General features: G+C 35.1%; 51 protein-coding genes. 13 read left to right on the forward strand and 38 right to left on the reverse strand.

Going from position 1 to position 40,504, the window contains the following annotated elements; genetic code table 11:
• Positions 1-243: 243 nt before the first annotated feature.
• From gnd to sigI, 5 genes are all read right to left on the reverse strand, one after another.
• The gene (gene gnd, locus TEPIDINF_RS08685; protein WP_068725742.1) at positions 244-1,140 is read right to left on the reverse strand and encodes a phosphogluconate dehydrogenase (NAD(+)-dependent, decarboxylating); all 897 of its coding nucleotides are present in this window, start codon (positions 1,138-1,140) and stop codon (positions 244-246) included.
• A gap of 112 nt (positions 1,141-1,252) precedes the next feature.
• Positions 1,253-2,113 carry a MurR/RpiR family transcriptional regulator gene (locus TEPIDINF_RS08690; RefSeq protein ID WP_421691764.1) on the reverse strand — a complete coding sequence of 287 codons (861 nt, stop codon included), beginning with the start codon at positions 2,111-2,113 and terminating at the stop codon, positions 1,253-1,255.
• Between the two features lie 29 nt (positions 2,114-2,142).
• Positions 2,143-3,687: a gluconokinase gene (gene gntK / locus TEPIDINF_RS08695; protein ID WP_068725753.1), complete on the reverse strand. Its 1,545-nt coding sequence runs from the start codon at positions 3,685-3,687 to the stop codon at positions 2,143-2,145.
• A 368-nt stretch (positions 3,688-4,055) separates the two neighbouring features.
• Entirely contained in the window at positions 4,056-5,162 is a 1,107-nt protein-coding gene (locus tag TEPIDINF_RS08700; protein ID WP_421691765.1) for an anti-sigma factor domain-containing protein, read from the reverse strand.
• Positions 5,163-5,176: 14 nt separating this feature from the next.
• The gene (sigI, locus tag TEPIDINF_RS08705; RefSeq protein ID WP_082732480.1) at positions 5,177-5,947 is read right to left on the reverse strand and encodes an RNA polymerase sigma-I factor; all 771 of its coding nucleotides are present in this window, start codon (positions 5,945-5,947) and stop codon (positions 5,177-5,179) included.
• Between the two features lie 366 nt (positions 5,948-6,313).
• On the opposite strand from sigI, the gene TEPIDINF_RS08710 reads away from it, so the two are divergent.
• The 3 genes from TEPIDINF_RS08710 (at position 6,314) to TEPIDINF_RS08720 (ending at position 7,246) form a co-directional block, all read left to right on the forward strand.
• Positions 6,314-6,718 carry a phosphate-starvation-inducible PsiE family protein gene (locus TEPIDINF_RS08710; RefSeq protein WP_068725758.1) on the forward strand — a complete coding sequence of 135 codons (405 nt, stop codon included), beginning with the start codon at positions 6,314-6,316 and terminating at the stop codon, positions 6,716-6,718.
• 130 nt (positions 6,719-6,848) lie between these two features.
• On the forward strand, positions 6,849-7,016 hold the full coding sequence (locus TEPIDINF_RS08715; RefSeq protein ID WP_421691766.1) for a hypothetical protein: 168 nt from the start codon (positions 6,849-6,851) through the stop codon (positions 7,014-7,016).
• 2 nt (positions 7,017-7,018) lie between these two features.
• Positions 7,019-7,246, forward strand: coding sequence for an ABC transporter permease (locus tag TEPIDINF_RS08720; protein ID WP_421691767.1), 228 nt, complete (start codon positions 7,019-7,021; stop codon positions 7,244-7,246).
• A 10-nt stretch (positions 7,247-7,256) separates the two neighbouring features.
• Here TEPIDINF_RS08720 and TEPIDINF_RS08725 read toward each other — a convergent pair whose 3' ends face one another.
• From TEPIDINF_RS08725 to TEPIDINF_RS08735, 3 genes are all read right to left on the reverse strand, one after another.
• Entirely contained in the window at positions 7,257-7,760 is a 504-nt protein-coding gene (locus TEPIDINF_RS08725; protein ID WP_421691768.1) for a phosphohydrolase, read from the reverse strand.
• A 69-nt stretch (positions 7,761-7,829) separates the two neighbouring features.
• Complete coding sequence (locus TEPIDINF_RS08730; protein WP_421691769.1) at positions 7,830-8,489, reverse strand: HD domain-containing protein; 660 nt, start codon at positions 8,487-8,489, stop codon at positions 7,830-7,832.
• Positions 8,490-8,628: 139 nt separating this feature from the next.
• Positions 8,629-9,702 (reverse strand): M42 family metallopeptidase, encoded by a 1,074-nt coding sequence (locus tag TEPIDINF_RS08735; RefSeq protein ID WP_068725764.1) that lies wholly within the window; start codon positions 9,700-9,702, stop codon positions 8,629-8,631.
• A gap of 212 nt (positions 9,703-9,914) precedes the next feature.
• Between TEPIDINF_RS08735 and TEPIDINF_RS08740 the strand changes: the two genes are divergently transcribed.
• Positions 9,915-10,343, forward strand: a complete 429-nt coding sequence (locus tag TEPIDINF_RS08740) for a DUF2321 domain-containing protein (protein WP_068725766.1) — start codon at positions 9,915-9,917, stop codon at positions 10,341-10,343.
• 115 nt (positions 10,344-10,458) lie between these two features.
• Here TEPIDINF_RS08740 and TEPIDINF_RS08745 read toward each other — a convergent pair whose 3' ends face one another.
• From TEPIDINF_RS08745 to TEPIDINF_RS08835, 19 genes are all read right to left on the reverse strand, one after another.
• Positions 10,459-10,770 carry a type II toxin-antitoxin system prevent-host-death family antitoxin gene (locus TEPIDINF_RS08745; protein WP_421691770.1) on the reverse strand — a complete coding sequence of 104 codons (312 nt, stop codon included), beginning with the start codon at positions 10,768-10,770 and terminating at the stop codon, positions 10,459-10,461.
• A 136-nt stretch (positions 10,771-10,906) separates the two neighbouring features.
• Positions 10,907-11,824, reverse strand: coding sequence for a DUF7916 family protein (locus tag TEPIDINF_RS08750; RefSeq protein ID WP_068725774.1), 918 nt, complete (start codon positions 11,822-11,824; stop codon positions 10,907-10,909).
• A gap of 14 nt (positions 11,825-11,838) precedes the next feature.
• On the reverse strand, positions 11,839-13,197 hold the full coding sequence (gene nagE / locus TEPIDINF_RS08755) for an N-acetylglucosamine-specific PTS transporter subunit IIBC (RefSeq protein WP_068725777.1): 1,359 nt from the start codon (positions 13,195-13,197) through the stop codon (positions 11,839-11,841).
• A gap of 16 nt (positions 13,198-13,213) precedes the next feature.
• Positions 13,214-14,131: an N-acetylmuramic acid 6-phosphate etherase gene (gene murQ / locus TEPIDINF_RS08760; RefSeq protein ID WP_421691771.1), complete on the reverse strand. Its 918-nt coding sequence runs from the start codon at positions 14,129-14,131 to the stop codon at positions 13,214-13,216.
• On the reverse strand, positions 14,128-14,856 hold the full coding sequence (locus tag TEPIDINF_RS08765; RefSeq protein ID WP_068725782.1) for a GntR family transcriptional regulator: 729 nt from the start codon (positions 14,854-14,856) through the stop codon (positions 14,128-14,130). The genes murQ and TEPIDINF_RS08765 overlap by 4 nt, the downstream gene beginning before the upstream one ends.
• Complete coding sequence (gene nagB, locus TEPIDINF_RS08770; protein ID WP_068725784.1) at positions 14,846-15,604, reverse strand: glucosamine-6-phosphate deaminase; 759 nt, start codon at positions 15,602-15,604, stop codon at positions 14,846-14,848. The genes TEPIDINF_RS08765 and nagB overlap by 11 nt, the downstream gene beginning before the upstream one ends.
• On the reverse strand, positions 15,601-16,803 hold the full coding sequence (nagA, locus tag TEPIDINF_RS08775; RefSeq protein WP_421691772.1) for an N-acetylglucosamine-6-phosphate deacetylase: 1,203 nt from the start codon (positions 16,801-16,803) through the stop codon (positions 15,601-15,603). The genes nagB and nagA overlap by 4 nt, the downstream gene beginning before the upstream one ends.
• A 208-nt stretch (positions 16,804-17,011) precedes the next feature.
• Positions 17,012-17,158, reverse strand: coding sequence for an HPr family phosphocarrier protein (locus TEPIDINF_RS08780; RefSeq protein WP_421691773.1), 147 nt, complete (start codon positions 17,156-17,158; stop codon positions 17,012-17,014).
• A complete protein-coding gene (locus TEPIDINF_RS08785; protein ID WP_421691774.1) occupies positions 17,109-17,270 on the reverse strand; it encodes an HPr family phosphocarrier protein in 162 nt (53 codons plus the stop codon). The genes TEPIDINF_RS08780 and TEPIDINF_RS08785 overlap by 50 nt, the downstream gene beginning before the upstream one ends.
• Positions 17,271-17,305: 35 nt before the next feature.
• Positions 17,306-18,238 (reverse strand): 1-phosphofructokinase, encoded by a 933-nt coding sequence (gene pfkB / locus TEPIDINF_RS08790; RefSeq protein ID WP_421691775.1) that lies wholly within the window; start codon positions 18,236-18,238, stop codon positions 17,306-17,308.
• Between the two features lie 14 nt (positions 18,239-18,252).
• Positions 18,253-19,110 (reverse strand): tagatose bisphosphate family class II aldolase, encoded by an 858-nt coding sequence (locus TEPIDINF_RS08795; RefSeq protein ID WP_421691776.1) that lies wholly within the window; start codon positions 19,108-19,110, stop codon positions 18,253-18,255.
• Positions 19,111-19,277: 167 nt separating this feature from the next.
• Complete coding sequence (locus TEPIDINF_RS08800; RefSeq protein WP_421691777.1) at positions 19,278-20,474, reverse strand: SIS domain-containing protein; 1,197 nt, start codon at positions 20,472-20,474, stop codon at positions 19,278-19,280.
• A 71-nt stretch (positions 20,475-20,545) separates the two neighbouring features.
• Positions 20,546-20,995, reverse strand: a complete 450-nt coding sequence (locus TEPIDINF_RS08805; protein ID WP_421691778.1) for a PTS sugar transporter subunit IIA domain-containing protein — start codon at positions 20,993-20,995, stop codon at positions 20,546-20,548.
• A 1-nt stretch (position 20,996) separates the two neighbouring features.
• On the reverse strand, positions 20,997-21,806 hold the full coding sequence (agaD, locus tag TEPIDINF_RS08810; protein ID WP_421691779.1) for a PTS galactosamine transporter subunit IID: 810 nt from the start codon (positions 21,804-21,806) through the stop codon (positions 20,997-20,999).
• On the reverse strand, positions 21,784-22,578 hold the full coding sequence (gene agaC, locus TEPIDINF_RS08815; protein ID WP_421691780.1) for a PTS galactosamine transporter subunit IIC: 795 nt from the start codon (positions 22,576-22,578) through the stop codon (positions 21,784-21,786). Before agaC ends, agaD begins: the two co-directional genes overlap by 23 nt.
• Before the next feature lie 11 nt (positions 22,579-22,589).
• Positions 22,590-23,063: a PTS galactosamine transporter subunit IIB gene (agaB, locus tag TEPIDINF_RS08820; protein WP_069800702.1), complete on the reverse strand. Its 474-nt coding sequence runs from the start codon at positions 23,061-23,063 to the stop codon at positions 22,590-22,592.
• Positions 23,064-23,176: 113 nt separating this feature from the next.
• Positions 23,177-24,352 carry an SIS domain-containing protein gene (locus TEPIDINF_RS08825; RefSeq protein WP_421691781.1) on the reverse strand — a complete coding sequence of 392 codons (1,176 nt, stop codon included), beginning with the start codon at positions 24,350-24,352 and terminating at the stop codon, positions 23,177-23,179.
• A gap of 95 nt (positions 24,353-24,447) precedes the next feature.
• The gene (locus TEPIDINF_RS08830) at positions 24,448-25,179 is read right to left on the reverse strand and encodes a GntR family transcriptional regulator (protein WP_421691782.1); all 732 of its coding nucleotides are present in this window, start codon (positions 25,177-25,179) and stop codon (positions 24,448-24,450) included.
• 107 nt (positions 25,180-25,286) lie between these two features.
• On the reverse strand, positions 25,287-26,186 hold the full coding sequence (locus TEPIDINF_RS08835; RefSeq protein WP_421691783.1) for a Gfo/Idh/MocA family protein: 900 nt from the start codon (positions 26,184-26,186) through the stop codon (positions 25,287-25,289).
• A gap of 100 nt (positions 26,187-26,286) precedes the next feature.
• On the opposite strand from TEPIDINF_RS08835, the gene TEPIDINF_RS08840 reads away from it, so the two are divergent.
• Complete coding sequence (locus tag TEPIDINF_RS08840; protein ID WP_421691784.1) at positions 26,287-27,372, forward strand: GerAB/ArcD/ProY family transporter; 1,086 nt, start codon at positions 26,287-26,289, stop codon at positions 27,370-27,372.
• Between the two features lie 29 nt (positions 27,373-27,401).
• Here TEPIDINF_RS08840 and TEPIDINF_RS08845 read toward each other — a convergent pair whose 3' ends face one another.
• The 9 genes from TEPIDINF_RS08845 to TEPIDINF_RS08885 form a co-directional block, all read right to left on the reverse strand.
• Entirely contained in the window at positions 27,402-27,662 is a 261-nt protein-coding gene (locus TEPIDINF_RS08845; protein WP_082732481.1) for a YkoF family thiamine/hydroxymethylpyrimidine-binding protein, read from the reverse strand.
• Positions 27,659-28,348 carry a class I SAM-dependent methyltransferase gene (locus TEPIDINF_RS08850; protein ID WP_421691785.1) on the reverse strand — a complete coding sequence of 230 codons (690 nt, stop codon included), beginning with the start codon at positions 28,346-28,348 and terminating at the stop codon, positions 27,659-27,661. Before TEPIDINF_RS08850 ends, TEPIDINF_RS08845 begins: the two co-directional genes overlap by 4 nt.
• A 27-nt stretch (positions 28,349-28,375) precedes the next feature.
• Complete coding sequence (locus TEPIDINF_RS08855) at positions 28,376-29,704, reverse strand: polysaccharide deacetylase family protein (protein ID WP_421691786.1); 1,329 nt, start codon at positions 29,702-29,704, stop codon at positions 28,376-28,378.
• An 88-nt stretch (positions 29,705-29,792) separates the two neighbouring features.
• On the reverse strand, positions 29,793-30,791 hold the full coding sequence (locus tag TEPIDINF_RS08860) for a phosphotransferase (protein ID WP_421691787.1): 999 nt from the start codon (positions 30,789-30,791) through the stop codon (positions 29,793-29,795).
• An 86-nt stretch (positions 30,792-30,877) separates the two neighbouring features.
• Positions 30,878-31,408 (reverse strand): adenylyl-sulfate kinase, encoded by a 531-nt coding sequence (locus TEPIDINF_RS08865; RefSeq protein WP_421691788.1) that lies wholly within the window; start codon positions 31,406-31,408, stop codon positions 30,878-30,880.
• Between the two features lie 106 nt (positions 31,409-31,514).
• Entirely contained in the window at positions 31,515-32,027 is a 513-nt protein-coding gene (locus TEPIDINF_RS08870) for an adenylyl-sulfate kinase (RefSeq protein ID WP_421691789.1), read from the reverse strand.
• A gap of 114 nt (positions 32,028-32,141) precedes the next feature.
• Positions 32,142-32,948, reverse strand: coding sequence for a DUF2797 domain-containing protein (locus TEPIDINF_RS08875; RefSeq protein WP_069800721.1), 807 nt, complete (start codon positions 32,946-32,948; stop codon positions 32,142-32,144).
• Positions 32,949-32,966: 18 nt separating this feature from the next.
• Positions 32,967-33,557: a glycerol-3-phosphate 1-O-acyltransferase PlsY gene (plsY, locus tag TEPIDINF_RS08880; protein WP_069800723.1), complete on the reverse strand. Its 591-nt coding sequence runs from the start codon at positions 33,555-33,557 to the stop codon at positions 32,967-32,969.
• 53 nt (positions 33,558-33,610) lie between these two features.
• Positions 33,611-34,132 carry an Hsp20/alpha crystallin family protein gene (locus TEPIDINF_RS08885; protein WP_421691790.1) on the reverse strand — a complete coding sequence of 174 codons (522 nt, stop codon included), beginning with the start codon at positions 34,130-34,132 and terminating at the stop codon, positions 33,611-33,613.
• Between the two features lie 143 nt (positions 34,133-34,275).
• On the opposite strand from TEPIDINF_RS08885, the gene TEPIDINF_RS08890 reads away from it, so the two are divergent.
• From TEPIDINF_RS08890 to TEPIDINF_RS08910, 5 genes are all read left to right on the forward strand, one after another.
• Positions 34,276-34,497 carry a spore germination protein gene (locus tag TEPIDINF_RS08890; RefSeq protein WP_068725813.1) on the forward strand — a complete coding sequence of 74 codons (222 nt, stop codon included), beginning with the start codon at positions 34,276-34,278 and terminating at the stop codon, positions 34,495-34,497.
• A 15-nt stretch (positions 34,498-34,512) separates the two neighbouring features.
• Positions 34,513-34,716, forward strand: coding sequence for a spore germination protein GerPB (locus tag TEPIDINF_RS08895; RefSeq protein ID WP_068725821.1), 204 nt, complete (start codon positions 34,513-34,515; stop codon positions 34,714-34,716).
• Between the two features lie 74 nt (positions 34,717-34,790).
• A complete protein-coding gene (gene gerPC, locus TEPIDINF_RS08900; RefSeq protein ID WP_421691791.1) occupies positions 34,791-35,402 on the forward strand; it encodes a spore germination protein GerPC in 612 nt (203 codons plus the stop codon).
• A complete protein-coding gene (locus tag TEPIDINF_RS08905; protein ID WP_421692158.1) occupies positions 35,402-35,569 on the forward strand; it encodes a spore gernimation protein GerPD in 168 nt (55 codons plus the stop codon). The genes gerPC and TEPIDINF_RS08905 overlap by 1 nt, the downstream gene beginning before the upstream one ends.
• A gap of 10 nt (positions 35,570-35,579) precedes the next feature.
• Positions 35,580-35,966, forward strand: coding sequence for a spore germination protein GerPE (locus TEPIDINF_RS08910; RefSeq protein ID WP_421691792.1), 387 nt, complete (start codon positions 35,580-35,582; stop codon positions 35,964-35,966).
• A gap of 330 nt (positions 35,967-36,296) precedes the next feature.
• Here the strand turns inward: TEPIDINF_RS08910 and TEPIDINF_RS08915 are convergent, their stop codons facing one another.
• Positions 36,297-36,860 (reverse strand): hypothetical protein, encoded by a 564-nt coding sequence (locus TEPIDINF_RS08915; RefSeq protein WP_421691793.1) that lies wholly within the window; start codon positions 36,858-36,860, stop codon positions 36,297-36,299.
• 198 nt (positions 36,861-37,058) lie between these two features.
• On the opposite strand from TEPIDINF_RS08915, the gene TEPIDINF_RS08920 reads away from it, so the two are divergent.
• Together TEPIDINF_RS08920 and TEPIDINF_RS08925 are read left to right on the forward strand one after the other, a co-directional pair.
• Positions 37,059-37,400, forward strand: a complete 342-nt coding sequence (locus TEPIDINF_RS08920; RefSeq protein ID WP_069800733.1) for a hypothetical protein — start codon at positions 37,059-37,061, stop codon at positions 37,398-37,400.
• A gap of 15 nt (positions 37,401-37,415) precedes the next feature.
• Positions 37,416-38,570 carry a S8 family peptidase gene (locus TEPIDINF_RS08925; protein ID WP_068725835.1) on the forward strand — a complete coding sequence of 385 codons (1,155 nt, stop codon included), beginning with the start codon at positions 37,416-37,418 and terminating at the stop codon, positions 38,568-38,570.
• Positions 38,571-38,581: 11 nt separating this feature from the next.
• On the opposite strand, the gene TEPIDINF_RS08930 is transcribed toward TEPIDINF_RS08925, so the two are convergent.
• The gene (locus TEPIDINF_RS08930; protein ID WP_068725837.1) at positions 38,582-39,778 is read right to left on the reverse strand and encodes an MFS transporter; all 1,197 of its coding nucleotides are present in this window, start codon (positions 39,776-39,778) and stop codon (positions 38,582-38,584) included.
• Between the two features lie 369 nt (positions 39,779-40,147).
• Between TEPIDINF_RS08930 and TEPIDINF_RS08935 the strand changes: the two genes are divergently transcribed.
• Positions 40,148-40,504, forward strand: a 357-nt coding sequence (locus TEPIDINF_RS08935) for a helix-turn-helix domain-containing protein (RefSeq protein ID WP_421691794.1), incomplete at its 3' end; no start/stop codon positions are given.

Genomic DNA, 40,504 nt, shown 5'->3' on the forward strand with positions numbered 1-40,504 from the left:
GCAGTCTTACCCCACGTTTTGCGCCTAATATTGTTCGTGTTCCTCGGGTCAGAACTTTGCCGCCGGCTTCCTTCAGATTCCACCTCGCGATGGACACCCTTGCCTTAAGCTAATGGTTGGTCGCTACATACCCCCCATAGCGGACTTTCACCGCCTAGTTAATCGCCATGCGTGGCGCACTAGAAAAAGCCACCATTTTAGGCGGCTTAATTTTTATTTTTAATCACTGATTGACCAATTCCTCTACTTTTTTTCAATTGTGTGTCCACCAAATCCATTTCTTAAGGCAGCAACTACTTTTCCTGCAAATGTATCTTCCTCTAAGGATCGATATCGCATCATCAATGACAATGCAATGACTGGAGCTGCAGTTTGTAGGTCTAAAGCTGTTTCTACAGTCCACTTTCCCTCTCCCGATGAATGCATAACCCCTTTAATACTTTCCAAACGAGATTCTTTTGTAAAGGCTTCTTCAAGTAATTCCATTAACCAGCTGCGAATCACAGAGCCATGATTCCATACTTTTGCAACCTCTTTGTAATCATAATCAAATTGACTTTTTTCTAATATTTCAAACCCTTCGGCAATGGCTTGCATCATTCCATACTCTATCCCATTATGAACCATTTTTAAAAAGTGGCCACTTCCACTTTTCCCTGTATATAAATATCCATCTTCAGTGGAAATATCCCTAAATAGAGGTTCTAATATGGCGAAAATCTCTTTTTCACCACCAATCATCGTGCATGCTCCTTGTCTGGCACCCTCCATTCCCCCGCTGGTGCCAACGTCCAGATAATGGACACCTTTTTCCTTTAACTGCTCTGCTCTTCTAATCGTGTCCTTATAATTTGAATTGCCCCCATCAATGAGAATATCTTCTGGTTGAAGATAAGGAATTAACTGAGAAATAACATCATCAATTAATTTCCCAGCTGGAACCATCAACCAAATCGTACGAGGTACTTCTAATTTACTTACTAAGTCTTGATAGCTAGTTGCAGCAATAGCTCCTTCTTGTTGAATGTCGTTCACCTTTTCACGATCTATGTCATAGGAAACAACCTCATGATTGTGATCTAATAAATTCAATACGAGATTATATCCCATTTTTCCTAAGCCAATCATTCCGAGTTTCACCAGTTCCACTCCTTGTTCGTAAATTTTTCAGCCCAATTTCAGGCCTCTCTCTTTGCTACCATCATCGTATCAAATTTATTTTCATAAGTCTATATTAAATATGAAAATTTTTTTAATACCTTTTTAATGCAATCGCTTCTCTAATTTTTTGTAAATTCTCCAATGTTTCATTTTGGCGTCTTAAAGAAACAGCTACATATAATACATCGATAATAGCAAGTTGAACGATTCTTGAAGCCATCGCTTCTGAACGAAATAGAGTTTCTTGAGAGGTTGAATATAATACATAATCAACTTCTTTTGCTAAAGGGGATTTGTAATAATTCGTCAATCCGATGGTAAAAGCACCACTTTCTTTCGCAACCCGTATTGCTTCTACAACATCCTTATTACTACCACTATGTGAAATGGCAATCGCAACATCCCCTTTTTGCAGCATAGAAGCAGAGGTAATTTGCAAATGAGCATCTGTATGCACACTACAAAAAATACCTGTTCGAATAAATTTGTGATAAGCATCATTGGCAATCACCGCCGAGCCACCCGAACCATAGAAATCAATTCGTTTGGCATTGGCTAAAGCATCAATAATCGCAAGCATATCTTGTTCATTCAGTAGATTAAGTGTATCTTTCATTGCCTCAATATTGCTCATAAATACTTTTCTGGCAATCGTTAAAATCTCATCATCAAAGGTAATCTCTTGATGAATGTTTTGAATCGGAGCCACCACTTCACTTGCTAAAGCAATTTTAAAAGCTTGATAGCCTCGATATCCTAATCGTTTGCAAAAACGAAAAATGGTTGCTTCTGCAACTTGGCTATTATCGGCAAATTCAGTAATAGAAAGATGAATGATTTCTTTTGGATTTTTTAAAATGTAATCTGCTATCGTTTTTTCCTTTGATGATAACGAAGAATAAATCCCCCTTATTTTCGATAAAACACTACTTGTCTTTAATTCTTGTTCCATTTAAACCACCCCCATTTACTTCCCTATTTTTATTTACAACTTTTCCTTTGAAATTCAGAAATTTGATCAAACTGTTCATTTAAATGAATCGATAAGTGTGCAAACAAACGATATAAATCTTCATAAACTACTGCGTTATCCCTATTTGGAAGTTGTTCATCTAAAACATGAATCATATGCTTAGACTCCTCCAAAGATGTAAGTAAGCCAAGAGCATACATCGTAAGGATTGCAGCACCTAAACCAGAGCTTTCATGACTTTCTGGTACGATTACTTTTTGTTGAAAAATATCTGCTGTGATTTGCCTCCAAACTTCCGAACGGGCAAATCCACCAGAAACTCGGATTTCACTTGCAGGCCCTGCAAGCTCATTTAGTGCTTTGCCAATACTATAAACGCCAAAAATGACTCCTTCTAATATCGCACGGATAAAATGTTGTCTTTGATGGGTAATGGACATACCAAAGAACACACCTCTAGCATTAGCATTCCAAGATGGTGCCCTTTCTCCAGATAAATAAGGCAAAAAGAGTAAACCATTAGAACCAGCTTGTACTTTTTCTGCTTGCTCGATCATAATGTCATAAACATCTTTGTTCCGGTCTTTAGCCATTTCAACTTCAGTCATAGAAAATTGATCCTTAAACCAACGTAATGCGATACCGCCATTATTCATTGGCCCTCCTATAACCCAATGATTTTCAGTAAGTGCATAACAAAAAGTCCTTCCTGTAGGATCCGTAATCGGTTGATTGACGACTGCACGAATTGCACCACTGGTACCAATGGTTAAAGCAACCTTTCCCGGTTCAATTGCTCCTACGCCAAGATTTGCGAGAACCCCATCACTTGCACCAATTACAATGGGGATGTCCACAGGTACGTTCATATATGTGGCTGCTTTTACATCCATCTCTTTTAAGATAGTGGTTGTTGGAACAGGTTTTGAAAGGCGTTCTTTGCTAATCCCTATCAAATCTAAAGCCTCTTGATCCCAATCTAAGGCTTTTAAATTAAAAAGCCCTGTAGCAGAAGCAATAGAATAATCAACAAGATATTGATTAAACCATTTCCATATTACAAATTCTTTGATCGAAATAAATTTACTCGCCTTTTGAAATATTTCCTGAGCTTCTTCCTTAAACCACATCAATTTACTTAACGGGGACATGGGATGAATCGGCGTCCCTGTCCTCAAATAAATGTCATGACCGTTCCATTCTTCTTTGATTCGTTTTGCATATTCATTACTGCGGTTATCTGCCCATGTGATGCTATTTGTTAGGCAATGACCATCAACATCTACTGCAATAACGCTATGCATTGCCGAACTAAACCCTATACCTAGAAGTTGGGATGAATGTAATTTTGCTCTTTGAATCACTAACTTGATCGAATCTAATACAGCTTGATAGATCTGATTAGGATCCTGTTCAGCATAATCAGTCTTCGGATGGAAGAGAGGATATTCAATCGTATGGGAAGCTACAAAATGGCTTTCTGTGGTAAAAATTGTTGCCTTTGTACTTGTTGTTCCGATATCTACTCCCATTACAAATGATTTTTCTGGCATGTTCTAGTCCTCCACTATTAAAAATCATGTTAAAACGTTTTCATTAACTCCATTATAACATTTTTTTCACTATTATATAGTTATGGAGAAAATTTTTTTAATTTCTTTTTAAAAAAGGTTTGTATATTCCATTGCGCTCCGTCATCCGTGCCCTTCTATGAATAAAGATTACAGAGAGAAGGGCACTTCTGAAGGCACACAAAGTGTACAAGTCGTGCTACACAGCTAAAGCTGCTAGTCACGCTATGTCGCAGCTTATGAAATATACAAACCCTTAAATGACAAATGGAAGAAAGTTATACTTTCTTAATCTTTAAAAAAAGATCGTATCAATAATGATACGATCTCTAATCTTCTTCTTTTCCATTTTATTGGTTCTTATGTTTTGTTTCTCCATCGTTTTTTTCATTATCTTTTTTATCTTTTTCATCTTTTTTATTTCTATCATCTTTCTGTTCTTTTCTATCATTCTTTATTTCATCATCTTGCTTATTTCCACTTGTTCTTTTCTGGTTTAATTCAATCTTGACCTCTTGTTTTTCTTCATTTTTGCCATTATCTTTTTTATGATCAACTTTTTGATCATCATTCTTATTCTGTTTACCTCCTTGATCTTTTAACTCTTTCTTTTCTTCCTTCTCATCGTTCTTCGACTCTTGTTTGTCATGCCACTGCTCTACAATTTCAGCTGTAATATTTTTTCCAAGAATCTGCTTTAGATCATCACGATCTTTGGCAATTTCAGAAATAGATTGATTTTTAAATCGATCGATAGAAATTTCTTGATTCTTATTTTTAGTCATCAGATAAATCGCGTATTTCCCTGTTGACAAACCGCTTTTTTGTGCATCTTCTCTTACTTGAGCAGTTGTCTCAACAGTAGTAATCGATACATTGGTAACTTTTTTCAATTGATCAGCTACAGCCCGTTTTACTTGATCTTCTATGTTTTTTTCGAATGTTTGATCTTCAATTAACCTAGTTGTAGAGATTACAACCTCGGCATTTGCTTTTATATATCCAAGTTTTTCTGATTCTTGCAGTAAGATTGATGTAGCCTGAGCTACAGGAATGCCAATGATCGAATCACGGATGGTTTGTACTAGTTTTTTCCCATCCTCATTGATCCCTTCTATCTGAAGAACGGTCTCTTTTGAACTAATAGCAATTTCAACGCTTGGATTGATATCAACGGTAACATAAGCTGCAACCTTATCTACATTAGAATCTAAACCAAACCAACCGGGGATTCCAACCAATAATAGAAGGAAAATCGCTGCAACTGAAGCAATCCATCTTATTTTATGGTTTGCGAATATTGCTTGATACTGCCGATCTTTTTCAAGCAATTTAAAAGAGGCCTCTTCCCCAATCTCAACTTTGGAATGAGGTTTAACAGAGAGAAATTGTCCATCTTTTGTGAGTACAATTACATTTCCACTTGAAAGAACTTCCATTACGATTCCTTTGTCCATTTTTTATCCCTCCTTTACTTCGCAGTTTGTAAATATTCCTTTAAATAATGAAAATCATGAATTTTAATCAGTGCTAAAGCAATAATATATTTACGATTCCGTTCTATGGTTTTTCGGCTTACTTCAACTTTTAAAAGTAAATCTTTAATCGGCAAGGATTTTTTTTCAAGCAAATATTGAACCATATTTTGATCTTCTATTAAGATGTCAGCAATCTTAAATAATTGCATCCTGCTATCAGCATGTTTTGGTGAAACTTCAACTAGATCATGCAAAGTAATCCCGTACTTTTCTATTTCCTGAATATACCTCAACATTTCATCCTTTCTTTGCTCTTTTATCTCTTTTTCTTGGTAATTATCTATCGCTTGTCTCATTTCAATCGGATTGATGATTTGATTCTCCTCATCTTCCACTTCAAAAGTAGTGATCGGGATCTGCTTTTGGAACCTACTTTCTTTGCGTATATAATCAACAAGTCTTCTTTTGATAACCATCTTTGCAAAAGACAAGAACGATGTATTTTGTTTATGGTTAAACGAGTCCATCGCTTCATTAAAAGCAGATAAGGCAATACTAAATTCATCCATTTCTTGATGGATATATCTTTTGCAAACAGCAGAACTTTCACTTAGAATAAACGGTTGGTATTCCTTTAATAGGCGATTTCTCAATTCTAAATCCCCTGCTTGAACCATTTGAACCTGTTCATCCAAATTAATTTTTCTTCTGTTTTTTTTCGATTGTGCTTGGTTTCTAATTCCTAGGAAAATGTTAAAAATCACATGATACACCTCGCACTATATTTTTCGTAAATCTAATCCGCTTTTAAGGGGGTAATTTGATCAAATCTTTTTTCTTTCAGATGACGAAACATAAAATAGAAGTATAATGACCCTACAATATACAAAATCCCATCCGACAATAGCGATCAAGTAAATTCAAGTATATCCTGTGATCAACAAAAAGGGAATAGATAAAAATAGGGAATCACCAAACATTTGCTACCATACATAAAAAAGTCGAATCGATAAAAATATTGACTTAATCGTCATACTTTATTGACCAAAAATTAGCAAAAATCATATATAATCGAATCAAATCAACAATAAAATGATAGAGGTGAATAGAAAGAGAAGAGGGGGAGTTTGATGAAGTTTTTTCCGCTCATTGATGAAAAAATTGAAGGAATTATTAAATGGATTGAGATCGTCTTAGCAATTATATTAGTCTTAACGGTTATTGCTGAAGGTGGGTATATTGTCAATGATTTATTACATCTGGTAAGAAGTCATAATATCATTGATCAATCGAAGACGGTATTGGGTGATTTTCTTGTTTTGGTTGTGAGTTTAGAGTTTGCCATTATGTTGATTCGTAAAAATCCATTTGCCATTATCGATATTGTGATGATAGCGCTAGCGAGAAAAATCGTCCTAGAATATAAAAGTGCAACCGAATATTTTATTGCTACTTTAACCTTGGTATTATTGTTTATAGTACGTAAGGCTGTCCGAACGCAAGAAGAGAGAATCTTAGAGAAAAAACATAGCTAATAAAGAATGAACACCTTATTTTAGTTTTTGATGAGACTATTGCAGAGGATGGAATCCTAATCAGAGAATCGATTGATTGCGACATTAAGGAAGTAGTTTTAACCCGATCCTTAAAGGCATCTCTGCAAAAGTGATGGAAGGGGAACTCATTACGATTATTGGTCCTTCTGGAATAGTGCGTAGACAATACAAAGAAGGCGGTCAATCATCTCTTCATTTCAATGAAGAGATGATTGACCGCTTTATCCTAAAATTGGCCGCCGAATTGCTATTGCAATTACTTCAACAGAAATTTTAACGATGGGTCTATTAGTCGGTCTGAAAATTATTGGTTCAACACCCCAACATATTATTCCGATCAGTGGAATGATCATTGGTAATGGTATGGTGGTTTCAGGATTATTTCTTAATCGATTACATTCGGAATTGGAAACGAGAAGAGAAGAAATCAAGGTGTATTTGGCACTAGGAGCGACATCAAAACAGGCAATTTCCCATGTGATGCAGAAACTCAACTTTCGCAACTGAACCAAATTGCCTAGTTTATATTGAATAATTTTTTCAACTTTTCTTTCCCAGCTTGCGTTGAAAAGATGCGATCCATATCAGGATAATGTTGAGGGTCATGGTAAAGATTCTTCTCTTCCAAATTTACAAGAAGCTTCGCTTCCCAAATGATTTGAAAATCGATACAATCAATTTTATTAAATGTATATTGATGACCGATGATGTAAAGGGTACGATCAATAACATCCTGTTCCACACCTGATCTCTCTAGAATTTCCTTGGCAATAGGAGGCCCTTCTAACTCTTGGTATTTTCCTCCAGTGGAACGATATTTCTTCTCTGCTTCTTGAATCCCGATATGGCTAAAAAGAGACGTTAAAGCAATCACTTGTTTCATTTTTTCATCCTGAATCTGTTCTTGTTCAGCAATTTCTTCAGCGTGCTGTAATACCTTTAGCCCATAAGCAACTCTTTTTTCATCTAAGATAAAGTATTGTTTTAGTTCTGCTACCGCTTTTTCGATCATTTCCTGCAACTTTACTCCATCCTTTCTACTGAATCTACTTTCTTTGTTTACATCTTATTTTCAGTGATTTCATTTTTTCTACCTTTTCCCATTCCATTCAGCAAAGAACTGTTCAAGGAAACGTTCCATAAATTGATGGCGTTTTACTGCAATTTCTTTACCTGCTTGCGTATTCATTTTATCTTTTAAAAGCAAAAGCTTCTCATAAAAGTGATTGATACTATTCCCTTTATTTTGTATGTACTCTTCTTTTGACATGTTTAATTTTGGCGGCTCATCTGGATTCCAAATCTCTCTGTTTTTGGCTCCACCATAGGCAAAAGCACGTGCTATCCCAATTGCGCCAATCGCATCCAACCGATCTGCATCTTGAACAATTTGGGACTCAATCGAGCTTAACTGTTCTGTTTGCTGGTGGAAACTAATCTCCCCAATAATTTGTACGACTTGATCAATAAGACGTTGATCAACCGCAAATTGTTTCAAAATTTGCTTTGGCACTTCTGTTTGGGTTTGATGAGAACCAGTGATTTTGTAATCGCCAATATCATGTAAAAGAGCGGCTAATTGTACAACCCATGGGTTAACTTCCTTATCTTTTTCTTCCTCCTCTAACAATAGCAAAGCATTATGATAAACCCTCATCACATGCCAATAATCATGTCCTGTAGCTTCACATAACATTTGTTCCTTTACTATTCCTTTAACTTTTTCAACAATCAATTCCATTGACTCCATCCGTATTCTTCCTTTTTTAATCTTAATCAGATCATTTTAATTGTTTCGTATGACTTAACTTTTAGTATAACAAAACTTTTCAACTTTGTAGCAAAAGAAAACCCCCTCGTATGTGCAAAGGGGTTCTTCACTATTTTTCTTATGCATTCCTTATAATCGCTTCATAAGTACTTTTGTCTAAATTCTTGACTAATGCGGTTAAAGTTTCTTTGGCAGCTATGTAATCATCGTAATGGATGATGGAAGCATGGCTATGAATATAACGGGATGGAATGGATACAACAATGGAAGGAACTCCCCTACCATGAGTATGAACTCTTCCAGCATCTGTTCCACCTTGGGAGACAAAGTATTGATGTTTCACTCCTAATGTTTGAACGGTATCTAGGATATACTCCCTCATCCCTTGATGAGTAATATAAGAACGGTCATAGATACGAATTAAAACGCCATCACCAATATTTCCCATCGCATCTTCAGGTGCTCCTGGTACATCCCCAGCTGGACCTGCATCTAAAGCAAAAAAGATGTCTGGTTTAATCATATTTGCCGCTGTTTCAGCTCCACGCAAACCTACTTCTTCTTGAACATTGGCTCCAGCGAATAAAGTATTGGGTAATTTTACATCTTTAAGGGAGGCTAATAAATCAACCGCCATTGCACAACCAAAACGATTATCCCAAGCTTTGGCCATTAACTTCTTCGGATTGCTTAGGACAGAAAAAGGAGTGGCAGGGACAATGGGTTGCCCAGGACGAATTCCCATTTCTAAGGCATCTTCTCTATTATCTGCTCCTACATCAATAAACATTTTTTTAATATCGACTGTTTTCTTTTTATCCTCATCAGATAAAAGATGGGGTGGTAATGAACCGATCACTCCCATTACCTCTCCTGTAAGAGTTAAGATTCTTACACGTTGTGCCAAAAGAACCTGACTCCACCATCCTCCTAGTGGTTGAAATTTAATAAAACCCTTCTCGGTAATTTGTGTCACCATAAATCCAACTTCATCAAGATGGCCTGCCACCATTACTGTAGGCCCAGCTGGATCATCCCGTCTTACTCCAAAAATTCCACCAAGGTTATCTTGGATAATTTCATTGGTATATTGACTCATATACTTTCGCATAAGATCTCGAACCTGTCTTTCGAATCCAGGTGCTCCATGTGCCTCTGTTAGTTCCTTAAACATCTGTAATCGTTCATTCATTTAAATCCTTCCCCTTTCCATTTTAATCACCTTACTTATCATTATAGTAAATATTGTTATTTTTCAAAGAATTTATTTCGTTTTTTAGAAACTTTTTCTTTTAATAGAATACATATGATTAAAGTAGAAATTTCCTATTGATAAAAAGAATGAAAGCGTTTACCATTAAATTATCCGAGCATTTATCGGTTTAAAGGGAAGAAGGGAAGCGTATGTCGAATAGTGAAGCAAAAGTAAAAGTTTGTTTAAATGGACATATTGTAAAGGAATTAGAACAGAATGTGTGCCCTAAATGCGGCTCACAAATCATAACTGAATGTCCAGCTTGCCACTCAGCATTTCAAGAATACGATCATTTACCTACTGTATGTGTCAAATGTGGCCATCTTTATCCATGGACAAAAGAAAAGTTGCAATACCTTAAGGAATTAGCTGAAAAGATGGATTATTTGACGAGAGATGAGAGAAATATTTTAGAAGACAGTATTTGTGAAATTATACGTGAGACCCCTTTTACCCCTGTTGCAGCGATTCGTGTTAAAAAGATTATTGAAAAGCTCGGCCCCAAAACATCTATCTTCAAAGATCAATTATTAGATATCTCTAGTGAGACAGCTAAAGAAATTATCTGGACGGATTAGAATTTTTGTAAGCGTTTTAAAAGAATATAAATAAAAAAGGGGAGTCGGATCATTCCAAACTTCCCGTTTTTGCATTTAATTTGTTATTGTGCCTTCAAATGATCTTCATACATTATCAGAGATCCATCTTATTAGCAAGTTTTGCCCTTAAATCATCAAAAACTTCTTTATGGGAATATTTTTTATCTGTTGTATTGGCTTCAAGTTCTGTTTCCTTTAGCTTAAAATAAATTTCACTTTCAAATAATTTACGTTCGTAGGTTTCTATACTCATCACAACCATATCACCAAAACCGTTTTTAGTTAAAAAGACTGGTTCTGCCTTTTCATGAACAATCCTTGATATATCAGCAAAATTATTTCTTAAATATGTTTTCCGTTTGTTCTTCTTATCTTTTAATGCGGTGGAAGGAGAGAGAATTTCCACGATTAAATCCGGTGCCTTTTTTGCCCATGTTTTTCACTACCCTACACATCACATTTTTTCTTTATTATATCATGTAGCTATAAATTAAAAAGGGAAAATAGGATGATTCCTATCTTCCCTCTTGTATTAGTACTATTTAACGAAGTACAGAAGAAGCCATTCTCACATAGGTATGACGCTTACCTCTTACCACTATGGAATAAACCATGATGTTTTCAGGAATCGCAATACCAGCATAACCAGCATCACCTATATGGTAAACATCAGCGCCTGCCATTTTACTATTAAGAGCAATTTGTCTAATCGTACTTTCATCTGCTCCTTCTTGACTTGTTCCAATCGTTAATAATGCAAGTGCACCCATTTTATGGATAGACTTTATAAGCTGTTGAGTGGATTCAATGGTGATTCCCGGAACCGTACCTGGTGAAGGAAGTAGGATAATATCTGCTCCTGATTCTATAAAACCTATAATATCTTCTTCTTTTACGATTTCATCACCTGTTTCTCCTTCTACCCCGGCTCCATGCATTTTCCCAGCAATAATCAGGCCATCTTTCCCAAATACGCTTCTTGCTGTTTCAATTGCTTTCTTAATTTCCATATTGGTTACTCCTGTTTTCGGATTACCCGTTAAACAGACAAAATCAAATCCTAACTTTTTAGCCTCTGTTAATGCCTTTTCAGAAGCTAATCTTCCTTCTGGCAAATGAACAAGTTGCTCTAATTGTTTAGCTTTTAGATCGACAGGTTCTAAATTTAATCCTACAGGACGGCCAATTAATTCCTTTAACCGATTAACAATCATTGCTGGCTCTTCTATCCTTAAACCTTGAATAGATGGATGAAAAACATCGAAGAAATTAAGTAAAATCATATCTGCTCCAAAAGCAGCGGATATTTCTGCATTGGTTACACTTGGGTATAAAGGTTGTACGGCTCCAATAACTTCGGAAACAATAACTCGTCCTTCTGAAGCTTTTATGGCTTGTTTTAGATCCTGACCATTCATTATTTTAAAATCTGATGCTGTACAATCTAATAATCTTTTCATTATAGAAACCCCCACTACATCAAACGCATGGCATTAGCTAAAAATTCAACGTCTGTACCAACAACCACTTGGATTTCTGTAGAACTAAGCTTAATTACTCCTTTAGCCCCAAGTCTTTTTAATTCAGCTTCATCTACTTTTGTTATATCTTTTACTTTAAGGCGCAAACGAGTCACACAATTGTCTAGATGTGCAATATTATCTTTTCCACCTAATGCTTCATAATATTCTACTGCCAAATCTTCATATTTTTTCGAGCTAATCGTTAATCCACCCTCTTCTATTTCTTCATCTTCACGACCTGGTGTTTTCAAGTCCATCACCTTGATTAAGAAATAAAAGATAACAAAATAGGCTAAACCATAAACTAAACCAAAAGCAAAAAGTAACCATGGCTTTGTGGCCAATCCAAGATTTAAGAAGAAGTCAATTGCTCCAGCCGAGAATGTAAAACCATGATGAGTTCCTAGTAAGTAAGCGATAGACATTGAAACGCCTGTTAGAACAGCGTGAACAAAATATAAAATTGGCGATAAGAACATGAAAGCAAATTCAATCGGTTCGGTAATACCTGTTAAAAATGAAGTCAAGGCGACCCCAATCAACATTCCAGCAACTGCTTTACGTCGATGCTTTTTAGCAGTCGCAATCATAGCAAGGGCTGCAGCAGGAAGACCAAACATCATTACTGGGAAAAATCCTGCCATAAAGATACCTGCAGAAGGATCTCCGGCGAAGAAACGGTTTAGATCACCTGTTTTCCCCCCAAACTCACCGAAAACAAACCAAACTAAACTATTAAGTACATGGTGTAACCCTACAGGAATTAACAAACGATTTAAGAAACCAAAAATTCCAACCCCTAATGCTCCTGCCCCTACAATCCATTCTCCCACGGCATTGATACCGTTTTGAATGACAGGCCAGATATAGCCAAAGATTCCTGCTAAAATAAGCATCGCAAGAGAGGTAACGATAGGGACAAATCGTTTACCACCGAAAAATCCCAACCAATCTGGTAATTTAATCTCATGATAACGATTATACAAAAGACCAGCAACAATACCAGCAATAATTCCACCCAAGACTGCCATATTGATCTCTTCGTTTATGGCAGTAGCTCCTTTTGTTAATACAAAATAACCAACAGCTCCAGCTAAACCCGCAGAACCGTTTCCATCCTTTGATAATCCTACCGCTACCCCGATTGCAAAAAGCAACGCTAAATTTGAAAATACAGCATCACCAGCTGCTGCGATAAAAGGAATATTTAATAAATCCGGTTGACCTAAACGTAATAATAAGCCTGCAGCAGGTAATACAGCAATTGGTAGCATTAATGCTTTACCAATTCGTTGTAAAAAACCTAACATAATAAGACCCCTTCCTTCATTTTAAATTTGTATTGAAAAAGCGATGAATCGCTTCTTTCAATCTACCATTAGATTGACTTAAATAATACTGAGCTTGTTCTTTGGATCCTTGTGTTAAAGCAACAAATATCGCTGTTTTCAAATGATATTCACTTTGTTCTAGTAAATCTTTTGCTTCAAATTCAGATAGATTAGTTAAATCCATTAAAGTTGAGATTGCTCTCTTAACCAATTTTTTATTAATTAATTGCATATCTACCATCTGATTTTGGTAAACTTTCCCTAAGCGAACCATTGTCGCTGTAGATATCATATTTAAGATCATCTTTTGTGCTGTTCCAGCCTTTAATCTTGTTGAACCCCGAATAACTTCTGGCCCAACAACAGCTTCAATCCCAAATAGACTAAATTTTGAAGCTGGAGTTTTTTCATTGCAACTAATCGAAATTGTTAATGCTCCAATTTTATTACCAAAATCAAGTGCTGAAAGAACATATGGTGTAGTGCCACTGGCACTTACGCCAATAATAACGTCATTTGCTGATATTAAATATCCTTGTAATTCTTCAACCACTTGTTTTTCATCGTCTTCATTTTCTTCTAAGGGAGTCCACATGGCTTCATATCCTCCAGCAATGAGCCCTATCCATCTCCCAGGTTCAATAGAGAATGTTGGAATTAATTCAACCGAATCAAGAACTCCAAGTCGCCCACTCGTTCCAGCACCGACAACAAAGCACCTTCCCCCTTTTTGCCAACGCTCAACGATTGCATCGACTGATTTTGCTACCGTAGGAAGGGTCTTTTCTATAGCTTCATATATTTTTTTGTCCCCTTCGGCCATTAAAGTAATAATCTCCAAAGAACTCATTTCATCAATTCTTAAGCTTTTCTGGTTACTCTGTTCTGTAATCGTTTTCTTTTCTTCCATCATTTCACCCTTGGCATATCAATAATAAATTTGTATCGGTCAGCACGATATACGGACTTAACTACTTCCAATGGATTCCCATCTTCAAGATAGCTGTAACGTTGTATCATTAAAACAGGTGCCCCTTCATGAATATCTAATATTTCACTTTCTGTTTTCCTAGCAATTGACGCCTCAAGCACTTGAGTTCCATGGCCAATTTTCATATTTAAAATATTTTCAATATATTCGTATAAAGAACCATTAACGATTTCTTTATTTAACCCTTTTACTAGATCTACAGGTAAATACGAAACCTCATATGCCATTGGTATATGATCTGCCAATCGAACCCGTTTTACTTCATAGATAAGTGTACCTTCTTCAATCGCTAATTTAGTTGCAATCCCATTACTGCTAGGAATAACATTAAAATCAATTAACTTCGTACTCGGTTCCATTCCTCTGGTTTTCATATCCTCTGAAAAACTTGTTAACCCTTTTAAGGTTTGCTCAATTTTTTGTCTTGCTACATAGGTACCTTTGCCTTGCTTACGAAGTAGATACCCGTCATTTACAAGACTGTTGATAGCTTGGCGAACAGTCATTCTGCTTATCTCGTATTTTTCGGAAAACTCTCGCTCTGAAGGAATTAAATCACCCGGTTTTAATTCCTCTTTTTCAATCATTTCTTTAATGATTTCCTCAAGCTGATAGTAGATCGGTAAAGGAGAATTTTTATTGATCATACGCACCAACTCTTTCCTTTTCCTTGATTATAGACATTGCTTTTGCATCAGCAATAATAGTCACATTCGGGTGTTTTTTTAGGATAGAAGCTGGAAGCTCTTCATTTATCTCCTTAGTCATTAAATCGTGTAATATTTGTGCCTTTTTTAAACCATAAACCAATAATATAATCTGCTTGCTTTTCATGATTGTAGCGATCCCCATTGTAATCGCATGTGTCGGAACCTCAGATAAATCATGAAAAAAACGAGAGTTAGCTCTTCGAGTTGATTCAGCTAATTTTACGACATGCGTAGTTGAATCGAAAGCTGTTCCAGGCTCGTTAAAACCGATATGCCCATTAACGCCAATTCCTAAAAGTTGTAGATCTATACCTCCTACTTGTTCAATAAGTCCTTCATATCTTTGGCATTCGATCTCTAAATCTTCCGCCATACCATTTGGAATGTGTATTTGGTCTGATGGAATATCAATATGATTAAAAAGGTTTTCTCTCATGTAATAGTAATAACTATTTGGATTTTCTTTATGCAAACCTACATATTCATCTAAATTAAATGTTTGCACATGTTGATATGAAGTTTTATTGTTTAAAAAGTCCTCACGCAAATTTTCATATACGCCTAAAGGAGTTGATCCTGTAGCCAAACCAAGTGTCAAAGAAGTAGACTGAGATACACGTTCGATAATGATTTCTGAAGTCTTTTTAGTCAATGCTTTGTAATCTTCTACCTCAATGATTTTCATATTCCTTTTCCTCCTTCCCGGTTATATGCTAATTCGCCTCTACAAAATGTCATAACGACTTGGTTATTTTTATCAAGTAAAACAAGATCAGCATCCTTACCAACTTTAATACTACCTTTTCTATCAAATACATTAAGTTGTTTAGCTGGATTTATTGAGCTCATATGGATAACGTCTTCTAACGTACAATCCGTAAAATTCATCATATTTTTCATGGCATCCTTCATTTTTAAAATGCTACCTGCTAATGTACCATCTTTTAAGGATGCTTGTTGATCATCAACAAAAACTTCTTGCCCTCCTAATTGATAAATACCCTTTCCTAAACATTTTGCCCTCATGGCATCTGTTACCAGAACAACACCTTCCTTACCCTTTTGCTGAAAAACTAATTTGACCATTTCCGGTCGCACATGAATACCATCTACGATAAGTTCCGCTTTGACTTGATCATGTAGTAATACTGCCCCAACAACTCCAGGTTCGCGATGATGTAATCCACTCATTCCATTAAATAGATGGGTGGCATGTGTCACACCTACTTTGATTGCTTCTACCACTTCCTGATAAATGGCATCAGAATGTCCAATAGAAGTAACAACACCTGTTTCTCGCAAGTAGGCAGTTAATTCCAATCCTCCTTTCCTTTCGGGGGCTAAGGTTACTAACTTAATATGATTTCCTGAAATTGTTTGCCATTTTTTAAATAGTTCAACGTCTGGTTCAATAATGGCGTGCGGAGGTTGTGCACCAGCTCTTTTCGACGAGATAAATGGCCCTTCTAGATGTACTCCTAAAACCTCAGCTCCCCCAGACCGGTTTTCTGTCCTCATATAATTAGCTACATTAATCAAAGCCTGTTCAATTTCTTCTTTCTCCTTTGTAATCGTTGTTGCTAAGAAACCGGTTGTTCCTTCTTTAGGTAATGCGCTTGCAATGGTTTCAATCGCTTCAAAAGTTGCATCCATTGTGTCTGCACCTGCAGCTCCGTGAATATGAAGATCGATCGCTCCTGGAATGAGTTTATAATCATTTGATAACTGGATTACTCCAATATTGTCTGTATTTTGAAACTTATCCATCTCATCGATTTCCAATATTATTCCATTTTCAATTCTAATGTAGCCATTTTCAATCTTTTCGTCTTGTTTGAAAATAGTCACATTTGAAATAATAAAGCGGTTTCTGTTTGGAACCATGCTGTCAGGACTCCTTTTATCTATTTCTAAATTGATCTTATCATTAAGATAACTAGTTGTCTATACCATTTGTTAAGAATAATGAAATCATTGTATGAAGTTATCAAATAGAGGGGATATTCTCCCCTCTTGACTCTGAATTTATATTCATATTGTTTAGTATAAAAACATTCAACGGTTATATGCATTAGGTTTAATGAGTTTCTCCTTACTCCCCAAAGTTTTGTTCAAATAATGAGTGCACACCTTCTAAAGCATTTTCTTCATCAAGACCATTTACACGAATTTGAACTGTTTGTCCTTTTTTAGCTCCTAAAGCTAATACGCTCATGATACTTTTTGCATTCTTTATCATCTACTGTAATGATAATCTCACTTTGATATTTACTAGCTTCTTTAACTAACATCGAAGCAGGTCTTGCATGTAATCCTGTTTCATTATTAATGATAACTTGTTTTGATAGCATTACTTCCATCTCCCGTTTAAATAAAATTTGAGTAATTATACTTTTACCTTTTCTACTGTAACTTTCTTAAAAATTGATTCTACAATTTCTTTCCGAATTTGCCCTGTACCCATTTCCATTGCATTTGCAGTTCCACATGCCACGCCGAATTTTAACATTTCTTCTATTTCATAGTTTCTGTTAAGTCCAATTGCAAAGCCTGCAACCATGGAATCCCCTGACCCAACTGGATTCTTTACTTTTATTTTTGGGGTTTTCACCTTATACCCTATATCTTTATGGATTATGATTGCACCATCACTTCCCAAGGAAACAACTACAAATTCAATACTATTTTGACTAATTTCTTTGACAGCTTCAATGATCTCTTCTTCTGTGTCAATAGGTCGATTCATTAGTGATTCTAATTCTCTTTTGTTTGGTTTAATCAAATAAGGGGAAGCTTTGACTCCTTCTTTTAATGCAAGACCACTTGTATCCAAAATAAATTTTTTCCCCTTTTTCTTTGCCCTAATGATTAACTCGTAATACATGGATATAGGTACCCCTTCGGGTAAACTACCTGATGCAACTATCACTGAACTATCTTGTAGTATTCTTTCATATTCGTAGAAAAAAATGCCTATTTGATCTGGCGTAACTTTTGGACCAGATTCTAATATTTCAGTTTGCATACCACTGTTCGATAAAATCGCTATACAGTTACGTGTTTCACCATCAATCCTAATAAAATTACTTTTAACATCTATACGATTTAACTGTTCTGCAATGAAGTCACCGTTTCTTCCCGCTAAAAAGCCAGTTGTGAAAACTTCTTCTCCTAATTGTTTTGCGACCCTAGCAACATTAAGTCCTTTTCCACCTGCTGTTGCTTCAAATTGCCTTGTTCGAAATATATGTCCAACTTGAAAATCTTGGACGACATATCTTCGATCAATTGATGGATTTAAAGTTATGGTTGTTATCAAAAAGAATCACTTCCTTATAAAGCCTTGCCATCACTACCGCATAACTTAATTTTTTCAATCGTTACCTTTTTCATCGCTTCTTTACCAGGAGTCAAATATTTTCTTGGGTCACTTTCCTCTGGATGTTCATTAAAAAATTGCTTTACCGCATTAGAAAATGGAATCTTTAATTCTGTTGCAATATTTACTTTGGTAATTCCTAGTTCAATCGATCTTCTTACATCTTTATCTGGAATTCCCGAAGCCCCATGAAGAACTAATGGTATCTCTATTCGTTGATTTATCCGTTCAAGCCGATCAAAGTCTAATTTTGGTTCAGCTTTATATAATCCATGAGCTGTTCCAATTGCTACAGCTAATGAGTCTATTTTCGTTCTTTCAACAAATTCAACAGCTTTTTCCGGATCTGTAAATATTGAATCTTTTTCATCTACGACTAAATCATCTTCTTGCCCACCAAGTCGTCCTAATTCAGCTTCCACTGTTACTCCAAATCGATGTGCATAATTAACCACTTCTGTTACCTTTCGAATATTTTCCTCAAATGGATCATGAGAGGCATCGATCATAACCGATTTGTACCCCAAATCAATACATTGTTTAATGTAATCAATATCTTCTGAATGGTCTAGATGAAGAGCAATAGGTATTTTATATCTAGCTGCAGCAACATTTGCGATGGCTAATAAGTAATCTGAACCGGCATATTTTACGGTACTTGGAGTAGCAGCAAGAATAATAGGAGAATGTAACTCAGCAGCAGCATCAACCACGACTTGAACCGTTTCTAAATTATGAATATTAAAAGCGGGTACTGCATATTTTCTTTTTTGGGCATCAAGAAGCATTTCTTTTGTCGATACAATCGGCATCTTATTTCCTCCTTATAGTTGAATCTCATTTATTATAGCATAAATCATGATATTATGACGTACGTACCAATTATAAGATATTCTTTTTTAAATTTTAAAACAATTAGTTATTTAGTAATTCAATATTATAATAAAACCTTTGGATCGCATAAGTGGTGTCATTCTCGTCAATTGAACGAGTTACACAATTGGCTTGTTTTATAAATATTTACACCTTGAGCAACCTTATTCACGGCACCGGTTTGATCCGGATGATCAGGTGAAACTTTTAGCTGAATTGACTTTAATATAGCCAAGGCTTGTAAATATATAGAATATTGAAAAATAATATGGGAATCATCTAAATAATTAAATTGACCTTTATTAAAACAAAAATAATAATCGCTATTTTCGTCAATTTCACTATCATAGTTCATTGATACTGCTACAATAGTGCTGTTCTTTTTATCTTGATAACATTCTTTTAACATATCTTTTTCATATTTTATTGCATGATCATCTTGACTAAAAAAGAACGTGATTAAAGTGTTTGAGTTCATTACCAATTTAGGACCATGTCTAAATTCTAGTATGGAATGGAATTCGGAACTCTGTAAACCACTTGAAAGTTCACTGATTTTTAAACACATCTCTGATGCCAAAAAGGTTAAAACATTAGAACCTAGACTCACAACATTATCATATGTTCTATTGCTTATTGCATGAACCTTATATATATCTTCTTTAAAGAACGTTTCAACATCAGAAACAATGTGTTTAAACATACTATTATAGTAATCAAAGTTATGAATATCAAAAATCATTAAGGCGTATTGAACTAATAGAGTAAACTCACCAGTAGCTGCAAAGCTTTTCCCTTTAGTTCCTTTGGGAATAGGGATATAAAGTACCCCTTCTTCATTCATATATCTTTTAACAATTTCCCCTTCTTCAGAACAAATGATCAATAATTGATATAATTTTTTACTTTTGCTCTTAAAAATTTCAACAGCCTCTAGTGCTTCTGTCGTATTACCTGAGCTTCCTAAAGAGACCAATAGAACTGGGCTATCATCTAAAATATGCTGCTCAGGATGGGTTAATAAAGCTGTTGATGCTATAGCGAAGACTTCTTTATTTGTCTTTCTCAGTATATAATTCTGTACAATCGATGCCGCCTTTGCAGAACTTCCAGCACCAACCAAATATATTTTTAATCCCTCTATCGAGAAAACTTCATTCAAAAAGGATTCTATTTTACTTCTATTTTCTTTAATGATGTTCACTCCATCGAGCCAAAGATTTGGTTGGTTCACCATCTCATAACTTGTATGATATCCTTCGATTCTCTTTAATTCGTTGCTATCAATTCCTAATATCCTCATTGCTTTTTCTCCTTATAGTATTGTAAAAAGCAGAGTTTATTTTAATAAAACAACTCTGCTTTCTTTCTTGATTAAATTCCTTCCTCTAATTCTTGATTACTTTCTACTTGAAAATTGGTGATCTTCTGAAATCTAATTGTTGCTTGTTTACTTGAGTAAACAATAAAATCTGCTAATTCGCTTATAGAAAGAGTTTCCTTTTGGAATAGCGCTTCTAATATTGAAGCAATATTACATCCAGCAACTACTTCCATATAATTATGATCATTAGCAATTTCTGCTGCAACTTTAAAAGGTGTGCCTCCAAGAATATCACAGATAAATAATATTTGTGAATCTTGATTTTCTTTTACCACATTTGCCATTTTTTCCTTTAAAGTTAAATCCGTATCATTTGCTGTAAAATCAATAAAGTATAAATCATCATTTTTCCCCGCTAATAATTCAATTGAATTTTGTAATCCAGTTGCATAGTTTCCATGTCCGCTTACAATCATGATTTTTTTCATGATTCTTTTCATTTTATAACACTCCTAACACGGACATCACAATCGCCATAATAAATGTTCCCAAGATTAATACAACAGGGCTAACTTTTTTCTTTTTCAAGAAGTAGAACATAAGCAATGTATAAGCCATTGGTAAAATATTTGGGAATATTTTGTCAAAGAAATCAGTTTGTAATGATACCGAATGTTCTGCATTGATTGCGACCTCAGTTAAAATATTGATATGCACATAAGATGCTATTAGACCACCAATAACTGTAACTCCGAGAATAGTTGCAGCTTTAGAGATCGTTTGTGAACTAGTCTTTATTTTTTCAATCGCTTTTACACCCAGATTGTAACCTAGGTGAGTCCATACGATACGAAAAGCAAATATAGTTAAATAAACGCTAAAGAAAATAATTGGCCCTAAAATACTTCCTTGTTCAGCAAATGATGCACTTATCCCTGCCACGATGGGTAGAATCGTAAACCAAAAGATTGCATCCCCTATTCCTGCTAATGGCCCAAACAATGCAACTTTTAAACCTTTTATTAAGTTTCTGTCTTCTTTTCCTTCCTCTAAAGATAATAATAATCCCATTAAAAAGCCGACTAAGTTTGGATGTGTGTTGATAAACTCCAAATTGTCTTTCATTGCTTCAGAGAGACCTTTTTTGTCATCTTTGTATATTTTCTTTATGAATGGTAATTGTGCAACAGTAAAACCACCCGCTTGCATTCTCTCATAGTTAAAGCTAGCTTGCAGGAATGAGGATAATAACCCTAATTTAGTAATATCCTTTTTTGTTAATACTTTATTAGATTCCTTCACTATAGTCATCTCCTTCCACAGCAACTTTTTGTACTAATTGAGCCTTGTTTTTCGCATTGAAGTATTCATAAATGGCGAATGCAGCCCCAACCATAGCAACAGGTAATAGATTAGAAAAAGGAATAAAGGATGCTACTAAAAATCCCACAATTAGATAAGGTACATACTGCCCTTTTAGCATTACTTTTAATAACATTCCAAATCCGACAGCAGGTAATATACCCCCTGCGATTTCAAATCCATGTGTTAACCATGCTGGCATTGATTTTACTAAAAGTTGCATTGCATCTTGGGCAACATATGTGCTTAAAAATACAACAATACCATAAGTCACGGCTACTATAGATGTAGTTAAAATATTTAATCTAATAAAAGATTTAATATCCGCTTCTTCAGCATATTTATCTGCCTTAGCCATAAAAAATGAAAAACTTGAATAGTAGAATAAAATGATATATTGCATTAAAAAGCTAAAAGGTAAAGCTAAACCAATCGCTGTTTTTGCATCTGTTCCAGTTGTATATGCTATCACAACTGTCATCACGCCAGCTAATACTGGGTTTGGTGGTTGTGTACCACCAGCAGGAGTTAACCCTGCAAATGCTAATTCAGTTAATGCACCAGCAATTAAACCAGTTTGTAGATCTCCTAATATAAGTCCAGTTAACGTACTAACAATAATTGGTCTAAAGATAAATAAACCCTCAAGCCAAAAATCAATCCCAACAATAATTGCCATGATTGCTAAAGATATACCTTGCACTAATGTAATATCATGCATAAGATCCCCTCCTACTCAATATTTTCTTTGATATCCCCAGGGACATCTTGTATAAATACATTGATTCCTTTTGATTTAATGTAACGTAGATTTTCTAAGTCTTTATCATCTACATAAACCTTTTTACTAATTTGACGTTTCCCTTGTGAAAAGTGCATGTTACCCACATTTACATCTTTGATAGGTACCCCACCGTCTATTAGTTTCTTTATCTCTTCAGGTGTTTTACATACAATAAAGATTTTTTGTGATGGTGCAGCTTTATGAATAATATTAATGGTATGTTCTACTGTAAAAAATCTAATTCCCGCACCAGATGATTCAGCTGTTACAGCCATCAATTGCTGTTGTAAAGGATCTTTTGCTACTTGATCATCAACAACAACTAATAAATTGGCACCTAATGTCGTAGTCCATGTTACCCCTACTTGGCCATGTACTAATCGGTTGTCTATACGTGCTAATAAAATATTGGGTTCTGCCATTTCAATCACCACCTAGTTAGATTTTAAACGTTTAATAATTCCTTCATCATGTACTTACCCTAGTTTAAGAAAATAATTTAGAATGATTCCTCCTCTCACAAGGAATTGTGCATTTATATGAAATAAGGATGGATGTTAACACCCTTTACTACCCTATTCACACTTCCGTCAGGACACGGATTGTCAGGAGTATACCCTAGTTGAATCGATTTAAACAATGCAAACATTTGAGCCATTAACACATAATTAAAAATTAAATAAACATCATCTTTATAAACTTCTACTTTGTCGCTGATATAAATATAATCATCTACTAAACTTTCAATTTCTTGATTTTTTTCATAGGATACCGCTATTAACTTATGATAATCCTTTTCTGAAGCTAATTCTTTTAGCAAATCGATTTCATATTTCCGTGTATATTCATCGCTAGAAATATATGAAACTACCAAAGTTTGATTATTGATAATTGTTTTTGGCCCATGCCTAAATCCTAAAGAAGAATCATATGTTGCAACAAGTTCACCTTTTGTTAGTTCTAATGTTTTCAATGCAGACTCTGTTGCCAATCCCTTTAATGAAGAAGAGCCTAAATAGATAACTCTATTGAAATCGTTTTCAGCCAAAGCTTTAATTAGTGGAGCTATATTTTCTAATATTTTTTCACCATTATTGATAATCAAGTTAATCTCTTGCTCGATCTCTTCAAAATTCTCAAAAATCAAGAGAGCCGCTAATGTCATAGAACTAAAGCTACCTGTCATTGCAAAACCTTGGTCATTTGAATCCTCAGGCATGAGTAGAAGTAAACTATTTGGATCATTTTGAGACTTTTTGGCTAAATCTCCTTCAGAATTACATGTAATAACAATTTGATACAACTCATTGACAATTTGTTTAGCTAGATCTACAGTAGCAACACTCTCAGGACTATTTCCTGATCTAGCAAATGAAACAAGTAATGTTGGAATATTTGCGAATAAATAATTTTCAGGGTTAGATACAATATCTGTTGTTGCTATAGATTCAAATTTCCCTGGGACTTTTTTATTTAGATATGGAACAATACTCTCACCAATAAATGCTGATGTTCCTGCACCAGTGAAAATAATTCTTATATTATCCTTGTTTAGAACTTTATTTAAAAATGCATCAATAGAATCTTTGTTTCCTTTTACAATATCTAAAGTTTCTTTCCATAACCTAGGTTGTTGTCGAATCTCTTTTGCTGTAACATAGCCAGATATACTCTTTAAATATTCCTCATCATATCCGAATAGTTGCCTCATATTCTCTCCTCTTCTTTCTTCATATTTAAATCATTCTTTAAATCTTATTATTATATAATGATATAATGTCATCATTACCAGTTATACGAAAAAAATTATATATTTAGTACTACCCGATATTTAAAACGATCACCTCTTGCGATACCTACCGTGTACTCAATAATACCAATTTTATCGTAGGTTATTCTTTCGATCATCATACTTGGATGGTTTTCTTTATATTCAAGTAATTCCGCCTCATGTTTTCTCGTATTTACCGGTTGAAAACTTTCCACTGCCTTTGTGAAATTAACATTAAATCTTTCAGTCAAAATATCATACAAAGCTTTCTGCTCAAGATCACTTTGTTTAATATTGGGAAAACGATGATATAGCAAGTAAGTTGTTTCAAGCATCATCGGTTGTTGGTCAGCTAAGCGTAAACGAGTAAATTTATAGACAATATCTCCAATAGAAATATTCATTTTTTTTGCCACCTTAGCATCGCTTTCAATAACTTCAAAATCAACCACTTTTGAAGTAGGATTTTTACCAAGCTTTTTCATCTCTTCTGTAAAGCTATAAAAATGTAATAAATCCTGTTTAAACTCCTTTGGAGAAACAAAAGTCCCTTTTCCATGTTGTTTATAAATATAGCCTTCCTTTTCTAACTCTTGAATCGCTTGCCTTACTGTGGCGCGGCTAATATCATATTTTTCACAAAGTTCGCGTTCAGAAGGTATTTGATCGTTTTCTTTAAGCTTACCAGTTTCAATTTCATCAATAATAATCTCCATCAACTGATAATAAAGTGGTATTCGACTTCCCTTATCTATTATTCGCATCATCTTTCACTTTTCCTTGTATTTTAAATATAATCACATCATGTGGTACGTACCACTTATACTATAACTATAATATTGAAACTATAAATTGTCAATATCTATTCACTGCATTATTTTATTTTCTCAATAATCTTTTCACACCATTCATGGGTTTCTAATGCATCATTCATTAAATTGATTGTCGAAAGATCCTTAGAAACTATTTTTATAAAATCTTCAATGACTCCAACAAATCCCCTTCGATATAATGTAGAATCCCAATCATTGCTTTTAACTATTTTCTCCTCACCATTTTCAGATTGTATGGTCTCTACCAGATTTTTAACGATCCATTTCTTTTTTGGAACGATATATTCAAGTATCTCTTCATTAATTCCATGATCGCGATTCATTATCCCAATTGATGTAAAATTCTTACCCTTAAACTTCACTACAAGTTGGTGTAACTTGCTATTTTGAACAACAGAATCAACATCTAAATGATCAATTTCTCCTCTAGATAGATATCTTAATGTGTCAACGATATGAATATAATCGTCATAAATAACCTCTCGTATCTCTTTTACCTTGTTCACCCTATTTTTTTGCATAATAATAATTTTAGGTTCTTGAGTTTCTGGTAAGTCCTTGTACATTGGGGCATAGCGACGGTTAAAACCTACCATTAGCTTTACATTTTGATCTTTAGCCAGTTGAACGATTTTCCTCGTTTCTTCAATTGAATAAGAAATTGGTTTGTCTACGTAAACATGTATTTTATTTTTTAATAATTTTTCAATAATTGAAGCATGTGCTTCTGTAGCTGTATGAACAAAAGCAGCATCCACATTTTGAGCAATGAGTTCATCTACATGATTTAGACGATGCCTTATTCGGTATTTATCTGCTAAAAAGTTTAATCTGTCATTATTTCTGGTTACAAATATAAGCTCAATCCCTTTCATTGCGGTTATCACAGGAAGATATGCCTTTTCTGCAATTTTTCCTAAACCTATTACCCCTATCTTCAACACTGCTACCTCCTTTAATGCTGCACTATTCTTTGGATAACTATATATTACACTTTTACAAAATGCAATAAAGGGAATAATATATATGGGGGGGATCGCCATGTTAAAAAATGGAAGGATTAATCAATTTCAGCTCTGGCTGTTAATCATTAATTATATAATTGGGAGTGCGTTAATATTTGTCCCAGGAATGGTGACTAGTCAATCTAAGCAAGATAGCTGGATTTCTTTATTGGCTGCTATAGGTCTTGGTAGTCTTTTATTGTTAATCCTCGTTATGATCGCAAACCGTTTCCCCAATCAAACGCTGGTCGAAATCAGCCAAACGCTTTTTGGAAAAGTATTCGGTACGATCATTGCCTTGATTTATGCCACCTATTTTATTCTTTTATCTGGTATTCTCTTACGAGAATTAGGAGATATGATTACAACGACTGTCTTAAAAGAAACCCCTATTATCGCTTTTATCGCAATGATAGGTATTTTGGTTTTTTTTGCAACAAAACAAGGCTTAGAAACAATTGGCCGTATAAATGAAATCATTTCCCTTTTGGCCGTTGGAAGTGTTTGGTTAACTATTTCATTAGTAATCCCTTTAATGAAACTAGAAAGATTGTCACCTATTCTAACTCATGGCCTAAAACCTATAATAAAAGGGTCCTTTACGGCACTAAGCTTTACCTATTTAGAAATGACAGTTTTTCTGATGATCCTGCCATTTTTAAATATTCGCAAACATTTAACTAGAATTGTGATTAGTGGTGGACTAGTGGCAGGCTTTTCTTTATTTGCTATAGTTGTTAGTACGATTCTTGTGTTAAACGTGAGGCCTACTGAACTCTCTATTTTTGCCCCCCTTAATATGGCTCGCTTAATCAATATTGGCGGTTTTCTTACAAGGATTGAATCCTTTATTATTTTAGCTTATATCATTACAATTTTTATTAAATTGGTAATTACTTTTTATGCTGGGGTTTTAAGCCTTACCCAAATCTTTAAACTTACCGATTATCAACCAATTGTTATACCGTTATTGATCATTACCATCGCCTTATCTATGAGTATGATTGAAAGTATTACTGATTTTATCGATTTTATCACTACAACATGGTTTGCCTATATGCTTGCTCTTGGTTTTATTCTTCCACTAATTATGTTAGGAGCTTCTTATTTCAAAAGGAAATGAGAAACCCCTCAGATTTGAAATGCCCTTTCTTAAAGATCACATCCACATTCATTTGAAATCTGGGTATTTAACACAATCTGTTGCCCATTTTGCTTAGCTGTATCAAATAAGAGGCGAACCGCTTTCCACACTAGATCATCAGGTCCTTTAAAAATCGTACTCATAGATCCTACTTCTATCGTTAAACCTTCTTCTTTTAACGGTTTTACAGCATCTAAGGCTTCTACAATCACTTGGTCAAACTCTTTTGTAGCCAACGGGTAAAGAGCTACCTGACAGGATATCATCATTTCTCCTCCTTATCCCAGCGAACGGCAAAAAAGCCTGCCTGTTCTGCTTGTAATTCCTGTTTTTCTTTTTCTTGCTGCCACGCATCTTTTTCATTAAATTCCAGAACGGGTGGTAAATATAATCCTTTTTTAATCGTTAAAGGATAGGGTAATAAGTCCTCTAGTTCTTTCTCTGTATAAAGATGTGCCTTAGCAAATAAATTGTTTGGATCTTCTATTGCTTTTTGTCGATATAATTCTCCCCATGGGCTTTTCTTTGTTAATAAACCAACTACTAACCGACCGTTTGGCTTTAGGACTCTCATCGCCTCGCGTAAAACCAATTGAGGTTGATCCATAAATTCTATCGCTGTAACAGAAATCACTAAGTCAAAACTATTACCAAGAAATGGTAGATAGTGAGCATCACCTAAGTTCCAATCAATCGACAACTTCTCCGCTTCCGCTTTTTCTTTGGCCACCTTCATCATTTCTACTGATTGATCGATGGCTATTACATTTAACCCTTTCCTAGCAAGCCATAATGAATAGGTTCCAGTGCCAGAACCAATATCTAACACTTTCTCACCTTGTTTTGGACTTGCTAATGATTCAATCAATTCCTTTTCAACCCTATCGACAAAGTTGCCAAGCTTTGTTTGATACCAAGTATCATAATCTTTTGCAAAAGCATCAAACCATGCCATTTATTTACCTCTTTTCTTAAACATTTTCTAATTTCTATAAGTATACAAAAATAGAGAAGGAAAGGTAAAGTAAATCCTGGAAAGACGGGTCACTATAGTCTGAAATCCTGTTTCCCAGCTTGAGATGATTTTACTCCAAATCGATTCTTCTTTTGTAACAAATGATCCCTGATCATCCTGTTCTAAAATCAAGTAGGTCATTTCCTCATTCCAGTGAATGTTCTTTTGAAAAACTTGGATGGCAGGTATCAATGGTATATACCATTCTTGTCCGATTCGTTTTAGTTCTTGACCTCTTATCATAAGCGAAGTATTTTCTTTGTATAGTCTTATGATTTTCGTCCGTTCATCCACCATTACTCTTGTATCAAGAAGGATTGGAGCCTGTTTTAAAGGGAGCCACCACATCTCATCTTGATAAGAATAAATGACCTCTCCAATCTTCTCGTAATAAGGTTCAACCATCCAAACATCAACGAGTTTATCCTTCTGCTCTTCTTTTTGCTCTACTTCTGCAATTTTTTTCTTTTCCACTTCTCTAACGAAAGTGTCTCTAATTTCAAATTCATTATTTCTCTTCCATCTTGTTGCCGTTTCGGGTTGGATAATAGGTTCTACTTGTTCAGATAACGCTTTAAATTGATATCCTTTCTCCTTGTAATATTTGATGATCGATGGTAAGGCTCCTACTGTATTTACGTGTGACTTGCTATCATGCATGAGCACGATTAATTTTTTGGTCACTTTTGATTGTTTTACAGTTGCAATGATTTCCTTAGCGGGTACACCTATGCGTTTGGAATCTCCACTATCTACATTCCAATCATAGACCAAATAATCTGCTTGATCCATAAAATAGAAATAAAAACTATCCCAGTTCTTATAAGTCCCTCCTGGTGTTCGAACCAAGGAAGTACGAATCCCTGTGATATCGTAAATCACTTTTTCTGTTTTCTGAATTTCTTGCCAAAAATCTGAGAAACTACTGTACAAATTTTTATACTGATGGGTATAGGAGTGATTTCCAATCGAATGTCCTTCTTCCACAATTCTTTTGATGATTTTTTTATTTTGTTCTGCTGCTTTACCTACGACAAAAAAGGTTGCTTTTATTCCTTCCTTTTTTAAAATATCTAATACCTTCGGAGTTAATTCACTTGGCCCATCATCAAAGGTTAAATAGACCGTTGCTTTTTCCTCTTCTATAAAATTTCGTTCCTTTAATATTCGCTTTCCTGATAATAAGGTCTGATAGATTGGATTAGCACTTTCAGCTTGTCCTATTGTAGAAAAGTAGAAAAAGATTTGTGAGATAACAAGTATTAGGCTAATAAGACACTTCTTTTTAAAGACCATTATTCTTCCCCCTTTGATGTTCTATTACATGTATATGGGGCTAGTCCTAAAATAGAAGTTAAAAAAAACTAATATACTGGTGTGTATATTAGGGACAAAATAGTGTAAATAGTGGTTCTTTATCTATTTCTGATTCTATCATTTCTTTTAATTTATAAAGATCTTTTGGCTTCAAATCTTTTTTATCAAAATAACGAATCGACCCGCTATAAAATCTTCTTGGAAAAGCTAAATAGGAGAAAAAAATCTTCCATTCATCATCAGTGATTGGACGAGATAATTTTGATTGATAACCATTTAAAAATGTAAAGACCATCTGAGTATCCCAGTGGTAGGGTTTTGCATGATGTTCAAGAAAATGAGCAAGATCTTTAACACGTTCTGCAAAAGCTAATGTTTCAAAATCGATAAGCCATATTTCTCCTGCTTCATCTAACATGATATTTCGAGATTGTAATGCTCCGTGACATAAAGCGGCTGATTCAGGATAGAACTGTAAAAGTGCATGATAGTCAACATCTTTAATATATTGGTATGCAAGTTCGTTTCGCTTAAGCAGAAAATCCAACATTTGTTTTTCCAATGAATTGAAGGATTTATACAAAAATTTTTGATCCCATTCGAAAAGTTTTTGATATGAATGTTGAAGAAAATCTGGCTGTTTTCCCCATTCAAATCTATCGCTATCTTGTTCGGGTCTAATTTCTAATGTTGCATGATGAAAGTCAGCCAAGGTCTCTCCAATTTTTTTTACATATGGATAGCTTTTATTGGGGATTTCTTCTAGATCAAGCCATTCCTCCATAAAATAATCTTTTTTCTCATACTTGATTAAATAGTTTCCTTCTTTTGAACGAAGAAAATTAGGAATTTTTGTATAACCGTGATCTCTAATCTTTTGAAGATAATTCGCAATCAACGGCAGATCAGTTAATTCTTCAGCACCTTTAAATCCAAATAATCCAACAGACGTGTTCACTTTATAGACAGCCCGAACTTTTACCATTGAATGAACTTTTAAATCGTAATGTTTCTCAATCAGTGATTTTATTATATCTGGTGAAAGATCAACATTTGCAGAGAGCATTGAAAACATCCCTTTTATGACAATTTTTGCGTGCTTTCATAATCTTGTAAAAGCGTCATATCCCTTGGTAAAGGGCGTAATTCATTCTATGTGTATTCATCCACTTTTGCTCCTGCAATCATTCCATGGGCTGATAAATAGTCTAATATTTGTTGAACTGCATCATTAGGAGAAAGCTGATCAGTATCAATAATCATTTCTGGATGATTTGGTTCTTCGTAATAATGAATGGTAGAAGGGTATCTTGAATATTTAGCCAGTTGATCTCTTTCTAACCTTGTATTCAAAGAACATCTTAAATAGATCTCTACAAAATCATCAATTTCGTTACGAGCAGTCTCTCTCATTTTGCGCAAACGTCCTACAGAAGAAATCAAGACAATAATACGATGTTTATACAGAAGTTTTGCCACATAGATAATATTCGTGGATTTCTGCTTTTGCCTGATAAACCAGTCAGAACTTAATTCTTTTGTTAATGAACGAGGTACTTCATCACTATCAATTCGTTCTACATCATAACCTTTTAATTTTAATTCTTTTTCCAACAATTTGCTTATCGTTGTTTTTCCCGCATTGGGTAAACCGGTGAACCAAATCACTAGCCCTTTTTGCATAGTTATTCACTTCTTTTCCATATGATTGTTAATTTAAATTATTCATCCAAAGATAAATTGGATTGGATTAGAACCCTTTAGAGAAAAGAGGTGTAGAAAAAGGGCATTATCTTCCCTTTAGAAAACCTTTCATTTGAAGATATTGCATAATCAAATTTACACTTTCATTTGGTTGCTTGTGATTTGTATCAATGACAACATCAGGATTATTAGGTTTTTCGTAATAATCAAAATAGTCACGATGAGTTTGATATTTTTTTTCAAAATCACGTTCTAATCTTACTTCTAATGGGCAAGTGAGATAAATTTCAATAAAATTAGGTACTTGCTTTCTCAACAGTTCTCTCCATTCACTAAACCTTCCTACGGATGCAATAAGGACAAAATAGTTATTATCATATAATAAACGAGAAAGAAAAGATATATTTTCAAGTTTTAACCTTTGCCTTTCTTCCCAACGATCGGCTTGAGGTTTAATAATGGATAAAGGTAGTGTATCACTGTCAAGTCTATAACAACGGTATCCTTTTTGTTGCAATTCACTGAAAAGTAATTTTGATAATGTCGTTTTTCCCGATTTGGAATGTCCGGTAAACCAAATAATAAGTCCTTGTTGCAATGTTTGTTCCTCCTCGCTATTAAACACAAAATGGAATTGCTCCGTTGCACTTATACTTTTCTAAAGTGAGAAAAAAGAGTGTAATAAAACCACTCCTTGGTTTTATTACACTCTTTAAATTGATTCATCTATTAGTTCAATTTGAACAAGATAACCAGCATGTTTTTTGATATTGATCACTCCGGAATCCAAAAGTAAATACTGTCCTTTAATTCCAAGTAAACGGCCTTCAATTTTGGATTGCTTATCCAAAGTTAGAGAAGAAATATGATCTAGGGTCTCGAGTATAGGATAAATAAATGCATGGATTTGTTCAACTTCTAATAAATAAGGGTGGAATTCTTCAGGAATCTTTTCTCGTATCTCCTCTCTGATTTTAAAAAGATCCTTTTCTGCAATTTCTCCTTTTAGCATCTTTCGCCAATTGGTTTTATCTGGCATAAACTGGGATAAATAAAATTCCAATTCACCCGCCATTTTTCGTGTAGGAAGCTCAGCAATTGGGATTGACTGAACCGCTCCTTGATCTACCCAACGTTTAAAAGCATTTGTCTTTCTTGTTAACCCTACTTTCACATCACTGCTTAAAGCCAGATATACATAATGAGGCACCATACAATGATCTTCTGCAAACGATTCATCACGACAAGTACCTTGATCAAAATGGCACTCATGTGGCTTTACGATACATAGGTCATTTTGTGGTAACTTGACAAAACACGGATAACAGGAACCATTATTATATGATTTCTTGATTTTTCTACCACAATGAATACAATGGATCTCATTTTGATAGCTTAGTTTCATCTGTTTTCCTATATATGGATTTAAATGAATATTTTCTTCATTGATCTGTAAGAAATATTGAACGGGTTCCTCTACTTTATGTACCAGTTCTCTCAATTCCCCGCTGACTTTCAATAGATTAACTCCTCTCAATTATAACTTCTTTTTTTGAAAAACTTTGTTTTCTGTTCCTTCCATTAAACGCTTAATATTTGAATGGTGGCGGAAAATAATAAACAACACAAAGAATACCCCTGCTAATTTAATTGATATAGATTCCTCTACAATAAAAAGAGAAATCCCTACTGTTATCGCTGCAAACATGGATGATAACGATACAAATTTAGTGGTGAATAAAGTAATGGCAAAAGCAATAGCACCAAATAAAACGGTTAAAGGATTCAAAACAAGCATCACTCCGGCGCTTGTCGCCACACTTTTCCCCCCTTTGAATTTGGCAAAAATTGAATAAGAATGACCAAAACTAGCTGCCACACCTGTTAAAGCAGCAATCGTTTCTCCACCAAGGTAAAGGGCGATCCCTGTGGGAATTACGCCTTTTAGAATATCAGCAATCGAAACCAAAAAACCCGCCTTTTTACCCATAACGCGGAAGGTATTCGTGCCACCAATATTTCCACTACCATGTTTGCGAATATCGATATTTTTCCTTTTACCTACGATTAAAGCAGAGGGAATAGATCCTAACAAATAACCAATGATCATGGCCAAAAATACATCCATATGATTCTCCTTCAGCAAATGCATACTTTAATAACATAATAGCAAAAATTTAATTATTTTTCATCATGAACAAATTGGACATTCACAATATCAGTGCGATTTGTTTTTAAAATAGGAACTCTAATCTCTAATAGACCATTTTGGTACCTAGCATAGATTCGTTTACTATCAAATACGACTGGAATCATCACACTTCTTGAAAAGTTTCCTAACTTTCTTTCTGATTTTATGATTTCCTTTTCCGAAAAATCGTAATTTGATCGAACCTCCCCTTCAACCGTTAGTCTTGATCCAGCAATTTTAATCTGAAGGTCATTTTTTTTAATTCCCGGAATTTCAAAGATAAAGAGCATCTCATATGGCTTTTGGACAATATCCATCGGTACGGATCTAGAAAACCTTTTATCAAAATTTGCATCCTCACCCATAACTTTTCCATTCTTAAATACTCGATCAAAAAACTGCTGATCAAAGGGATTATTCTCTCCAAAAAAACCTTCAACTAAATCTTTATCTTTAAATATATCCTCTTGAAATGGATTGTTTTTTATAAAATCGAAAGGATTAAATGCCATTGTTCTTCCTCCCTTAAGCATTTTTATATCAATCTATGCAATTGTTGAATAAGGGGGAACCATTATTTCTAAATAGACATATAGTAAATCATGAGAATTTTTATGGGTATTCAACTATATGATAAAGTAAAGGATGTTTGCATATGCCTTCAATCGTAGGAGGAGTGAAAATAAACAGCGTAGGTACTGGTGGAATTGTCAATATTGGCGATGCCTTATACCTTTCGCCAAAAGTTACTTCAAAATCCTATGCAGGTTCTGGATCCTTTAATACTGGGGATTTTTTGAATACCAATAATGGGTTAAGCAATACTAATACACTTGATAATGATTTACTAGAAGCAGATAACCCTGTTAACACTTAGTAGGGGGGAATCGTCATGAATCTTCATGTGAACCAAACGATTATTATTCATAATATAAGAATAAACAGTATTGGAAATTCATCGGTTTTCCAAATTGGAAGTGCCGGAATTATCAAGCCATTATCACAGCTTTACAATACAGGTGGATTTACTGAACCAGTTCCAGAACTTCGACCACCTCAAGCTCCTTGGTCGCAGTTTCCTCATCCAACCTATTAAATTTTTGTCTTTAGGCTAACACCTAACTTTAATTAGGTGCATAAAATAGGGAAAACAATGTAGGGGGGATGTATATGCATGACAACTCAGATCTATATGAATATGTTCAACATCTTTATTCCCATGTAAAAGGTCAAAACGATCGTATCAATCAATTAAATGCTTTGCTCTTACAATTGCAAGAACAAATGGAAGTAATAAAAAAAGACCGTCAAATAAACATTGAAAAAATTGAGTATAAATTTGATCAATTAAAAATTGAAACCCTTGAAGGAACCTTAAATATTGGACTCACTCCTAATGGTTCAGGCATGTTTGAAGAACTAGCAGTCAATCAACAAGTTGCTGAAGATGTCAAAGTTTATTCGACAAAACACGCTGATCTTTTTACACAGATCCAAGAGTCTGTTCTACAGTATTTAAATCATGATGTTTTTAAAGACATCAATCAAATCGAACAAAAATACTTTCGTACAATAGAAAGTGATCAACAAAGACAAATGGTGATCGAAGATATCAAAAAGCAAATGGATGAACGTATCCATCTATATCTAAATCAGTATAAAAACTGGGATAAAGAAAATGAACAAGAAATCGAAAAAAATATCGTCCAGCAAATCATATCTGACATAAAACAAGCCATTGAGTATTTTATTCAAAACTTACCGCAAAAGGAGAATAAATGATGAACTTTTTTGTCGTCAACCGACAGCTCTCAGTAGGAAATATAAAAGTTATTGGTGTTGCTATTTCTTCTGTCTTTCTAGTAGGAGACACTGAAGTGATTACTAGTTCTTCGATCTTTGATACTCCACCTGAGGCTGTACAATACTTGCCGCTTGTTCGTCTATAATGGAGGAAGAATGAATAAACGAATATCAGTCGTTAATAGTGTGAATGTGAAGCTTATGCTTTTTGGATCGATTCTTCAGGTGGGTGATAGCCGTTTTATTACCCCCCGTGCTAATGTATTTGCTGTGCAAAGAGAATTACCTATCTTTGATGACCAAGAAGATCATCTTTCAAAATACCCCTTATTTACAAAACCGATACCTACACCATCCATTACAGAGCCTTTACAAATGAAGATCAAAAATGAGTCTCCGTATATTCAAGTGGGAAACATCAAAGTGAATGGGTTGTCCACAGCAGCAATCGTTCAAATTGGTTCTAACCATCGGATCGATGTGGAAGCACGTGTAAAGCATATTCGAATATTATTACCAAGAGTACCTAAGAATCAGTCTTAGGTACTATTTTTATGCGTTTTTCGCCCATTTTTATAAAAATGGTTGTCTAGCCTAAGCCATTAAAGCTTGATTGTCATAAGTTAGTATTAAGACACCTAGCAAACAGCCAAGGAAGGAGCTGTGATCGATGCAGTGGAGTCTTAGACACCTTCTTCTCTTCATACTAACGCTCATTGTTATATTCTGGTTTATATTTCCTGAGGAGTTTATGTGGAAAGGCTAATCACCATTTTTGGAAGGGTAACCTTTCAAAAATAACAAGGGCTCATCAACCTCACAAAGAAGAAAGCCGAATGAGATCGGCTTTCTTCTTTCATGTGTTGATTCCTATTATTTTTTTTGTAAGAACAGTTTTGCCATCATATCTTGAAATGCAGGATTTTTAATGATTTCAAAAATATTGATGTTTTCAAAGGGGTTTTCTTCTTGGGAATGATTTCTTTTTTCTGATGTGTCCTCTTCTTCATTATCATCATTATTCTGCATATTACCGAAAAAAGGTAACATAAATGGTGGTGGGGCAGGTTTTTTTACTTTATTCTTTGGTGTCTCCCCTTGAGAAGTTCCATTTCCACCTCCAGATAAATTTACGTTTGCTAAAGCTTTAACTACCTCTCGAAGAACACCATTATCCTTAAATGCCATAACCACAGTATGAGCAACACTCATCCATTGTTCTAATTGCCTAGCCATCACCGACAATTCTTTTGTTAAGACTCTCATATCATCTATTTTCCCGACCAAATCAAAATTTTTTAAACGAAATCCTTCTGGAAATAATGCTGGTAATTGACTATTCGGCTGCTCATCGATCACTAATGTTCTGGGGGTTCTTTTTTGTCTTGGTGTCTTTGACGATTGTTGTGACTTGCTGTTTTTATGATGGGAACTCACTTTTTGACTCCTCCTCTAATTCCCTTTTCTAAAGACTCTCATTATATGCTATGACCCAGTATGGGTGACGTTTCGCCCAATTGTTTACAAACAACTATTGTTTACGCCCAATTTTCAATTTTTAAGCATTTATAGGCAATATCCCATCACAGATTTCAGCCTTCTCTAGTAAGTTATTATATAAGGGAGGTATGCATTGTGGCAGAACAAAAACCAACAAAAAAGGATTTTGTGGATTTAATTAATACGGTAATGGGTACAAATGTCATGACTGAAGACCAGCTCACCCGTTTTTTAAATGAAGCAAAACATGTAAAGGATACAAGTGGTACAGAAGGACTTTTAGAATACGTACAAAGGGTAACCAATGCACCAACAAGTAAAGATCAATTAAAAAAATTAGCGAATCAAATTCAGCAAACGGGAAGTGCAGGGGCTGCTCTTGATTTCTTAAAAAATGAAAATCTATTAACAGAACAACAAGCAAGGAAATTAAACAAAGCCATTGAACAAACGGCAAAGAAGAAGAAAAAAAAATAGAAGGGAGTTATTAAAATGACTCCTCATCCCTGGCACCCTCATCTTTTTTTAAGACAATGGATTGAAGATCAGCGGGGCAGACGGAATCAACAATATGAGCATAAAATTCTGTTTCTTAGGCCAAACGCATCAGCACGTGCCTGTTACCGTGATTTACGTCTTTGTCGAATTCGAAACCTGAAATATCTTAAACACCTACATGCTTTTGTTGGGTTGTTCCCTAAAGATTATCCATCAAGTGCCTTTAGGAACCATCCAGCCCTTTTTCAAGTTGAAGAAGACATTGATGTGCAAATCTTTATTCCTGTGAAAGGGAAAGTGACACCAAAGGCACAAGTTGTTCCATGGGGGATTCGAAGAATCGGAGCAGAAAAGGCATGGTCAAAAACGCAAGGAAAAGGGGTACGCGTTGCTGTACTTGATACAGGGATTGCTTATGACCATCCAGATCTACACAACAATGTCAAGGGTGGAGTCAATATTCTAAATCCTCTTCTTCCACCCTATGATCACAATGGACACGGAACACATGTGGCCGGTACAATAGGTGCGGTAAATAACCAGTTTGGTGTAGTAGGTGTTGCACCAAAAGTAGATCTTTATGCAGTAAAAGCCTTTAATAAAGACGGTACTGCAAAACTGTCTGATATTATTAAAGCCATTGACTGGTGTATTGGCAATGGCATACAGATTATTAATATGAGCTTTGGTTTTAATGAACCCAGTGCTTCTTTTAGGGAAGCGATTGCTAGAGCCCATCAGGCAGGTATTATTATGATTGCAGCATCTGGGAATAAAGGTACAAGGGGACGGCTAGAATATCCAGCACAATTTGAGGAGACCATTGCTGTAAGTTCTATCAATGAACAGGATCAAATTTCAAAATTTAGTACGATTGGCCCGAATATTGATTTAGCTGCACCCGGGGAAAAAATCACCTCTACTTGGTTGAACGATTCCTTTAGAGAATTAAGCGGAACCTCGATGGCTGTTGCTCATGTTTCAGGCGTTGCTGCCCTGATGTTAAGCAGATACCCGAATTTAACGCCTCAACAGCTTTCTTACATGCTAAGACGCTCAGCAACAAGGCTTAAAGATTCCTCATCCTTTGCCCAAGGTTTTGGCGTTGTCAATGCTTCTGTCCTCGCAGAAAGAGCCGTTGGAGAATAATCCAATGGCTCTTATATATTAGTTTTCCTTCTGTTTATGCATCTTTTTACTAATGTACTAAAGATCCCAAAAAATGCAAAAGAAACGACAACGACTCCAATTAAGTAGAACAAACTTTGTGGAGAAATATGATTAATGAAGCTTCCCCCTAGATAAGGCCCAATAATACTACCAACCCCAAAATGAATGGTAGCGATGATATTGGCAGTTGGAATCAATGCTGGTCCGATTAGATCGGCCACATAAGCTAAGCCCAATGAATACAATGATCCGACTAGCCCGCCAGCTAACGTAAAGATGATATATAAAAGAATCGTGGTATGAAACATAGGAACGAGGGCAAAAAGAATTCCTCCACTAAAAGTAGCAAGAATTAAGACTTTTCTTCTCCCGATATAATCACTTAATGTACCAAGCGGAAGCTGCAAGATTAAACTACCGATCACAAAAGCAGATAATAGTTTAGAAATAGTTGAGAGCTCTAGTCCTGTTCTCATCCCATAGATCGGAAAGATAGAGTTAAGTGTAGATTCTAAAAAGCCATAGATAAAGAATGGCATTAAAGCAACCCCTGCGATCGCATACACCTTCAGATAACGCTTCTCTACATGAGTTTCTCGGCCTAATTTCGGCTTTTCATTTTGTAACCGTAAGATCGGAATAAGAATAATGAAAAAGAGAAGCACGGAAACTGCAAAAGGTACCCATTCTCCATAAGGGAGTAACATTAATCCTAATGGTCCAGCAGCAAACCCAATCCCATAGGAAAGACCATAAAGCGAAATACTCCTTCCTCGTTTATTAGCAGCCACTGTTGAAGTAATCCATACCTGTGTAGCAAAATGAAGGGCATTGTCCCCAATCCCAACAAGAAAACGTAAAAGAATCCAAAAATAAAAGTTAAGCCATAAGGGAAATAGGATCATGGATCCGATTAACAAACTCATTCCAAACAAAATAATCGGTTTATACCCAAATTTCCGTACAGGTGCTTCCATAAAGGGTGAAGCAAGCAGCATTCCTACATAAAGAGCTGCAGAACTTAGCCCGTTGAAATCAGCTCGAACCCCTTGGCGATCTAAGATTACAGATAATAAAGATAATAAAAGTCCCTGACTAAAGCCAGAAATACTAACGGTTGCGACTAAAATAAAAAAACGTTTTTGAAAACCTTTAGTATGATGGTAAGCTATAGCTGCTTCTGACATGAAGAATACTTCCCCCTTCTAATTACACTCTTTCATCTTATAAGAAAGAAAAGGGTTAATCAACTCTGTATATTTAACATGTACAATATGATAGAATTTAACTTCCCTCCGAAAGAAGTCTCCCACTTCTAAACGTGAAGGTGTGCCAGTACCAGTGAAAGTAGGAGATGAATTTCGGTTAGGCGTAGCCTAAAGTTGTCTTTTTTTGCTATGATATAATTAGTCTTATATAAATGAAAGGCTGATATATCAATGAAATTAGACTGGGTGAAAATTACAATATTTCCTTAGTAGAATGGAATCACGATGTTGAGAAGCTTTTGCTTACTCACAACGGGTGGTGCGCCCATTGAAGCGAGGTGATTCGATATGGCAAACAAAGCATATAAGTTCCGTCTGTACCCAACACAAGAACAAGAGCAATTTCTTGCGAAAACCTTCGGTTGCGTTCGTTTCGTCTACAATAAAATGTTGGCTGAACAAAAGGAAACATATGAGAAGTTCAAGGACGACAAAGAAGCCTTGAAAAAGCAAAAATTCCCGACTCCTGCCAAGTACAAAAAGGAGTTTGCATGGCTCAAAGAAGTCGATAGCCTTGCGTTGGCAAATGCTCAACTGAATTTGCAGAAGGCATACCAAAACTTCTTCTCTGGTCGTGTTGAATTTCCTAAGTTCAAAAGCCGCAAGGCGAGACAGTCCTACACAACCAACGTGGTCAACGGAAAT

Source organism: Tepidibacillus infernus (assembly GCF_048898065.1).
GTDB classification, from domain to species: domain Bacteria; phylum Bacillota; class Bacilli; order Tepidibacillales; family Tepidibacillaceae; genus Tepidibacillus_B; species Tepidibacillus_B infernus.

What these genes read in the sequence shown, in the direction of transcription:
- TEPIDINF_RS08750 (WP_068725774.1), bottom strand. Translation starts at nt 11,824, where the DNA reads ATGAAAAGATTATTAGATTGTACAGCATCAGATTTTAAAATAATGAAT.
- agaB (WP_069800702.1), bottom strand. Translation starts at nt 23,063, where the DNA reads ATGGCAGAACCCAATATTTTATTAGCACGTATAGACAACCGATTAGTA.
- nagB (WP_068725784.1), bottom strand. Translation starts at nt 15,604, where the DNA reads ATGAAAATCATTGAGGTAGAAGATTACAAAGCATTGACTAAAAAGACT.
- TEPIDINF_RS08845 (WP_082732481.1), bottom strand. Translation starts at nt 27,662, where the DNA reads ATGATGATATCCTGTCAGGTAGCTCTTTACCCGTTGGCTACAAAAGAG.
- agaC (WP_421691780.1), bottom strand. Translation starts at nt 22,578, where the DNA reads ATGCATGATATTACATTAGTGCAAGGTATATCTTTAGCAATCATGGCA.
- TEPIDINF_RS08740 (WP_068725766.1), top strand. Translation starts at nt 9,915, where the DNA reads ATGTCGAATAGTGAAGCAAAAGTAAAAGTTTGTTTAAATGGACATATT.
- TEPIDINF_RS08710 (WP_068725758.1), top strand. Translation starts at nt 6,314, where the DNA reads ATGAAGTTTTTTCCGCTCATTGATGAAAAAATTGAAGGAATTATTAAA.
- nagE (WP_068725777.1), bottom strand. Translation starts at nt 13,197, where the DNA reads ATGTTAGGTTTTTTACAACGAATTGGTAAAGCATTAATGCTACCAATT.
- TEPIDINF_RS08830 (WP_421691782.1), bottom strand. Translation starts at nt 25,179, where the DNA reads ATGATGCGAATAATAGATAAGGGAAGTCGAATACCACTTTATTATCAG.
- TEPIDINF_RS08910 (WP_421691792.1), top strand. Translation starts at nt 35,580, where the DNA reads ATGAATAAACGAATATCAGTCGTTAATAGTGTGAATGTGAAGCTTATG.
- TEPIDINF_RS08730 (WP_421691769.1), bottom strand. Translation starts at nt 8,489, where the DNA reads ATGGAGTCAATGGAATTGATTGTTGAAAAAGTTAAAGGAATAGTAAAG.
- TEPIDINF_RS08795 (WP_421691776.1), bottom strand. Translation starts at nt 19,110, where the DNA reads ATGCCGATTGTATCGACAAAAGAAATGCTTCTTGATGCCCAAAAAAGA.
- TEPIDINF_RS08765 (WP_068725782.1), bottom strand. Translation starts at nt 14,856, where the DNA reads ATGATCAATAAAAATTCTCCTTTACCGATCTACTATCAGCTTGAGGAA.
- TEPIDINF_RS08700 (WP_421691765.1), bottom strand. Translation starts at nt 5,162, where the DNA reads ATGGACAAAGGAATCGTAATGGAAGTTCTTTCAAGTGGAAATGTAATT.
- TEPIDINF_RS08930 (WP_068725837.1), bottom strand. Translation starts at nt 39,778, where the DNA reads ATGTCAGAAGCAGCTATAGCTTACCATCATACTAAAGGTTTTCAAAAA.
- TEPIDINF_RS08785 (WP_421691774.1), bottom strand. Translation starts at nt 17,270, where the DNA reads ATGCTATCAAAACAAGTTATCATTAATAATGAAACAGGATTACATGCA.
- TEPIDINF_RS08895 (WP_068725821.1), top strand. Translation starts at nt 34,513, where the DNA reads ATGAATCTTCATGTGAACCAAACGATTATTATTCATAATATAAGAATA.
- TEPIDINF_RS08720 (WP_421691767.1), top strand. Translation starts at nt 7,019, where the DNA reads ATGGGTCTATTAGTCGGTCTGAAAATTATTGGTTCAACACCCCAACAT.
- TEPIDINF_RS08850 (WP_421691785.1), bottom strand. Translation starts at nt 28,348, where the DNA reads ATGGCATGGTTTGATGCTTTTGCAAAAGATTATGATACTTGGTATCAA.
- TEPIDINF_RS08690 (WP_421691764.1), bottom strand. Translation starts at nt 2,113, where the DNA reads ATGGAACAAGAATTAAAGACAAGTAGTGTTTTATCGAAAATAAGGGGG.
- TEPIDINF_RS08840 (WP_421691784.1), top strand. Translation starts at nt 26,287, where the DNA reads ATGTTAAAAAATGGAAGGATTAATCAATTTCAGCTCTGGCTGTTAATC.
- nagA (WP_421691772.1), bottom strand. Translation starts at nt 16,803, where the DNA reads ATGGTTCCAAACAGAAACCGCTTTATTATTTCAAATGTGACTATTTTC.
- gntK (WP_068725753.1), bottom strand. Translation starts at nt 3,687, where the DNA reads ATGCCAGAAAAATCATTTGTAATGGGAGTAGATATCGGAACAACAAGT.
- TEPIDINF_RS08800 (WP_421691777.1), bottom strand. Translation starts at nt 20,474, where the DNA reads ATGAGGATATTAGGAATTGATAGCAACGAATTAAAGAGAATCGAAGGA.
- TEPIDINF_RS08855 (WP_421691786.1), bottom strand. Translation starts at nt 29,704, where the DNA reads ATGGTCTTTAAAAAGAAGTGTCTTATTAGCCTAATACTTGTTATCTCA.
- TEPIDINF_RS08865 (WP_421691788.1), bottom strand. Translation starts at nt 31,408, where the DNA reads ATGCAAAAAGGGCTAGTGATTTGGTTCACCGGTTTACCCAATGCGGGA.
- murQ (WP_421691771.1), bottom strand. Translation starts at nt 14,131, where the DNA reads ATGATGGAAGAAAAGAAAACGATTACAGAACAGAGTAACCAGAAAAGC.
- TEPIDINF_RS08890 (WP_068725813.1), top strand. Translation starts at nt 34,276, where the DNA reads ATGCCTTCAATCGTAGGAGGAGTGAAAATAAACAGCGTAGGTACTGGT.
- gerPC (WP_421691791.1), top strand. Translation starts at nt 34,791, where the DNA reads ATGCATGACAACTCAGATCTATATGAATATGTTCAACATCTTTATTCC.
- agaD (WP_421691779.1), bottom strand. Translation starts at nt 21,806, where the DNA reads ATGACTATAGTGAAGGAATCTAATAAAGTATTAACAAAAAAGGATATT.
- TEPIDINF_RS08780 (WP_421691773.1), bottom strand. Translation starts at nt 17,158, where the DNA reads ATGATAAAGAATGCAAAAAGTATCATGAGCGTATTAGCTTTAGGAGCT.
- TEPIDINF_RS08860 (WP_421691787.1), bottom strand. Translation starts at nt 30,791, where the DNA reads ATGCTCTCTGCAAATGTTGATCTTTCACCAGATATAATAAAATCACTG.
- TEPIDINF_RS08825 (WP_421691781.1), bottom strand. Translation starts at nt 24,352, where the DNA reads ATGAGGCAACTATTCGGATATGATGAGGAATATTTAAAGAGTATATCT.
- TEPIDINF_RS08905 (WP_421692158.1), top strand. Translation starts at nt 35,402, where the DNA reads ATGAACTTTTTTGTCGTCAACCGACAGCTCTCAGTAGGAAATATAAAA.
- TEPIDINF_RS08925 (WP_068725835.1), top strand. Translation starts at nt 37,416, where the DNA reads ATGACTCCTCATCCCTGGCACCCTCATCTTTTTTTAAGACAATGGATT.
- TEPIDINF_RS08735 (WP_068725764.1), bottom strand. Translation starts at nt 9,702, where the DNA reads ATGAATGAACGATTACAGATGTTTAAGGAACTAACAGAGGCACATGGA.
- TEPIDINF_RS08885 (WP_421691790.1), bottom strand. Translation starts at nt 34,132, where the DNA reads ATGGCATTTAATCCTTTCGATTTTATAAAAAACAATCCATTTCAAGAG.
- TEPIDINF_RS08805 (WP_421691778.1), bottom strand. Translation starts at nt 20,995, where the DNA reads ATGAAAAGAATCATGAAAAAAATCATGATTGTAAGCGGACATGGAAAC.
- plsY (WP_069800723.1), bottom strand. Translation starts at nt 33,557, where the DNA reads ATGGATGTATTTTTGGCCATGATCATTGGTTATTTGTTAGGATCTATT.